Annotated in this window: 54 protein-coding genes, 1 tRNA gene and 2 riboswitches (2 of these 57 cut by a window edge); of the genes, 22 read left to right on the forward strand and 33 right to left on the reverse strand. The window is 62.1% G+C overall.

Going from position 1 to position 55466, the window contains the following annotated elements; translation table 11 throughout:
- The 4 genes from ACSQ2Z_RS02480 to ACSQ2Z_RS02495 form a co-directional block, all read left to right on the forward strand.
- On the forward strand, positions 1 to 202 hold the 3' end of the coding sequence (locus ACSQ2Z_RS02480; RefSeq protein WP_436079754.1) for a murein hydrolase activator EnvC family protein. 1238 nt of this gene lie to the left of the window's left edge; only the last 202 of its 1440 coding nucleotides appear in the window; the start codon falls outside the window, past its left edge; its stop codon occupies positions 200 to 202.
- Positions 192 to 1514 carry a S41 family peptidase gene (locus tag ACSQ2Z_RS02485; protein WP_436079755.1) on the forward strand — a complete coding sequence of 441 codons (1323 nt, stop codon included), beginning with the start codon at positions 192 to 194 and terminating at the stop codon, positions 1512 to 1514. The genes ACSQ2Z_RS02480 and ACSQ2Z_RS02485 overlap by 11 nt, the downstream gene beginning before the upstream one ends.
- Positions 1515 to 1641: 127 nt before the next feature.
- Positions 1642 to 2847 (forward strand): divergent polysaccharide deacetylase family protein, encoded by a 1206-nt coding sequence (locus ACSQ2Z_RS02490; protein ID WP_436079756.1) that lies wholly within the window; start codon positions 1642 to 1644, stop codon positions 2845 to 2847.
- A gap of 71 nt (positions 2848 to 2918) precedes the next feature.
- Entirely contained in the window at positions 2919 to 3446 is a 528-nt protein-coding gene (locus ACSQ2Z_RS02495; protein ID WP_436079757.1) for an RNA pyrophosphohydrolase, read from the forward strand.
- A 501-nt stretch (positions 3447 to 3947) separates the two neighbouring features.
- Here the strand turns inward: ACSQ2Z_RS02495 and bfr are convergent.
- The 5 genes from bfr to ACSQ2Z_RS02520 form a co-directional block, all read right to left on the reverse strand.
- Positions 3948 to 4433 carry a bacterioferritin gene (bfr, locus tag ACSQ2Z_RS02500; protein WP_037128741.1) on the reverse strand — a complete coding sequence of 162 codons (486 nt, stop codon included), beginning with the start codon at positions 4431 to 4433 and terminating at the stop codon, positions 3948 to 3950.
- Positions 4399 to 4749, reverse strand: a complete 351-nt coding sequence (locus tag ACSQ2Z_RS02505) for a (2Fe-2S)-binding protein (protein ID WP_436082950.1) — start codon at positions 4747 to 4749, stop codon at positions 4399 to 4401. Before ACSQ2Z_RS02505 ends, bfr begins: the two co-directional genes overlap by 35 nt.
- A 270-nt stretch (positions 4750 to 5019) precedes the next feature.
- Complete coding sequence (locus tag ACSQ2Z_RS02510) at positions 5020 to 8463, reverse strand: error-prone DNA polymerase (RefSeq protein ID WP_436079758.1); 3444 nt, start codon at positions 8461 to 8463, stop codon at positions 5020 to 5022.
- Positions 8460 to 9878: a Y-family DNA polymerase gene (locus ACSQ2Z_RS02515; protein ID WP_436082951.1), complete on the reverse strand. Its 1419-nt coding sequence runs from the start codon at positions 9876 to 9878 to the stop codon at positions 8460 to 8462. Before ACSQ2Z_RS02515 ends, ACSQ2Z_RS02510 begins: the two co-directional genes overlap by 4 nt.
- 40 nt (positions 9879 to 9918) lie before the next feature.
- Positions 9919 to 10851 carry an ImuA family protein gene (locus tag ACSQ2Z_RS02520; RefSeq protein WP_436079759.1) on the reverse strand — a complete coding sequence of 311 codons (933 nt, stop codon included), beginning with the start codon at positions 10849 to 10851 and terminating at the stop codon, positions 9919 to 9921.
- A gap of 169 nt (positions 10852 to 11020) precedes the next feature.
- Between ACSQ2Z_RS02520 and ACSQ2Z_RS02525 the strand changes: the two genes are divergently transcribed.
- Positions 11021 to 11455, forward strand: a complete 435-nt coding sequence (locus tag ACSQ2Z_RS02525; RefSeq protein ID WP_436079760.1) for a metallopeptidase family protein — start codon at positions 11021 to 11023, stop codon at positions 11453 to 11455.
- A 62-nt stretch (positions 11456 to 11517) separates the two neighbouring features.
- Here the strand turns inward: ACSQ2Z_RS02525 and ACSQ2Z_RS02530 are convergent, their stop codons facing one another.
- Together ACSQ2Z_RS02530 and ACSQ2Z_RS02535 are read right to left on the reverse strand one after the other, a co-directional pair.
- A complete protein-coding gene (locus tag ACSQ2Z_RS02530; RefSeq protein WP_436079761.1) occupies positions 11518 to 11724 on the reverse strand; it encodes a DUF1737 domain-containing protein in 207 nt (68 codons plus the stop codon).
- 3 nt (positions 11725 to 11727) lie between these two features.
- Positions 11728 to 12630, reverse strand: coding sequence for an HpcH/HpaI aldolase/citrate lyase family protein (locus ACSQ2Z_RS02535; protein ID WP_436079762.1), 903 nt, complete (start codon positions 12628 to 12630; stop codon positions 11728 to 11730).
- A gap of 126 nt (positions 12631 to 12756) precedes the next feature.
- On the opposite strand from ACSQ2Z_RS02535, the gene ACSQ2Z_RS02540 reads away from it, so the two are divergent.
- The 3 genes from ACSQ2Z_RS02540 (at position 12757) to ACSQ2Z_RS02550 (ending at position 14133) form a co-directional block, all read left to right on the forward strand.
- A complete protein-coding gene (locus ACSQ2Z_RS02540) occupies positions 12757 to 13002 on the forward strand; it encodes a hypothetical protein (RefSeq protein ID WP_436079763.1) in 246 nt (81 codons plus the stop codon).
- 117 nt (positions 13003 to 13119) lie between these two features.
- A complete protein-coding gene (leuD, locus tag ACSQ2Z_RS02545; RefSeq protein WP_113005326.1) occupies positions 13120 to 13725 on the forward strand; it encodes a 3-isopropylmalate dehydratase small subunit in 606 nt (201 codons plus the stop codon).
- Positions 13726 to 13731: 6 nt separating this feature from the next.
- Positions 13732 to 14133: a RidA family protein gene (locus ACSQ2Z_RS02550; protein ID WP_436079764.1), complete on the forward strand. Its 402-nt coding sequence runs from the start codon at positions 13732 to 13734 to the stop codon at positions 14131 to 14133.
- Here the strand turns inward: ACSQ2Z_RS02550 and ACSQ2Z_RS02555 are convergent.
- Positions 14120 to 14572, reverse strand: a complete 453-nt coding sequence (locus ACSQ2Z_RS02555) for a hypothetical protein (protein WP_436079765.1) — start codon at positions 14570 to 14572, stop codon at positions 14120 to 14122. The two genes, ACSQ2Z_RS02550 and ACSQ2Z_RS02555, sit on opposite strands and share 14 nt — an antisense overlap.
- Before the next feature lie 1353 nt (positions 14573 to 15925).
- Between ACSQ2Z_RS02555 and leuC the strand changes: the two genes are divergently transcribed.
- Positions 15926 to 17335, forward strand: coding sequence for a 3-isopropylmalate dehydratase large subunit (leuC, locus tag ACSQ2Z_RS02560; protein ID WP_436079766.1), 1410 nt, complete (start codon positions 15926 to 15928; stop codon positions 17333 to 17335).
- Between the two features lie 292 nt (positions 17336 to 17627).
- Positions 17628 to 18164 carry a SixA phosphatase family protein gene (locus ACSQ2Z_RS02565; RefSeq protein WP_436079767.1) on the forward strand — a complete coding sequence of 179 codons (537 nt, stop codon included), beginning with the start codon at positions 17628 to 17630 and terminating at the stop codon, positions 18162 to 18164.
- Positions 18165 to 18176: 12 nt separating this feature from the next.
- On the opposite strand, the gene ACSQ2Z_RS02570 is transcribed toward ACSQ2Z_RS02565, so the two are convergent.
- Positions 18177 to 18728 carry a L,D-transpeptidase family protein gene (locus ACSQ2Z_RS02570; protein WP_436079768.1) on the reverse strand — a complete coding sequence of 184 codons (552 nt, stop codon included), beginning with the start codon at positions 18726 to 18728 and terminating at the stop codon, positions 18177 to 18179.
- Between the two features lie 144 nt (positions 18729 to 18872).
- Between ACSQ2Z_RS02570 and ACSQ2Z_RS02575 the strand changes: the two genes are divergently transcribed.
- Positions 18873 to 19556, forward strand: coding sequence for a response regulator transcription factor (locus ACSQ2Z_RS02575; RefSeq protein WP_436079769.1), 684 nt, complete (start codon positions 18873 to 18875; stop codon positions 19554 to 19556).
- Between the two features lie 51 nt (positions 19557 to 19607).
- Complete coding sequence (locus ACSQ2Z_RS02580) at positions 19608 to 20063, forward strand: cyclic nucleotide-binding domain-containing protein (protein WP_436079770.1); 456 nt, start codon at positions 19608 to 19610, stop codon at positions 20061 to 20063.
- 13 nt (positions 20064 to 20076) lie between these two features.
- Here the strand turns inward: ACSQ2Z_RS02580 and ACSQ2Z_RS02585 are convergent, their stop codons facing one another.
- Positions 20077 to 20883 (reverse strand): exodeoxyribonuclease III, encoded by an 807-nt coding sequence (locus ACSQ2Z_RS02585; RefSeq protein ID WP_436079771.1) that lies wholly within the window; start codon positions 20881 to 20883, stop codon positions 20077 to 20079.
- A gap of 280 nt (positions 20884 to 21163) precedes the next feature.
- Between ACSQ2Z_RS02585 and ACSQ2Z_RS02590 the strand changes: the two genes are divergently transcribed.
- Positions 21164 to 21670 carry an N-acetyltransferase family protein gene (locus tag ACSQ2Z_RS02590; protein WP_436079772.1) on the forward strand — a complete coding sequence of 169 codons (507 nt, stop codon included), beginning with the start codon at positions 21164 to 21166 and terminating at the stop codon, positions 21668 to 21670.
- A gap of 69 nt (positions 21671 to 21739) precedes the next feature.
- Here ACSQ2Z_RS02590 and ACSQ2Z_RS02595 read toward each other — a convergent pair whose 3' ends face one another.
- The 5 genes from ACSQ2Z_RS02595 to tesB all read right to left on the reverse strand — a co-directional run bounded on the left by ACSQ2Z_RS02595 (position 21740) and on the right by tesB (position 28395).
- Entirely contained in the window at positions 21740 to 22420 is a 681-nt protein-coding gene (locus ACSQ2Z_RS02595; RefSeq protein WP_436079773.1) for an outer membrane lipoprotein carrier protein LolA, read from the reverse strand.
- Between the two features lie 123 nt (positions 22421 to 22543).
- A complete protein-coding gene (locus ACSQ2Z_RS02600) occupies positions 22544 to 25216 on the reverse strand; it encodes a DNA translocase FtsK (protein ID WP_436079774.1) in 2673 nt (890 codons plus the stop codon).
- A gap of 254 nt (positions 25217 to 25470) precedes the next feature.
- Positions 25471 to 26895, reverse strand: a complete 1425-nt coding sequence (locus ACSQ2Z_RS02605) for an ammonium transporter (protein WP_436079775.1) — start codon at positions 26893 to 26895, stop codon at positions 25471 to 25473.
- Positions 26896 to 26924: 29 nt separating this feature from the next.
- Positions 26925 to 27275: a P-II family nitrogen regulator gene (locus ACSQ2Z_RS02610; RefSeq protein WP_037128337.1), complete on the reverse strand. Its 351-nt coding sequence runs from the start codon at positions 27273 to 27275 to the stop codon at positions 26925 to 26927.
- Between the two features lie 223 nt (positions 27276 to 27498).
- Positions 27499 to 28395 carry an acyl-CoA thioesterase II gene (gene tesB / locus ACSQ2Z_RS02615; RefSeq protein ID WP_436079776.1) on the reverse strand — a complete coding sequence of 299 codons (897 nt, stop codon included), beginning with the start codon at positions 28393 to 28395 and terminating at the stop codon, positions 27499 to 27501.
- Positions 28396 to 28447: 52 nt separating this feature from the next.
- Here tesB and ACSQ2Z_RS02620 point away from each other — a divergent pair, with 52 nt between their 5' ends.
- A complete protein-coding gene (locus ACSQ2Z_RS02620; RefSeq protein ID WP_436079777.1) occupies positions 28448 to 29713 on the forward strand; it encodes a ubiquinone biosynthesis hydroxylase in 1266 nt (421 codons plus the stop codon).
- A 4-nt stretch (positions 29714 to 29717) separates the two neighbouring features.
- Here the strand turns inward: ACSQ2Z_RS02620 and ACSQ2Z_RS02625 are convergent, their stop codons facing one another.
- The 4 genes from ACSQ2Z_RS02625 to ACSQ2Z_RS02640 all read right to left on the reverse strand — a co-directional run bounded on the left by ACSQ2Z_RS02625 (position 29718) and on the right by ACSQ2Z_RS02640 (position 32289).
- Positions 29718 to 29906: a Trm112 family protein gene (locus tag ACSQ2Z_RS02625; RefSeq protein WP_436079778.1), complete on the reverse strand. Its 189-nt coding sequence runs from the start codon at positions 29904 to 29906 to the stop codon at positions 29718 to 29720.
- Between the two features lie 9 nt (positions 29907 to 29915).
- Positions 29916 to 30596, reverse strand: coding sequence for an LON peptidase substrate-binding domain-containing protein (locus ACSQ2Z_RS02630; RefSeq protein ID WP_436079779.1), 681 nt, complete (start codon positions 30594 to 30596; stop codon positions 29916 to 29918).
- A gap of 129 nt (positions 30597 to 30725) precedes the next feature.
- Positions 30726 to 31709, reverse strand: a complete 984-nt coding sequence (trxA, locus tag ACSQ2Z_RS02635; protein ID WP_436079780.1) for a thioredoxin — start codon at positions 31707 to 31709, stop codon at positions 30726 to 30728.
- Positions 31710 to 31779: 70 nt separating this feature from the next.
- Positions 31780 to 32289 (reverse strand): prolyl-tRNA synthetase associated domain-containing protein, encoded by a 510-nt coding sequence (locus tag ACSQ2Z_RS02640; RefSeq protein WP_436079781.1) that lies wholly within the window; start codon positions 32287 to 32289, stop codon positions 31780 to 31782.
- 245 nt (positions 32290 to 32534) lie between these two features.
- On the opposite strand from ACSQ2Z_RS02640, the gene ACSQ2Z_RS02645 reads away from it, so the two are divergent.
- Positions 32535 to 32609: transfer RNA gene (locus ACSQ2Z_RS02645), tRNA-Gly, on the forward strand.
- A gap of 383 nt (positions 32610 to 32992) precedes the next feature.
- Here the strand turns inward: ACSQ2Z_RS02645 and ACSQ2Z_RS02650 are convergent.
- The 3 genes from ACSQ2Z_RS02650 to metA form a co-directional block, all read right to left on the reverse strand.
- Positions 32993 to 33754, reverse strand: coding sequence for an SDR family oxidoreductase (locus ACSQ2Z_RS02650; RefSeq protein ID WP_436079782.1), 762 nt, complete (start codon positions 33752 to 33754; stop codon positions 32993 to 32995).
- A gap of 93 nt (positions 33755 to 33847) precedes the next feature.
- A complete protein-coding gene (locus ACSQ2Z_RS02655; protein ID WP_436079783.1) occupies positions 33848 to 34864 on the reverse strand; it encodes an aldose epimerase family protein in 1017 nt (338 codons plus the stop codon).
- A gap of 204 nt (positions 34865 to 35068) precedes the next feature.
- Positions 35069 to 35995: a homoserine O-acetyltransferase MetA gene (gene metA, locus ACSQ2Z_RS02660; RefSeq protein ID WP_436079784.1), complete on the reverse strand. Its 927-nt coding sequence runs from the start codon at positions 35993 to 35995 to the stop codon at positions 35069 to 35071.
- Between the two features lie 69 nt (positions 35996 to 36064).
- Positions 36065 to 36142: riboswitch (SAM riboswitch) on the reverse strand.
- 452 nt (positions 36143 to 36594) lie between these two features.
- Between metA and ACSQ2Z_RS02665 the strand changes: the two genes are divergently transcribed.
- Positions 36595 to 37461 carry an RNA polymerase factor sigma-32 gene (locus ACSQ2Z_RS02665; RefSeq protein ID WP_436079785.1) on the forward strand — a complete coding sequence of 289 codons (867 nt, stop codon included), beginning with the start codon at positions 36595 to 36597 and terminating at the stop codon, positions 37459 to 37461.
- Positions 37462 to 37676: 215 nt separating this feature from the next.
- Here the strand turns inward: ACSQ2Z_RS02665 and ACSQ2Z_RS02670 are convergent, their stop codons facing one another.
- From ACSQ2Z_RS02670 to ACSQ2Z_RS02690, 5 genes are all read right to left on the reverse strand, one after another.
- A complete protein-coding gene (locus ACSQ2Z_RS02670) occupies positions 37677 to 39188 on the reverse strand; it encodes a M48 family metalloprotease (RefSeq protein WP_436079786.1) in 1512 nt (503 codons plus the stop codon).
- Positions 39189 to 39472: 284 nt separating this feature from the next.
- Positions 39473 to 40195, reverse strand: coding sequence for a thiamine ABC transporter ATP-binding protein (gene thiQ / locus ACSQ2Z_RS02675; RefSeq protein ID WP_436079787.1), 723 nt, complete (start codon positions 40193 to 40195; stop codon positions 39473 to 39475).
- Positions 40182 to 41795 carry a thiamine/thiamine pyrophosphate ABC transporter permease ThiP gene (gene thiP, locus ACSQ2Z_RS02680; protein ID WP_436082952.1) on the reverse strand — a complete coding sequence of 538 codons (1614 nt, stop codon included), beginning with the start codon at positions 41793 to 41795 and terminating at the stop codon, positions 40182 to 40184. The genes thiQ and thiP overlap by 14 nt, the downstream gene beginning before the upstream one ends.
- 31 nt (positions 41796 to 41826) lie before the next feature.
- Complete coding sequence (gene thiB / locus ACSQ2Z_RS02685; protein ID WP_436079788.1) at positions 41827 to 42837, reverse strand: thiamine ABC transporter substrate binding subunit; 1011 nt, start codon at positions 42835 to 42837, stop codon at positions 41827 to 41829.
- 38 nt (positions 42838 to 42875) lie between these two features.
- A riboswitch (TPP riboswitch) is annotated at positions 42876 to 42992 on the reverse strand.
- A 494-nt stretch (positions 42993 to 43486) separates the two neighbouring features.
- Positions 43487 to 44989 (reverse strand): MDR family MFS transporter, encoded by a 1503-nt coding sequence (locus ACSQ2Z_RS02690; RefSeq protein ID WP_436079789.1) that lies wholly within the window; start codon positions 44987 to 44989, stop codon positions 43487 to 43489.
- A 121-nt stretch (positions 44990 to 45110) separates the two neighbouring features.
- Between ACSQ2Z_RS02690 and ACSQ2Z_RS02695 the strand changes: the two genes are divergently transcribed.
- From ACSQ2Z_RS02695 to ACSQ2Z_RS02710, 4 genes are all read left to right on the forward strand, one after another.
- The gene (locus ACSQ2Z_RS02695) at positions 45111 to 45644 is read left to right on the forward strand and encodes a MarR family winged helix-turn-helix transcriptional regulator (protein WP_436079790.1); all 534 of its coding nucleotides are present in this window, start codon (positions 45111 to 45113) and stop codon (positions 45642 to 45644) included.
- Positions 45645 to 45837: 193 nt separating this feature from the next.
- Positions 45838 to 46488 (forward strand): thiamine diphosphokinase, encoded by a 651-nt coding sequence (locus ACSQ2Z_RS02700; protein ID WP_436079791.1) that lies wholly within the window; start codon positions 45838 to 45840, stop codon positions 46486 to 46488.
- A gap of 2 nt (positions 46489 to 46490) precedes the next feature.
- Positions 46491 to 48317: an ABC-F family ATP-binding cassette domain-containing protein gene (locus ACSQ2Z_RS02705; RefSeq protein WP_436079792.1), complete on the forward strand. Its 1827-nt coding sequence runs from the start codon at positions 46491 to 46493 to the stop codon at positions 48315 to 48317.
- Positions 48318 to 48605: 288 nt separating this feature from the next.
- Entirely contained in the window at positions 48606 to 49112 is a 507-nt protein-coding gene (locus tag ACSQ2Z_RS02710) for an N-acetyltransferase family protein (protein ID WP_436079793.1), read from the forward strand.
- A gap of 5 nt (positions 49113 to 49117) precedes the next feature.
- Here ACSQ2Z_RS02710 and ACSQ2Z_RS02715 read toward each other — a convergent pair whose 3' ends face one another.
- Positions 49118 to 49729, reverse strand: coding sequence for a hypothetical protein (locus ACSQ2Z_RS02715; protein ID WP_436079794.1), 612 nt, complete (start codon positions 49727 to 49729; stop codon positions 49118 to 49120).
- Positions 49730 to 49877: 148 nt separating this feature from the next.
- Between ACSQ2Z_RS02715 and ppa the strand changes: the two genes are divergently transcribed.
- Positions 49878 to 50411 (forward strand): inorganic diphosphatase, encoded by a 534-nt coding sequence (ppa, locus tag ACSQ2Z_RS02720; RefSeq protein ID WP_037128288.1) that lies wholly within the window; start codon positions 49878 to 49880, stop codon positions 50409 to 50411.
- A gap of 90 nt (positions 50412 to 50501) precedes the next feature.
- Here ppa and ACSQ2Z_RS02725 read toward each other — a convergent pair whose 3' ends face one another.
- Positions 50502 to 50795 carry a YggT family protein gene (locus ACSQ2Z_RS02725; RefSeq protein WP_436079795.1) on the reverse strand — a complete coding sequence of 98 codons (294 nt, stop codon included), beginning with the start codon at positions 50793 to 50795 and terminating at the stop codon, positions 50502 to 50504.
- A 132-nt stretch (positions 50796 to 50927) separates the two neighbouring features.
- Here ACSQ2Z_RS02725 and ACSQ2Z_RS02730 point away from each other — a divergent pair, with 132 nt between their 5' ends.
- Complete coding sequence (locus ACSQ2Z_RS02730; protein WP_436079796.1) at positions 50928 to 52169, forward strand: MFS transporter; 1242 nt, start codon at positions 50928 to 50930, stop codon at positions 52167 to 52169.
- A 4-nt stretch (positions 52170 to 52173) separates the two neighbouring features.
- On the opposite strand, the gene ACSQ2Z_RS02735 is transcribed toward ACSQ2Z_RS02730, so the two are convergent.
- The 4 genes in view from ACSQ2Z_RS02735 to ACSQ2Z_RS02750 are tightly spaced (at most 27 nt apart) and all read right to left on the reverse strand, a layout consistent with a single transcriptional unit that may run on beyond the window.
- Positions 52174 to 52917 carry a glutamine amidotransferase gene (locus tag ACSQ2Z_RS02735; protein WP_436079797.1) on the reverse strand — a complete coding sequence of 248 codons (744 nt, stop codon included), beginning with the start codon at positions 52915 to 52917 and terminating at the stop codon, positions 52174 to 52176.
- A 1-nt stretch (position 52918) separates the two neighbouring features.
- Positions 52919 to 53407, reverse strand: a complete 489-nt coding sequence (locus ACSQ2Z_RS02740; RefSeq protein WP_436079798.1) for a TerB family tellurite resistance protein — start codon at positions 53405 to 53407, stop codon at positions 52919 to 52921.
- Between the two features lie 27 nt (positions 53408 to 53434).
- Complete coding sequence (locus tag ACSQ2Z_RS02745; protein ID WP_436079799.1) at positions 53435 to 55087, reverse strand: heme biosynthesis HemY N-terminal domain-containing protein; 1653 nt, start codon at positions 55085 to 55087, stop codon at positions 53435 to 53437.
- Between the two features lie 10 nt (positions 55088 to 55097).
- Positions 55098 to 55466, reverse strand: the end of a protein-coding gene (locus tag ACSQ2Z_RS02750; RefSeq protein WP_436079800.1) for a COG4223 family protein. The gene runs 933 nt beyond the window's last position; only the last 369 of its 1302 coding nucleotides appear in the window; the start codon falls outside the window, past its right edge — the gene reads right to left on this strand; it ends in the stop codon at positions 55098 to 55100.

Here is a 55466-nt window from a genome sequence, read left to right on the forward strand (position 1 = left end):
CACGGTGCAGCAGGGGCAGTTTGTCGTAACCGGCGAGCCGCTCGGCACCATGGGTAACAAAAGAGTGGCAAGTGCTACCGCATTGGCGCTGGAAACCGAGCGTCCAACGCTTTACATTGAATTCAGGAAAGACGGAAAGCCGGTTGATTCCCGACCATGGTGGACCGCAGCAGATACCGGAAAGGCACGCAATGATTCGTAGAACGTCACTTGTTCTGGTCGGGGCACTCATGGGTGCAGCGGCCACGGGCGTTGTATATTCCTCCATAGTACCGGCCGTCGCGGCCAACGCGTCCACCTATCGCGAGCTGTCGATCTTTGGCGATGTCTTCGAACGGGTCCGCGCCCAGTACGTGACGCCGCCGCAGGACGACAAGCTGATCGAGAATGCCATCAACGGCATGCTCTCGTCGCTTGATCCGCATTCCAGCTACATGAATTCCACTGACGCCGAAGACATGCGCACCCAGACCAAGGGTGAATTCGGCGGTCTTGGCATCGAGGTCACCATGGAAGACGATCTCGTCAAGGTGACGAGTCCGATCGACGATACGCCGGCTGCCAAGGCAGGCGTTCTTGCCGGCGACTTCATTTCGAAGATCGACGGGCAGGACGTGCGCGGTCTGAAGCTCGAGGAAGCCGTCGACAAGATGCGCGGCGCCGTCGGCAAGCCGATCAAGCTGACGATCCTGCGCAAGGGTGCTGAAAAGCCGATCGAACTGACGATCATCCGAGACATCATCGCGGTGCGCGCCGTCAAGTTCCGCGTCGAGGGCGATGTCGGCTACCTGCGGGTGATCTCCTTCACCGAGAAGACCTATGACGACCTGAAGGCCGGCATCGAGAAGATCAAGACCCAAGTCCCGAGCGACAAGCTGAAGGGCTATGTGCTCGACCTGCGCCTCAACCCAGGCGGCTTGCTCGACCAGGCGATCAATGTCTCCGATGCCTTCCTGGAACGCGGCGAGGTGGTCTCCACCCGCGGCCGCAATCCGGACGAGACCCGCCGCTTCAACGCGACGGCGGGCGACCTGACGGATGGCAAGCCGGTGATCGTGCTTGTCAATGGCGGTTCGGCTTCGGCCTCGGAAATCGTCGCCGGCGCCCTCCAGGACTTGAAGCGCGCCACCGTTCTTGGCACGCGCTCCTTCGGCAAGGGCTCGGTCCAGACGATCATTCCGCTCGGCGAAGCCGGCGCACTGCGCCTGACCACCGCGCTCTATTACACGCCGTCGGGCAAGTCGATCCAGGGCACTGGCATCTCGCCCGACATCAAGGTCGAACAGCCGCTGCCGCCGGAACTGCTCGGCAAGGTCGAAACGACGAGCGAATCCAGCCTGCGCGGTCATATCAAGGGCCAGAACGAAAACGAGGAAGGCTCCGGCTCTGTCGCTTACGTGCCGCCGGAAGCCAAGGACGACCTGCAGCTGAACTATGCGCTCGACCTCTTGCGCGGCAAGAAGTCGGACCCTGCCTTTCCGGCCAATCCGGAAAAGGCCGAACTGAAGCAGTAAGCTGCAGCATCCGCGTGTTGCGCGGATCCCGATAAACAACGCACCGCCTGGCTCCGGCCGGGCGGTGGTTTTGATTGTTGAACCAGCGGCCTGCCGCCCCTCGCAACTCAGATCGACAGAGACCCCCTTGGGAACAGACCTCAACGCTCCCCTTGGTCAGAACCGCAAGGCGCGCTCTCCCAAATCACAAGAATCCGCCCTTTCTTTCGGCCGCGTCCTTCTCGGCGCCGGCATTGCGGTGCTGATCGGCGTTTCCGCATGGACCGTGCTGCGGCCGACCGGCCTGATAGAGCCGAAGCCGGAAGCGGTAGCGGCCGACGCCGCGCAGCCTGCCGAAAAGCGCGGAGCCGATGCAGCCGGCGGCCAGCTCACCAAGCCACGGACAAGCGGTTCCCTTTCCGGCGCCCAAGTCGAGGAAACGCTGACGGACGACGGCTCGATCGTCACCACATTCTCCCCCAAGCAGCGCGATGGCGACGGCCCCGCCTTTATCGAGGCCGGACGGACGAAAGGACAGGATGCGCGCATGGCCGCCTTTCCGAACGACGCCCTGCTGGAAGAGACACCTGAAGGCCGCCTGCCGATCATTGGTCCGGATGGCCTCAGACCGATGGATCAATATGCGCGGCCGTGGTCGGGCGCGCGGGGCATTCGTGTTGCCCTTGTGGTCGGCGGCCTGGGGCTTAGTCAGACCGGCACGCAGAATGCGCTGCGCCAGCTTCCTCCCGAAATCACCATGGCCTTTGCGGCCAGCGGCAACAGCCTGCAGCGCTGGATGCAGGAAGCCCGGCGCAAGGGCCACGAAATCGTGCTGCAGGTGCCGTTCGAGCCTTTCGATTATCCGGATAACAATCCCGGCCCACATACGCTGCGCGTCGGGCTGGATGCCAAGAAGAACCTGTCCGAACTGCGCTCGTCGCTTGCCAGGACCACCAATTATACCGGCATCATGAATTTCCTTGGCGGCCGGTTCCTGTCGGATGCCGATGCGCTCGAGCCGGTGATGCGCGACATCGGCCGGCGCGGATTGCTCTTTCTTGACGATGGCACCTCGGCGCAATCGCTGACAGGCACGCTTGCCGAAACGATCGGCGTGCCGCACGGGTTTGCCGACATGGTCGTTGATACCGAGCTCGACCGGACCGCCATCCTGAAAAAGCTCGACGAACTCGAGCGTATCGCCCGCCGCAACGGCAGCGCCATCGGCGTTGCCTCGGCCTTCGACGAGAGCGTCGAGGCGATCTCCGCATGGGCCGACGAGGCCGGCGCCCGCGGCATAGAATTCGTCGGCGTGTCGGCCCTCGTCAAGGATCCGCAACAACAACAGCGTTAGCCTGCGATGCAGGCGAAACCGCGCACCGCGTTTCATCGACGCGGGAAGACATGAGCAGCAAGGGCGTTCGGATGAGCAAGCACACGTCGAAACCGGTCAAGGCGGAAGACCTTCCCTATCGCCCCTGCGTCGGCACCATGGTGCTGAACCGGGAAGGCCTTGTCTGGGTGGGGCGGCGCATTCCCATCGGCAACTCCGAATATGACGGCTCCGCCCAGCTCTGGCAGATGCCGCAGGGCGGCATCGACAAAAACGAAGATCCGCTGAAGGCGGCCTACCGCGAGCTCTACGAGGAAACCGGCATGCGCTCCGTCTCGCTGCTTGCCGAAGCGCCGCACTGGATCAACTACGACCTGCCCGACCATCTGATCGGCATTGGTCTCAAGGGAAAATATCGCGGCCAGACCCAGCGCTGGTTCGCCTTCCGCTTCGAGGGCGACGAGGCCGAAATCGCCATCAACCCGCCGCCTGGCGGCCACGACCCCGAATTCGACGAATGGGCCTGGAAGCCGATGCACGAGCTGCCTGGGCTGATCGTCGCGTTCAAGCGCAAGGTCTACGAGGACGTCGTGGCAGCGTTCAAGCATTTGGCGGGATAGGTGTCGGACGGTGCCACCAAGTGTTTAATTGCAATCGAAGCGAAGCGCCCCTGGCTCTCAACCTCGTGCCCCGCTTAATGATTGCCTTTGACGTGCATCGGGGCGACACTCTTTCCAGTGCTTTCCAGTGCTTTCCAGTGCTTTCCAGTGCTTTCCAGTGCTTTCCAGTGCCTTCCAGTGGCTTCGTGTGACTAGCCAATGTCCGCCCATGAATGGAGACAATGATGAAACTTAAATCTATTGCCACCGCGGTTGCCATAGCGCTTTCGATTTTGACGATGTCGGGGTGTCAGAGTGGGCCAAGCTACAATAACCGCCCGGTGGATCGAGGCGACTACGGGTCTGGCGGCAGTTCGGGTTACTAAATCCTGAGAGAGTGCCCGACATCGACGCCGGGAGCAGACAATCCGGGCATTGGGGCGGGCATTCGGCGCAAGCCCGGCGACCCACGGGCGTGAAAAGACCCGCTCCGGGAACCGAAGCGGGCTGCTGTTCGGAGCCTTATTCGGCTTCGTTTGCCGGCGCGGCGTTGAGCTGGCCGTATTTTTCGGCACCGATCTTGTTGAAGAGATCGATCTGGGTTTCGAGGAAGTCGATATGGCCTTCTTCGTCGGCCAGCAGTTCTTCGAACAGCTTCATCGAAACATAGTCACCCGCCGCGTGACAGATGTCACGGGAGTTCTTGTAGGCCGTGCGGGCGTCGTATTCGCCGGCAAGGTCGGCCTCCAGCACTTCCTTGACATTCTGGCCGATGCGCAGCGGCGCGACCGTCTGGAGATTGGGATGGCCTTCGAGGAAGATGATGCGGGCGATCAGCTTGTCCGCATGGTGCATTTCCTCGATCGATTCGGCGCGCTCCTTCTTGGCGAGAAGCGTATAGCCCCAATCCTCAAGAAGGCGATAATGAACCCAGTACTGGTTGACCGCACCGAGTTCGAGGAAAAGGGCTTCGTTAAGCCGCTCGATGACTTTTATGTCGCCTTTCAAGATCCGCTCTCCTGTTTTCTTCGTGAAATTGTTTGAGGCGGGTCATGAAATCAAATAACTGGCCATCCGTCGAGGGGCGGCTGGCATGATATCGCTCGGTCGTGCGGATGATGATGTCGACGACATTGGGGAAACAGCCGCAGCAACGGCCGCGCTTCTGCATCGCGTGATAAACCTTCGCAGGAACGATCAGTTGCCAACAGTCCTCATCGAGGAGTTCGATGATCGTATCCTCGATGTCCTTGTCGGTGATGAAATTGCAGCTACAAACCAGCATCCTGCCTGCCCTGATACGCAACGCACTGAATTTCTTCATAAAGCAAAAGCGGATATTTACTGTCAACAAAAATATCTGAGCGATATTTTGCGCCAGAATATTAGATCGATTCTAAACTTGATAAAAAATATCGAATTTTCATTGGTTTAATCTTGCTCCGGAGAGCGGGACAGCCTCTTCAATCGCCTTCAAAATTTCTTGAGCGTCAAAAATTACCGAACAAATTTTGTTACAAGCGAGGCCTGACCTGCGCGTCGGTCCCGGCCGCCTCCAATTTGCCGATAACCGCATACAGTGGGATCCTCCGGGCTAATGAAAATTCCGCCCCTTCGGCATGACGCTCTCTGTTTCGACGATCTCGGTGTGAGCAGTTTTTTCGAAATCGCCCTTCCCGAAATGCGCCGCTACAGTCGTGCGTTTCTTCTGTCGACGGTCGGCGGTCGGGCGCAGGGCTTCGTCGGACCGGTCCGACACGCCAAAATGACGGGCCTCGCGTTGCAGCAGGCCAAGCATCGGCGTCATGTCCTCGATCTGGTCGACCACGACATGGATCACCCCACTTTCGCTCTGGAGCTTGCCCGTGATCTTTACCAGCCGGGCGCCCATGACGATGGAGCGGGACCGGTCGAATATCTTGTTCCAGACGATGGCATTGGCAACACCCGTCTCGTCTTCCAGTGTCATGAAGATCACGCCCTTGGCGGAGCCTGGTCTCTGACGCACCAGCACGAGCCCGGCAATGGTGACCCTTTGCCCATTCGGCACTGTCAGAAGATCCCTGTTGCGCAGGATGTTCCTCCTTGTGAAATCATCGCGCAGGAACGAAACGGGATGCGCCTTCAGGGATAGGGAGAGATAACGGTAATCCTCGATCACCTGCTCGCCCGGCAGCATTTCCGGCAGGCGGGTTTCCGGTTCCACCTGAAGATCGGCGCGATCCGCGCGATCGAACAAGGGCAGTTTCTCTGCGGCGCTTTTCGCGTCCAGCGCCCGCACCGCCCAGAGCGCCTCGCGCCGCGACAGTCCGATCGACTGGAAGGCATCGGCATCCGCCAGCCGCTCGATATCGGACTTCTGCAGGCCAGACCGCAGCCAGAGATCCCGCACGGAGGTGTAGCCCTGGCCACGGTTTTTGACGAGCCCTTCCATATCCGGTTTCGAAAGGCCCTTGACCTGTCGGAAACCAAGGCGCACCGCCCTTTTCGTCCGGATGATAGGCCGCATCGAGACATGGCGCTGGTCGATCGCGTCTCTGTCGAAGGCGGTCGCTTCCAAAAGACAATCCCATTCGGAATGATTGACATCGACGGCGCGCATCTCGACTCCATGCTCGCGTGCATCGCGCACCAATTGCGCCGGCGCATAAAATCCCATCGGCTGCGAATTCAGCAATGCCGCGCAGAAAACGTCGGGGTAATAGGCCTTGACCCAGGAGGAGGCGTAGACGAGCAGGGCAAAGGAGGCCGCGTGGCTTTCCGGAAAACCATATTCGCCAAAGCCTTCGATCTGGCTGAAGCAGCGTTCGGCAAAGTCGCGAGGATAGCCGTTGCCCACCATGCCGTCGATCATGTCCTTCTTGAAGGAATTGACCTGTCCCGATCGCTTGAACGTCGCCATCGAGCGCCGCAGCCTGTCGGCTTTTGCGGGAGTAAAGCCTGCCGCGGTGATGGCGATCTGCATCGCCTGCTCCTGAAAGAGTGGAACACCCAGCGTTCTCTCCAGGACCGCCTTGAGCTCCGGCTTCTGATAGTCGATGGGCCTGTTGTTGCGCTGGTCCTGCCGGCGCTTGAGATAGGGATGAACCATGTTTCCCTGGATGGGACCCGGCCGGACGATCGCCACCTCCACCACAAGATCGTAGAATCTTTCCGGCCTGAGCCGCGGCAGCATGCTCATCTGGGCCCGGCTTTCGACCTGGAAGACGCCGATCGTGTCTGCCCGGCAGATCATCGCGTAGACTGCCTTGTCGGTCATGTCGCCGAAGCCGCCAAGCGTGACCTGGCGATCATAGTGCGATCCCAGGAGATCAAAGGCCTTCCTCAGGCAGGTGAGCATGCCGAGCGCGAGAATGTCGATCTTCAGGATGCCGATCGTATCGAGATCATCCTTGTCCCATTCGACCATGTAGCGCTTGGGCATCGCCGTCGGCATGATCGGCATGACCTCGTCCAGCCGGTCCCGCGTGATGACGAAGCCGCCGACATGCTGGGTCAAATGCCGCGGAAAGCTCATCAGTTCGGTCGCGTATTTGAGAACATTCCGGGTCGTCGGATCGGAAAGATTGAGCCCGGCGGCCTTTGCCTCGCGTTCCGTCAGATCCTCGGCCGACCAGCCCCAGACCGTGCTGGCGAGGGCCGATTGCACATCTTCCGACAGGCCGAACGCCTTGGCCACCTCGCGGCCGGCGGATCGCGCCCGGTAGCTCGTCACCGCCGCCGTCAGACCGGCATGCTCAATGCCGTATTTTTCATAGATGAACTGGATCACCTCCTCGCGGCGCTCATGCTCGAAATCGACATCGATATCCGGCGGTTCATTGCGCTCGGTGGAGATGAACCGTTCGAACAGAAGCGTCGTTGTGGTGGGGTCGACTTCCGTGATGCCGAGGCAGAAACAGATGACGGAATTGGCGGCGGACCCGCGCCCCTGGCACAGGATTTTCAGCGTGTAACGGGCATGATGGACGATATTGCGCACCGTCAGGAAATAATGCTCGTATTTCATCTCCGCGATGAGATTGAGTTCGTAGACGATCTGCTTCGACACCTTGTCAGGAATGCCTTTTCGATACCGCTCGCGCGCGCCTTCCCAGGTTAGCCGTGCAAGCGTCTGCGACGGCGTTTCCCCTTCGACGCCTTCGTCCGGATAATTGTGGCTGAGCTCATCCAGCGAGAAGGACAGGCTCCTGAAGAACTTTTCGGTATTGGCGATCGCCCTTGGATAGTCCCGGAACAGGCGCGTCATCTCGCGCCCATCCTTGAGGTAACGTTCCGCATTGGGGGCCAGCCGGAAGCCGGCCTCCGATATTGTCACATGCTCGCGGATGGCGGTGACGATATCGGCCAGGGGAAGGCGGGAAGGATGATGATAGAGCGGCTGGTTGCTGGCCATCAGCGGGATGCGGTTGCGGGCGGCCAGCACGGAAAAGCTTGCGAACACCTCGGCATCGCGACCGTCGTAGGAAGGCGAAAGCACCAGATAAATTTTCTCGCGAAAGCGCTTTCTCAGGTGCGCAAGGCAGTCTTCCAGCTTTTCGCGCGCGTCGGCATCACCGGACAAAGCAGGATTGGGAACGAGGGCGAGCATCATCTCGTCTCCCCATTCGACAAGATCTGCCTCGTTGAGGATACACGAGCCTTTCTGGGTTCTGAGGTTTCCGGCGCTCAGCAGGCGGCAGAGATGAGCCCAGCCCTTCCTGTTTTGCGGGAAGGCGAGGATATCCGGCGTGCCATCGGAAAAAACCAGCCTTGCGCCCGGCTGGAAGGGAACCGGCATCATGGGTTGCTTTTCCGCTTCTCCCTTTTCGCGACGCTCCCGGTTTTCCGCAAGGGTCTTTTCATATTCTTCCTTCAGCGCCCGGACCTGCGCATGAGCCCGGACAACGCCTGCGACAGAATTCCGGTCGGCGATCCCGAGACCCGCGAGCTTCAGAAACGCGGCCTGCGTCACCATTTCCTCCGGCTTGGACGCCCCTTCGAGGAAGGAAAAATTCGTCCGGACGCCGATCTCGAAAAATTGCAGTGCCGTGCTCATGCGAAAACCCCATGCATGAACCAGCGCGGCGGCGGCATCTGGCCGTAGAGGCCTTCGCGGTAGATCCAGAAGCGATGGCCGGCATCGTCCTCTATGCGAAAATAATCCCGCGCCTGCACATCGGCGCCATCGATCCACCATTCCATGGCAAGCCGCTCCGGCCCCTCACTGCGGGAGACGCGATGCAGCATGCGCCGCCAGCGGAAGCTTTCCGGCGGGCCCTCCGGCACTTCGGCCAAGGAGACCTCCACCACCTCCGGTCGCGGAAACAGCCTCAGCGGCCGTTCGCCGCGGGACCAGGAAACACTGCTCTTCTCCGACTTCTTGCCGGATGACAGCGTGCGGATGGCGGGAGCAGCCGTCACCGACCGTTCCGGTACGTGGCTTTCGCGCAGTTGAAAACTCTGCAGGCAATCTTCGCCCAGACGGGCCGAAACGCGATCGACGAAGCTGGCAAGGGAAACATCCTTTTGCCGGTCGCCATCAAAATCCTCCTGCGCGGCGTCGAAGGCTTCATGGCGAGTGACGTTCAGCCGCAGGATTTCAAAACCATAACCGGCATCGAGGTCGTCATGAACGGCATGAAGGCGCTCGGAAAAGAGCGCGGCGATGCGCCTGGGATCGCGCAACGGCTGCGAGGCGCCGGCCGCGACACGAAAGACCCGGCCATCGACCCGGAACAGCACGAGCTCGAAAGCCCGCCCGCCCGCGCCGCGCTCTTCCAGGCTGGTTTTCAGCGACAGGGCGATCTGCCCGGTCAGATGCAGGATGTCTTCTTCCGCCTGAACGGGCTCGGCCAAACGGCGTTCGGCGGAGAGGCTGGCAACCGGCCGGCGAGGCGAGATCGGCTCCTCGTCAAGGCCGAGGGCCTGATCGAGCCGCAACAGAAGCTGCGCTCCGAAGCGGCGCGCCAGCGGCGCACGAGGCGCGTGGATGAGATCGCCGGTCTGTTTCAAGCCAAGCTTCTGCAGCGCGGCGACGGTCTCTTCCTCCAATCGCAGCGCGGCGACGGGCAGGGGCGAAAGTACAAGCTCCATCTCCTCGTCGGCAATGACGCCGCCATTGCCGAAGCGGGAGATCGCCCAGGAAAGCCCCGGCGCGGAGGATATGGCGCCGCGCGCATCGAGCCCCATCTGGAAGAGCCGCGACAGAATATCCTGGAGCAGCGCCTTCTCGCCGCCGAAGAGATGGACGCAGCCGGTGATGTCGAGATACAGGCCGTCCCGGCCGTCGAGCGCCACCAGGGGCGTATAACGGTCGCACCAGTCGGCGATGCCATCGAGCAGGCGGCGATCGGCCTCAGGGTCCTCCTCGACGACATCGAGCTTCGGACAGATGGCCCGCGCTTCCGCCACGGCCTGGTTTTTCTTAAGGCCGATCGCTGCCGCGGCCTCGTCGAGCGCCGTCAGCCGCATGGCATTGTTGAGCCGGCCGGAACAGGCGAGGGGTTGGGCCTCAGGACGCCTGATCGAACGCCAGGACAGGCCCCATTTCCTGCGGGCGATCCGGTCGGTTGAAAGATGCGGAAAGGCGAGGGCGAGAATGCGCTGCGCGCTTGAGCGGAGGCCGAGCCTGTTCTGGCTCGCGGGCGGGGAAAAACTGACGGTCATGGGGGTTCCACTCCAGAATGAGGGAGAGGGGCGCCGGATTTCGGCTCTTCTCCAGGGTGAGACGGAAAACCGGATTACCGATGCTGCCGCCAAGCATCGACCGGTCCGGCAAAAGCCTGATTGCCGCGGGCGCGGGTTCGACCAGAAAACGGAAGGCAGCACTGCTTGCCTCCTCGTCTCCGGATTGCCGCAACAGGAAGAGCGGCCGCCCTGCCGCCTTTGCCCTGAGACTGAGCCTCCGGCTTTCGGTCAGGCCGAAATGGGCCGGATTGCCCTTGACCTCCAAGAGGGTGACGGCGAAGGCGCCGCTTTCGACCGCCGTTTCGGCAAGCCAGAGGGCTTCGTCCAGCTTGCGGGGTGCCGCATGGAGGAAACTCTCCGAATCGAGGCCATAATCCTTAAGCCCCACCGGATAGGGCACGCCGGCCTCCATTGCGGTGACCCGGTCGGCGATCCAGAGGATCGGCGCGGGATCGGCCGCCGCCTGTTTTTGCATGAGGGCGGAAAGCGCCAGGGCAAAACCGGCCGAGACCGTTGCATCGCGCAGACAATGCGAGCGGATTTCCGACAGTCCGTCGAGCGGTACGCCGCCCTCCAGAGCCTCGTCCAGTATCGTCACGCCCAGCGGCAGACGATGCTTTTCCCTGTCTGCGCTGCCACGTTCGGCCAAGGCCTCCTGCCGGGCCGCCGCCATGGCAGGGACCGGTTTGCCTTCCAGTCTTGCTATCTCTTCACGGAGCGCAAAAAGCCGCTCACGCGCCATGGGCGTCTGCACCATGACGTCACTCCAATCCGTATTGTTCCTGTTATGTTCTTATTGATTCCAGAGCTTCAGGGAAGAGTCAACGACAATTTATGAGAATTTATTCCTTGACAGGGCACATCCAAATTCAACCCTCGAAAAACGCTTATGAAATGGCTATATCAAGGGGCAATAAGGAGTGCCCATGGCCCGCATAGACCAGAGCGACGATTGGCGCGAACGCCACGCGCCGACAATCAGCACATTCGAATCCCTGGCACTGGAGGCCTACAGTCACCTGCCGGAGGAATTCCGGGCGCTTGCCACCAACCTCACCATCGAGATCGACGACTTTCCGAGCGAGGACGTTTTCGAGGACATGGCGCTGGAAACGCCCTTTGACCTGCTCGGCCTGTTCGAAGGACGCGGCATCGGCGAACGCTTCACCATGGAAACCGGCGAGATGCCGAACCGGATCATCCTCTACCGCCGGCCGATCCTCGATTATTGGGCGGAAAACGAGGAAACGCTGGGCGATATCGTCACCCATGTGCTGATCCACGAGATCGGCCATCATTTCGGCCTGTCCGACGACGACATGGAGCGGATCGAGGCGAGCGTCGAGCATGTGGGCGGCTGAGCTGCCCAACAGCCCGAAGGCTGAAAGCGCCGCGTATCAAACGACGCGCGGCGCTTTTCATTTTACTGCTCTGACAGCTTCATGTCCGGGTGATAGTCCTTGCCTTCGACGTCCTTGACGATCGCCTGTCCGGTCATGGGCTGGCCCGTCTGGCTGTTGAAGGAAAGTACGGGCGAGCCGTGCAGCGACCAGCCCTTGTTGAGGGCGTCGGTGACGCGATGGCAAAAAGCGGCATCGTCGGTGCCGGTGAGGAAACGGTAGAGTTTCATCGTTCAAGTCCTTTTATGCTGAATGGCCTCTGCCTTGGCGGCGAGGCGCAGGGCCTGCTCGAGATGCAGGCGCTCGACCATCAGGCCATTGAGATTGATGACGCCCTTGTCGCGGTTTTCGGGAAGCGCGAAGGCATCGATGATGGCTCTGGCCTCCAAGACGGCGCCAGCATCGACGCCGAAATGGTCGTTGGCCGGGCCGATCTGCGCCGGGTGGATCAGCATCTTGCCATCGAAACCCATGTCGCGGCCCTGGGCGCATTCCGCGGAAAACCCGGCCGTATCGCTGATATCGTTGAAGACGGCATCGAGGACATCGAGACCGCAGTTGCGGCCGGCGAGCAGGATCTGCATCAGCCAGGGCACGAGATAGGTGCGTCCGGGCAAAGCGGGCACGCCGGTTTCCTTGCGCAGATCGTTGAGGCCGGGCACGAAACAATCAAGCCTGCCGCCGCGTGTGCGGCCGGTCTCGGCGATCGCCGCCGCATTGAGCACCCCGTGCGGGGTCTCGATCATTGCCCAGAGACGCAGGGTATCCGGCGCGTCGTTTTCCGCCAGCACGTCTGCGACCGCCTGGATGTCCTGCGGGCTTTCCACCTTGGGCAAGAGGATGGCGTCGGGCGAAAGCGCAAGCACCGCTGCCAGATCCTTTTCGCCGAAGCGGGTTTTCAGGCCGTTGATGCGGACGATCACTTCTATGTCGCGGCGCCGTTTGCGGGCGAGGTGACCGGCAAGCGTCTGGCGGGCCGCGGCCTTGTTGTCGAAGGAAACGGCATCCTCGAGATCGTAGATCACCGCGTCGCAGGCAAGGGTGGCGATCTTGGCAAGGGCGCGGGGATTGTCGGCAGGCACAGAGAGCACCGAGCGGCGCAGGCGGACGGGATGGCGATCGGCAACTGAATTCATGCGGCTTTTGTGCCCGGCTTTCGCCTTTTTCGCAAGCCAGACCTGTCATCGAGAAGGGCACTACCAAAGCAGGTCTTGCAAGGTCGAGCGGGCGGGCCCACATTTGGGGTAACGAAAGGTACGATCATGCAAAGCATTCGCTCTCTCCTCTTCACCGCCGCCGGCATCGCGTTTATGCTGATGGCGCTGGTCTTCACGGCTTCGCTCGGCCTGGCGCTCGCCGGCATCGCGACCGTGTTCGTTATCGGCAGCGCCATTTCCGCGCGGCTTTCGCCGAAGCCGGTGCGCGCGGCGGCAGGCCGCACAGCGGGACGGCAGGAGCGTGAACCGCGCATCTGGAACGACGGACGCGGCACGATCATCGATCTCTAAGGGCGGAAAGCCGACTTTCCGGCTTTCCGGGGTGAGATTTTCCTTCATTTCGGCGCAAAATTGCTCTAAACGCTGGGCGGAAATTTTTCCGTCCCGTTGAAATCGAAGGCCATTGCCATGGACAAGTTCGTCAAGCTCACCGGCGTTGCCGCGCCCCTTCCCGTCGTCAATATCGACACGGACATGATCATTCCGAAGGATTACCTGAAGACGATCAAGCGCACCGGCCTTGGCACGGGACTGTTCGCCGAAGCCCGCTACAACGAGGACGGCTCGGTTAATCCGGATTTCGTGCTCAACAAGCCCGCCTACCAGAACGCCAAGATCCTGGTTGCCGGCGACAATTTCGGCTGCGGCTCGTCGCGCGAACATGCGCCCTGGGCACTGCTCGACTTCGGCATCCGCTGCGTCATCTCGACCTCGTTCGCCGACATCTTCTACAACAACTGTTTCAAGAACGGCATCCTGCCGGTGGTGGTCTCGCCGGAAGACCTGGAAAAGCTGATGGACGACGCCAGCCGCGGCTCCAACGCCATCCTCACGGTCGATCTGGAAGCCCGGGAAATCACCGGCCCGGACGGCGGCAAGATCACCTTCGAGCTCGATGAATTCAAGCGCCACTGCATGCTGAACGGCCTCGACGATATCGGCCTGACGCTGGAGAAGGCCTCCGCCATCGACACGTTCGAAAAGGCCAACGCCGCTTCGCATCCCTGGGCCTGAGCCCCGATGCCCAGCGCGAGAAAACTGATCTCGTCCGGCTCGCCGTTTGAAAAGACGGCGGGCTATTCGCGCGCTCTGGTCCAGGGCGACTGGTGCTTCGTTTCCGGCACGACCGGCTACGACTATGCCACCATGACCATGCCGCAGACGGTGGAAGAACAGACCCGCAACTGCCTGAAGACGATCGAGGCGGCGCTGACGGATGCCGGATTTTCGCTGAAGGACGTGGTGCGCAATCACTACTATGTCACTGATGCCGCCTTTGCCGATGCCGTCTTCCCGATTTTGGGCGAGGCCTTCGGCGATATCCGTCCGGCGGCAACCATGGTGGTCTGCGGCCTGATCCGCCCGGAAATGCTGATCGAGATCGAAGTCACCGCCTTCAGGGGGATGATCAGTCCTCGATGAGGGGCGGACCCAGGGGCTTGGCCAGCCCGGCCTTTGCCAGTTCCTGATGATAGTAGAGGAACACGCTGCGCCGGAACGCGATCATCTCCCGCTCGTCCTCGGTCTTCGCCTGCGCCAGACATTGCGCAACCATTTCGGGCGTTGCAAGGTCGATCGTATCGGCGAAAAAATCCGGCATCTCGTTCACCTCTGCATCAGGCATGTATACACAAAGGCATTCCAAACTGTTGACCCTGTCGAGACAGCGGCCATCGCGGCGGCAGCGCCGCACCCCGCAACCCCGATGATTGAGCCAACCCGTTGCGGCGACGCGAAACAAAACATCGATGGCGGGTGAGTTTTCCGGTTTTACATAGGGCATGGGCTGTCTTTCCCTTTTACAAGTGGTCCAATGGAAATGGGAGGGCGTCCCCGCGCGGTTTGCCACCGTGGTTTTCAAGCATGCATTCACTCGGACGGGGCACCGGAAGCCGTCTCTAATGAATAAGTATATGTGACGCCTTCCAGCGCCCCGTTTGGCGTTCTCTCGGGAGCTTTCCTCCCTACAGACCCCGACTTCAGACCCTCTGCCTCGGAACGACTTCGTAGCGTAGGCTTCCGGACCGGCATTAAGCATCTCGATCCGGTACGTCACGCGTCCTGTCCCGACATGTGTGCCCCACAGGCACGCCCGCCCCATAAGGACGGAGGGGATCCATTTTCCGGGGGCTCTCCTTCCGGTCCGCCTGACGTTCGCAGCCTCCTTGCCGAAGGCCACGAGGTTTCCCGTGGAGCGCCAGCCCTGCCTCGCCGCAAACGTCTTGCGGTGTATCCGCGACTGGACGCCATGATCATGGCACAGGTTTTCCAGGCGGGGATGAGCGGGGAAAAACTTCTAGGAGGGAAAAACCCGCAGCAGCGTCCCGGCAGGCCTTGCAGCAACCTTGACATCGAAGTCGATTTAAGGAAGCTATGTAGCAGTTTCGTATCGCTAGGCAATTGAGTGCCCCTCATCCGGCCCTCCTTGTTTCGATAAGAGGGTGCCGCTTGTCCCCTCTCCCCGCTTGCGAGGGGAATCGCATATGGATCGAAGGCGATTGCGACAAGCTCCCCTTCTTCCCGACTGGGAGAAGTGCCGAGCGTATGCGTGGCGATGAGGGGGGTCTATCTGATCCTGACGATCGGGCTGTCGCTGGGGTTGCGACAATTGGAGAAGGGCTGCGGCGGACAGCCCGATAGCAATCATTGATCTGCGATCAAGACTCATCTATAGGTTGAGCATGACGGTTGAGGGATCAATATGATCGCTTTAAAGTTTGCAGCAAAATGGCTCCTGTTTTTCGCGTTGTCCGTTAAGATTGTTTCCGCGGTGCTCCTCCTTCCGGTTTACTTTCTGGCCAATGCGTTTGCGCTGAGCGGTGTGACTGCCTGGATTCTGACTGTTTTGATCTTAACGTTTTCGATCAATTGGGCGTGGACGCTTTTTCAGTCAAATATACTGGCAAAGGCGCACGCCACAGAGACATAAACGTCAGGCGTTAAGTTCATCGAGCCAATGCTGACATGATGGCAATTGAAGAACCGCTTAAAAATTGCTATGTGACGGCCCATGGAATCCAAATTCGGGTGTTTACCGCAGAAAATCGTCGTGCTGCAGGACCACAAGCGTCTGCCGGCACGGTTTTTTGCATGCGTTTCGGGCGCGCTCAACAGCCGACTTCGTTGATCTTCGGGGCCTGACCCCGGCTGGGTTTCCGGCGCCCCTTTCGCCGGGCATTTTCCTGACCTTTTTCTTTACTATGGATGAAAAGCCATGAGCGCACCGCGTACTCTCTACGATAAAATCTGGGACGACCATCTGGTCGATCAACAGGACGACGGAACCTGTCTTCTCTACATCGACCGCCATCTCGTCCATGAAGTGACGAGCCCGCAGGCGTTCGAGGGACTGCGCATGACGAACCGCAAGGTGCGGGCGCCGCAAAAGACGCTTGCCGTCGTCGACCACAACGTTCCGACCTCGCCGGATCGGCATCTCGGTATCAAAAACGAGGAAAGCCGCATCCAGGTCGAGGCACTGGCTCAGAACGCCGCCGATTTCGGCGTCGAATATTATTCGGCCAGCGACAAGCGCCAGGGCATCGTCCACATCGTCGGTCCCGAGCAGGGCTTCACCCTGCCGGGCATGACCATCGTCTGCGGTGACAGCCACACCTCGACGCATGGCGCCTTCGGAGCGCTGGCACATGGTATCGGCACGTCCGAGGTCGAGCATGTGCTCGCCACCCAGACGCTGATCCAGAAAAAGGCCAAGAACATGCTGGTGCGTGTCGATGGCCAGCTGCCGGAAGGCGTCACGGCGAAGGACATCATCCTTGCCATCATCGGTGAGATCGGCACGGCCGGCGGCACCGGCCACGTCATCGAGTTCGCCGGCGAAGCCATCCGCGCCCTGTCGATGGAAGGCCGCATGACCATCTGCAACATGACGATCGAAGGCGGCGCCCGCGCCGGCCTGATCGCGCCGGATGAAAAGACCTTCGAATACATCAAGGGCAAGCCGCGCGCACCGAAGGGCGAAGAACTGGAACAGGCGATCGCCTATTGGAAGACGCTGCACACCGATGAAGGCGCCCACTTCGACCGCGTCGTCGTGCTCGATGCCGCAGCGCTGCCGCCGATCGTCTCCTGGGGCTCCTCGCCGGAAGACGTCATCTCCGTTCAGGGCATCGTTCCGAACCCGGACGAGATCCTGGACGAGAACAAGCGCACCTCGAAGTGGCGCGCGCTCGACTATATGGGCCTGAAGCCGGGCACGAAGATCACCGACATCAACATCGACCGCGTCTTCATCGGCTCCTGCACCAACGGCCGTATCGAGGATCTGCGCGAAGTCGCCAAGGTCGTCGAAGGCCGTACCGTCGCTCCGACCGTCTCGGCGATGATCGTGCCGGGTTCGGGCCTCGTCAAGGAACAGGCGGAAGCCGAAGGCCTCGACAAGATCTTCAAGGCGGCTGGTTTCGACTGGCGCGAGCCGGGCTGTTCCATGTGTCTGGCCATGAACGACGACCGCCTGAAGCCGGGCGAGCGCTGTGCCTCGACTTCCAACCGCAACTTCGAAGGCCGCCAGGGCTTCAAGGGCCGCACCCATCTGGTGTCGCCGGCCATGGCAGCGGCAGCCGCCGTCTCCGGCCACTTCGTCGATATTCGCGAGTGGAAGTAAGACTTTCACCCTCCCCTTAAGGGGGAGGGGCGGCACATTTGATCGAAGGCGATTGCAACAAGCTCCCTCTTCTCCCCAGCGGGGAGAAGTGCCGAGCGTATGCGAGGCGATGAGGGGGGTCGCGGCAATTTCGGCGCCAGCCGCCCCCTCATCCGGCCCGCAGCCTGTCCTCTGGCTTGCCGAAGGCAAGACCCGGGGGCGCCACCTTCTCCCCGCCGGGGAGAAGAGGGAGCGAGCCGCAAAACTATATGCAATTGCCCTTCCCCCTCGAAGGGGAGGTGGGAGGAACCAAATGGCCAAAAAATCCGCGAAGCCGAAACGCCGCCTGATCCTTCTGCGCCACGCAAAATCCGCATGGCCCGACGGTGTGGCCGATCGTGAGCGGCCGCTGGCCGAACGCGGTCGCAAGGCGGCACCCATCATCGGCGCCTATATGGCGCGTGAAAAACTGATCCCCGATCTCGCCCTCGTCTCGCCCGCCCGCCGTGCGCAGGAAACATGGGCGCTGGTGCGCGAGGCCCTGTCGAAAAAGGTCGCCGAGCGCGACGCGCCTGATATCTATGAGGTGTCGGCCGAACGAATTGTCGATGTGATCCGGGCGGTCGGGCCCGACATTCGCACCCTGCTGATCGTCGGCCACAATCCCGGCATGGAGAAAGCCGCGGCGCTTCTCGTGGCGGACGGCGATGCGGATGCCATGGGCCGCATGAACGAAAAGTTCCCGACGGCGGGGCTCGCCGTCATCGACTTCGATGTCGAAGGATGGGACGAGGTTGCAGCGGGTACCGGTTATCTCAAGCAGTTCGTGGTGCCGCACTCGGTTGGGTGAGGCGGCATACGGCTACGGAATTACCCTCACTACCGTCCCCCGCCGCATGAACCGCAACAGCCGCTTCATCGCCGGCAGGCTCACCGCAACGCAGCCCTCGGTTGGTTTGTAGCCTGGCTTGGCGAGATGGAAGAAGATGGCCGAGCCGCCATAGCGTTTGCGACTGCGCAGGTTCCAGTCCATCACCAGGCAGATATCGTAGAGGCCGTCGTCGCGGCGCATTTTTTCGTGGCTGGACTTGAACGGAGCGGTCACCGGGCGGTTGTAGTTCGCATCGCGCGGTTCGTCGCACCAGAGCAGGTTTTGCGGCGTGAAGCGGAGCGGCAAGGCGGTCGGCGGCAGGATGACGCGGTCGGGGCGGACATAGCCGCCGATCAGGCGCATGGCGGCGATCGGGGTGGCGCCATCGCCCTCGCGCTTGCGCGAACTGATGCCGCTGCGACCGATCGCGGCCTCCTCGGTGCGGCCTGCGAAGGTGACCAGCGCGCGGCTTTGGTTTCCCGGTTTTCTTCTGACGACGATGGTGCGGACAGGATTTGCAGCCTTGCGGGGTTTTCGTCGCATTTTACACACAGTTTTCTGCGTTGTCCGTGATCTGAAACCACACCATAGCACTACACAATATGCAACAAACGGGTGAAGCTTCCATTGCTTGTTTAAGGCAGCGATTGAGCTAGTTTTAATCCGGAAGCAAGGAGGGATCTCAGCATGTCGGCACGCACCATTCTTCTCGTCGATGATGACAACGATCTGCGCGCAACGTTGACCGAGCAGCTTTCCCTCTATGAGGAATTCACTATTCTTCAGGAGCCGACGGCGGCCAAGGGTATCCATACGGCCCGCAACCAGCAGATCGCCCTTCTGGTGATGGATGTCGGCCTGCCGGACATGGACGGGCGCGAGGCGGTGAAGCTCTTGCGCAAGGGCGGCTTCAAGGCGCCGATCATCATGCTGACCGGTCATGATACCGATTCCGATACAATCCTCGGGCTGGAAGCCGGCGCCAACGACTATGTGACCAAGCCCTTCCGCTTCGCCGTGCTGCTTGCCCGCATAAGGGCGCAGCTGCGCCAGCACGAGCAGAGCGAGGACGCGACCTTCACCGTCGGTCCCTATACGTTCAAGCCGGGGCAGAAGCTGCTGACACTGGAAAACGGCCAGAAGATAAGGCTCACCGAAAAAGAGGCGGCGATCATCCGCTATCTCTATCGCGCCGACCAGAAAGTGGTGACGCGCGACGTGCTTCTCGAAGAGGTATGGGGCTACAATTCCGGCGTGACGACCCACACGCTCGAGACCCATGTCTATCGGCTGCGCCAGAAAATCGAGCGCGACCCTTCCAATGCGGAGATTTTGGTGACAGAGAATGGCGGGTACAAGATCGTTCCCTGAAGACGGGGGACGTGACGGCACCCGGCATTATGTTTTCTTCGAGGTATTCCCTTGTCGCTCAATGACGACATCGCCCTTCTGTCCGTCGTCCCGCTGTTTGCGGATATTGACGACGACAAGCTGCGGCTGATCGCCTTCGGGGCCGAGCGCCGGCGCCTCAACAGGGGCCAGCAGCTCTTTCGCGAAGGGGCGCCTGCCGATTGCGCGTTCGCCATTGCTAGCGGCTCGTTCAGTCTGACCCGCAGCCAGGCCGATGGCGGCGCCGAGGTCGTCGATACCGTCGGCCGGGGAACGCTGCTTTCGGAGCTGGCGATGATTTCCTTCGTCGAGCGCAAGTTCACCGCGACGGCCGAGGAAGACAGCGAAGTCATCCGCATCAACCGGCCGCTGTTTCGCCGCATGCTGGAGGAATATCCGGAAGTGGCCGTCGTCGTCGAAGCGCGGATCAAGGACAATCTGCGGACGATGATCCGCAACATGCAGAAACTGGCGCCGCGGTTCGGGTGACGGGCCCGAATTCCTACAAATCAAAATGGGCAATCACCGGCACGTGGTCGGAGGGACGGTCCCAGCCGCGGGCTTCCTTGACGATATCGACGCGGGTCAGGTGCGGGGAAAGGTCGGCGGAGGACCAGACGTGGTCGAGCCGGCGGCCCTTGTCGGCGGCTTCCCAGTCCTTGGCGCGGTAGCTCCACCAGGTGTAGAGCTTTTCCGGCGACGGTGTGTGCTGGCGCATCAGATCGACCCAGGCGCCGCCCGTCATGACGGTGGTGAGGCCTTCGGTTTCGACCGGGGTGTGGCTGACGATCTTCAAAAGCTGCTTGTGTGACCAGACATCGTGCTCGAGCGGCGCGATGTTGAGGTCGCCAACGAGAATCGACGAGATACCCGCCTCGCTTTCGGCGTGCAGGAGCTTCATCTCGTCGATGAAATCGAGCTTGTGACCGAATTTCTGGTTGATCGTACGATCCGGTTCGTCGCCGCCGGCCGGCACATAGAAATTGTGCAGCCGGATATTTTTGCCGGATTTTTCAAACACCACGGAGAGATGGCGGGCATCGCCGACGCCGCAATAATCGCGCCGGTCGGTCAGTTCATTGAGCGGCAGGCGGGAAAGGGTGGCGACGCCGTGATAGCCCTTCTGGCCGTGGATGGCGATGTGCTCGTAGCCGAGCGCCGTCAGGGGCGAAAACGGGAACAGATCGTTCGGGCATTTGGTTTCCTGCAGGCAGAGGATGTCCGGCGACCAGGTCTTCAGCAAATGTTCGATCAGCGGCATGCGCAGGCGCACCGAGTTGATGTTCCAGGTCGCGATCGACAATGCCATGCGGGAGGTCTTTCCTTGGATGTGCTTTGTTAAAGCGGACGTCTTACTGCATAATTCCTTAAATCGGAATCGATTTAAGGATAAAATTATGCAGCATTCCAAAGTGTTACAGCGACCCTTTGCGCGTCTGAAACGACGCGCGGCGCTGTCAGGGCTTTTGTCGCGCTTGGCCAATGGATTTGCAGCCGATATTGACAGTTGTGTCCGGTGATATCTATTGCCGTCCAGGCTTCATTTGCTGCGATGGATACGACGCGGCTTCTCCAGGAAAGGTCCCCGGATGATCCGGCATCTCGCCCCCGAGGATTTCGACGTCTTTCGCCGCATCCGGCTCGAAGCGCTGCGCGCCGAGCCTGCCGTCTTTGCCAGCAGCGCCGCGGATTGGGAAAAGCTGCCGGATGACGAGTGGCGCCGCCGCCTGACCGCTGCTGCAGTCTTTGTCGATTTTCACGAGGAAGAGCCGGTTGCCATCATGGGGCTCATTCGGCAAGGCGCAAGCAAGATGGCGCACCGCGCAACCGTTGTCATGGTCTATGTGCGTCGCGACCGGCGCGGCGCCGGTCATGCGAAAGCGCTTCTCGAAGCGATTGTTCGCCATGCCCGCGAAGCCGGTATCCGCCAACTGGAGCTTGCCGTCAGTGGCGAAAACCCGGCAGCGATCCGGTTTTACCGGCGCGAGGGTTTTGTCGAGGCCGGCCGCATAGCCGGCGGCACGATCTACGAGGGACGGGAGATCGACGAGATTCTGATGACGCGGCGCATCGACGGCGAGGCGTCATCGGCCTGATGCTGTTCCGGAGGCGATCAAACAACCGGTCAAATCAGTGATAGCAGAAGGCGTCGTTTCAGATGCGGCTCATTTCGACTTGTTGCGCACGTCGTCGTAAGGAATCTGGAAGACCTTGTCGTCCATCGGCACGCCGTTCTTGACGTTGAAGATCATCACCGACGTATCCTTCTTCTGCGCGTCGGTGATCGTCCATTGGCGCAGATCATAGGTCTTCGGGTCGAACATCAAGGTGATCGTCGCGTCGCCGAAGACGCTTCTGTCGCCCAGCACGATGGTAATCAGATCGGGCTCTTCCTTGACGTCGCGCACCATCTTGCCGGTCAGGTCGATATTGTCTGACAAGAGCAGCTTCAGCGGCGTCTTCGACAACGGATAGATGTCCCAGGTCTTCATTTTCTGATTGCCGATGACGACCGACTTGCCGTCGGCGATCACGCGCATCGGCGAGGGGGCCTCATAGTTGAAGCGGATCTTGCCGGGACGGCTGATATAGAACTTGCCGCCCGTCTGCTCGCCACGCGGGCCGAACTGTACGAACTCGCCGCTCATCGTCTTCACGGAGGCGAAATGATCGGCGATTTTCTGGGCGACGCCCGCTTGCGCCCGGGCGGGTTCGATGGGAAGGCCGATGGTGGCCAGGGCAGCGAAAGCCGCGAGGCCACCGACAAGCCATCGGCGCGGCAGAGAAAACGCGGGTTTCTGCCCGCGGCGGCCGGTTTCGCTGTCTGTCATGGCAATCTCCTTCATTTCCAGTCTCATGTGGAGCGCAAGTGCGGCGCCTTCAAGGCGGCTCCCGCGCCCGCCCTCAATTCCCCGTGGGGTCGCGCGGGGCCCTCCGTCCGGCCGGCTCGACAAGGGGCGTGCGCGGTTTTACCGGCCGGTGATTTCGCTTTCCGTGGGCACCAGGATCTCGCGTTTGCCGGCATGATTGGCAGGCCCGATGATGCCCTCCTGTTCCATGCGTTCGATCAGCGAGGCGGCGCGGTTGTAACCAATGCCGAGGCGGCGCTGAACGTAGGAGGTCGAGGCCTTGCCGTCGCGCAGTACGATGGCGACCGCCTGGTCGTAGGGATCGTCGGATTCGGCGAGATTGGAGGTGCCGGCCGGGCCGCCGCCTTCGGCGTCCTCGTCGTCATCCTCAGTGATGGCGTCGAGATATTGCGGTGCCCCTTGCGTCTTCAGGTAGGCGACCACGTCCTCGACCTCAGTATCAGACACGAAGGGACCGTGGACGCGCTGGATGCGGCCGCCGCCGGCCATGTAGAGCATGTCGCCCATGCCGAGCAGCTGTTCGGCGCCCTGTTCGCCGAGAATGGTGCGGCTGTCGATCTTCGAGGTCACCTGGAAGGAGATGCGGGTCGGGAAGTTCGCCTTGATCGTGCCGGTGATAACGTCGACGGAGGGGCGCTGCGTTGCCATGATGACATGGATGCCGGCGGCGCGGGCCATCTGGGCCAGGCGCTGGACGGCACCTTCGATGTCCTTGCCGGCGACCATCATCAGGTCGGCCATCTCGTCGATGATGACGACGATATAGGGCATTGGAGCCAGGTCGAACTCTTCCGTTTCGTAAGTCGCCTCGCCGGTCTGGCGGTCGAAGCCGGTCTGGACGGTGCGGCTGATCTGCTCGCCCTTGGCCAGCGCCTGCTCGACGCGGCTGTTGAAGCCGTCGATATTGCGCACGCCGATCTTCGACATCTTCTTGTAGCGCTCTTCCATTTCGCGCACGGTCCATTTCAGCGCGACGACGGCCTTCTTCGGATCGGTGACGACGGGCGAGAGCAGATGCGGAATGCCGTCATAAACGGAGAGTTCGAGCATCTTCGGATCGATCATGATCAGGCGGCATTGCTCCGGCGTCAGGCGATAGAGCAGCGAGAGGATGAAGGTGTTGATGGCGACGGATTTGCCGGAGCCGGTGGTGCCGGCAACGAGCAGATGCGGCATCTTGGCGATATCGGCGATGACGGGCTCGCCACCGATGTTCTTGCCGAGCGCCATGGCGAGCTTCGCCTTGCTCTGTTCGAAATCGCGGCTGCCCAGGAGTTCACGCAGGTAGACGGTTTCCCGGCGCTGGTTCGGCAGTTCGATCCCGATGGCATTGCGGCCGGGCACGACGGCGACGCGGGCAGCGATCGCCGACATCGAGCGGGCGATGTCGTCGGCAAGACCGATGACGCGCGACGACTTGATGCCGGGGGCGGGCTCCAGTTCGTAGAGCGTGACGACCGGACCCGGGCGGACATGGATGATCTCGCCCTTGACGCCGAAATCCTCCAGCACGCCTTCCAGCATGCGGGCATTCTGCTCCAGCGCATCGGCCGACAGCGTCGCGTCACGCGAGACATTCTTCGGCTCGGCCAGGAAATGCAGCGGCGGCAGGACGAAATCGTCGTCGTTGGAGACAAAGGAGGCCTGCGCCTCCCGCTCGCCGCGCTGACCGGTCTTCGGGCGCGGGGCGGCCGGAATAACGCGTGGGCTGAGTTGCGACGGCGGCTGCTTGCGTGGTGCCGGCACCGGCGCCCAATCGGCAGCGGGATCGATGTCGTCCTCGTCGTCGTCCGGCATGATACCAGCCGGGCGGCGCCCTGTGTCGAGGAAATCATCATCGTCATCATCGTCGATCGACATCGGCGGCGCTGCGACGACGCGGCGCTCGCTGCGGTCAAGTGAGGGCTCGACCCGCTCGGCGCGGGACATGACCTTCGACCGCACCGGCTCGTTCAGCGTGCCGAACTCGTCGGTGTTGAAGTCGTAGGGCTCGTCGTAGTGGCGCGAGGCCGGCTTGCGGCGGCCGCTGAGGCCGAACAGGCGGCGGAAACGCGCCTGGGCGGTGAAGCGCATATGGGTGAGCGCCCCGGCGAGGACCATGACGATGCCTTCTGATTCGTCGTCTTCCATCTCATCGCTGACCGTGCGTGCCTTGCTGGGCGCCGGAGCGGGGACCGGCATATCCTCTTCCGGATCGGAAACCCCGATCAGACCGGCGCTATAGACCAGGAAATAGGTGGCGGGCAGGGCAAGCAAGATGCCAAGCACCGTGCCGAACGTGCCGGACGGAAAGGTGCCGGTGAAAAGCGCGGGAAACCTCAGGATCATGTCACCGAAAACGCCGCCGAGGCCGCTCGGCAGCGGCCAGGTGACCGGCGCGGGAATGCAGCCGAGAGCGGCGGAGGCGAGGACTGAGCCGCCGAACCATGCCGCGGCGCGCTTGGGGATGCAGTCGAAGGGTTTGCTGAAGATCAGCACCAGGGCCCAGGCAACGACGGGAAGCAGCGCCACGACGCTGGCAATGCCGAAGAACTGCATGAAGATATCGGCGAAGGCCGCACCCGTATAACCAAGAACGTTGGTCGGGGCGTCCGCTGTCGCATAGGAGAAGCTCGGATCGGAGACGTTCCAGGTCGATAGAGCGGCGACGGCGAAGCCGAGCGCGGCAAACAGCGAGAAGCCCGCCAGCGCGGCCACCTGCCTCAAGACAAATGTGGAAAGCACAAACCGGTTGGAACGGTTGTCGAATACCGCCTGATTGCTTCTGCTCATGGTGACCTGCTGCCTGTTCGTCTGCAAAGCGCAATGCGCACATGCTTCCACCGTAAGCAGAGGAGGGTTAAAGCCCTATTAACCTTGATGCTTCGTTTACGGGAAACGCTTCTGCCGGGCTGGTTTTCCACGGCCGGGGCAAACCGACCACAAAAAAAGCCCGGATGCGAGATCCGGGCAAAGATGCGGTTTCGTGAGACACGAGACCGCGACGGGACTGGGCACGGAGCCGGTTTTCCCGGCTCCGCAATTTCTCAGGAGTGATAGGCGGCTTCGCCGTGGGACGAGAGGTCGAGACCTTCGCGCTCGGCTTCGACGGTGACGCGCAGGCCGACGATCACGTCGACGATCTTGTAGAGGATCGCCGAGCCGATGCCCGACCACAACAGCGTGACGACGACACCCTTGAACTGCGACAGGACCTGGGTTGCCGTTCCGGCGTAGCCGGCTGCGAAATCGGCGGTCGAGTAATCGACGATGCCTGCGCCGCCCAGCGCCGGGTTGACGAAAACGCCGGTCAGCAGCGCGCCGAGGATACCGCCGATGCAGTGAACGCCGAAGACATCGGCCGTGTCGTCGTAACCGAACTTGTTCTTCACCGCGGAGACGAAGAAGTAGCAGATCGGCGAGACGACGAGACCCATGACGATGGCACCCATCGGGCCGACGAAGCCGGCGGCAGGCGTGATGACGACGAGGCCTGCGACAGCACCCGATACCGCGCCGAGGATCGAGGCCTTGCCCCGGGTGAAGGTTTCGACAACCGACCAGGAGATGACGGCGGCAGCAGCGGCAACGAAAGTGTTGATCATGGCGAGCGCGGCATAGCCATTGGCTTCAAGGTTGGAACCGGCGTTGAAGCCGAACCAGCCGACCCAGAGAAGGGAGGCGCCGACCATGGTGAGCGTCATGGAGTGCGGAGCCATCATGTCCTTGCCGAAGCCGGTGCGCTTGCCGATCATGATGCAGCCGACGAGGCCCGCGATACCGGCATTGATGTGAACGACGGTGCCGCCCGCGAAGTCGATGGCGCCGAAGCCGAAGATCAGGCCGGACGGATCGGCGTAGAGGCTCGGGCCGCCCCAGAACCAGACCATGTGGGCGATCGGGAAGTAGATGAAGGTCAGCCACAGGATCGTGAACAGGATCACGGCGGAGAACTTCACGCGTTCGGCGAAGGCGCCTACGATAAGGGCGGGGGTGATCGCGGCAAAGGTCATCTGGAAGATGACGAATGCCAGTTCCGGAATGACGACGCCCTTGGAGAAGGTTTCAGCGACGGTCGTCGTGTCGACGCCGGCGAGGAACAGCTTGGAGAAGCCGCCGATAAAGGAATTCATGCTGCCGCCGGCCGTGAAGGCCATGGAATATCCATAGGTGACCCAGACGATCATCGCGACGGCGGCGATCATGAGAACCTGCATCATGACGGACAGCATGTTCTTGGAGCGGACGAGGCCACCGTAGAACAGGGCAAGGCCGGGAACGGTCATCAGGAGCACGAGCGCCGAGGACACCAGCATCCAGGTGGTATCGCCCTTGTCCGGAACCGGCGCTGCGGCCACGGCTTCGGCAGCAGCCGGCGCCGTTTCCTGCGCAAAGGCAATGGCCGGGGCGAGGAAGGCTGCGGCCGCAGCGCTCACGCGTCCGAGAGAGGTGGAAAGATTAAATGAGGACATTGAAATGTAGCTCCCTGAACAGCCGTGACTTACAGCGCTTCTGAATCGGTTTCGCCGGTGCGAATGCGCACCGCATGGTCAATCGAATAGACGAAGATCTTGCCGTCGCCGATCTGGCCGGTCTTGGCCGCGGATGCGATCGCCTCGACGGCCTTGTCGACGATCTCGGAGGCGACGGCGATTTCGATTTTCAGCTTCGGCAGGAAGCTGACGGCATATTCGGTGCCGCGATAGATTTCCGTGTGTCCCTTCTGGCGCCCGTAACCCTTGACCTCGGTCACGGTCAGGCCCTGGATACCGACAGCGGTGAGGGCTTCGCGAACCTCATCGAGCTTGAACGGCTTGATAATGGCCATCACAATTTTCATCTGGTTTCCCATCCTTGTTCATGTCGGCTCGGGGCCGTCTCTCCTTGCCGCCGAGTACAAATTCCTCAACGACCGCGCATTGCTATTCAAGGCGCGTGCCAGATTCGAAACGGGATCTTAACCCTATGAAAAGACACGGAAAAGCCACATTTTTCCGGGCGCGGCCGGAAAAATGTTAAAAAAACATCAATTTTAACGATGAAAAAATGGGCAAAAAACAAAAAATGACGTTTTTTTATTCAGATGCCTTTTTCCGGATCAAGCCTTCCTGGGCGACCGAGGCAATCAGGACGCCGGAGCGGTCAAAAAGGCTGCCCCGCGTCATGCCGCGTGCGCCAAAGGCGCTCGGGCTGTCCTGGGTGTAAAGCAGCCAGTCATCCATGCGGCAGGGCCGGTGGAACCACATGGCGTGATCAAGGCTCGCCACCTGCAGGTCGCGGTCGAAGACGGAGGTGCCATGGGCATAAAGCGCCGTGTCGAGCAGGGTCATGTCGGAGATATAGGCAAGTACAGCCGCCTGGATATGGCGCTCGTCCGGAACGGTGCCGACCGCCTTCACCCACACGTCCTGCACGGGCTCCAGCCTGTCGCGCGAGAAATAATGCTTGAGCGAGACGGGGCGGATCTCGATCGGCCGCGGGCGTTCCCAGTAGCGCCGAACCGCTTCGGGCGCATTGACGAGGAATTGCTCCTTGATGTCCTGCTCGCCCATCAGGCTTTCCGGCGGCGCCACGTCCGGCATGGCGATCTGGTGGTCGAAGCCGTCCTCATCGAACTGGAAGGACGCTGACAGCGCGAATATCGCCTTGCCGTGCTGGATGGCGACGACGCGGCGGGTGGCGAAGCTCGATCCGTCACGGATACGGTCGACATCGTAGATGATCGGCACCGCCGGATCGCCGGGCCGCATGAAATAGGCGTGCAGCGAATGCACGTAGCGGCCTTCGCTGACGGTGCGCTGCGCCGCCACCAGCGCCTGGCCGATGACCTGTCCGCCGAAGACGCGCTGCCAGCCGACCTGAGGCGAGCGGCCGCGAAACAGGTTTTCCTCGAGCTTCTCCAGATCCAGCGTCTGCAGGAGGATATCCATCGGGGCGGGCATCGGGGCGGGGTTGTCATGGGGGCGCGACATTTCGGCAATCTCCAGCGGTCGAATGGCGTCGGTGGTAGGAAGGGGCGCAGCAATGATCTATATAGGCAAGAAGCAATGCTCAAGAGTGACGGGAGAACGAGAGATGATCGATGTGCTGATTGCGGGCGGCGGTTATATCGGCCTGTCGCTGGCCGTATCCGTCAAAAAGGCGGCGCCGCATCTTGCCGTGACCGTGATCGATGCCACGGCAAAGGGCGCCTGGAAGAAGGACGAGCGCGCCTCGGCGATCATCGCCGCCGCCTCGCAGATGCTCGACGTGCTCGGCATCTGGAGCGAGATCGAGCCGGAAGCCGAGCCGATCAAACGCATGGTGATCACCGATTCGAAAACCGCCGATCCGGTCCGCCCGGTGTTCCTGACGTTTGAAGAAGGCGGGGTCGAGGGGCGGCCCTTTGCCCATATGGTTCAGAACGTGGCGCTGGTTGGTGCGTTGCGCAAGGCTGCCGGCGCGCTTGGTATCGATATCCGCCAGTCGGAGGTCGCCAAGGATTTCAAGAGCGGCGATCATGCGGTCTCGGTCACACTGTCGAGTGGCGACGTGCTCGAGGCGCGGCTGCTGGTTGCCTGCGACGGTGTGCGCTCGAAGCTGCGCGACGCCGCCGGCATCAAGACCGTCGAATTCGACTATGGGCAGTCCGGCATCGTCACCACCGTCGAGCACGAGCGTCCGCATGAGGGCACGGCGGAGGAGCATTTTCTGCCAGCCGGTCCCTTTGCGACGCTGCCGCTCAAGAACAACCGTTCATCGCTGGTCTGGACGGAGTGGACGCACGACGCGGAGCGGCTGATCGCCAGCGACGACCTCGTCTTCGAGGAAGAGCTGGAGCGCCGCTTCGGCCACAGGCTCGGCACGCTGAAGGTCGTCGGCGGACGGCAGGCCTTTCCGCTCGGCCTGACCTTGGCGCGCGATTTCGTCGCCCCGCGTTTTGCCCTTGCGGGCGATGCCGCGCACGGCATCCATCCGATTTCCGGCCAGGGCCTCAATCTCGGCTTCAAGGATGTGGCGGCGCTGGCGGAGACCATTGTCGATGCGGATCGCCTCGGTCTCGATATCGGCTCGCTCGCGGTGCTCGAGCGCTACCAGAGCTGGCGGCGCTTCGACACCTTCCGGATGGGCGTGACGACCGACGTGCTGAACCGGCTATTTTCCAACGATATCACGCCGGTCCGGGCGCTGCGCGATTTCGGCCTGGGGCTTGTCGATCGCATGCCGTCGCTGAAGTCGTTCTTCATCCGTCAGGCGTCGGGGCTTGGCGGCGACAATGATCCGAAGATGCTGGCTGGGCAGCCGATCTGAGCGGTCAATCTTCGATCTCGCGCGCCTCGGAGATCAGCATGATCGGTATGCCGTCGCGGATCGGATAGGCGAGCTTTGCCTTTTCCGAGATCAGTTCATTGTCGGCAGCGTTATAGCTGAGGCGGCCCTTGGTCAGCGGGCAGACGAGAAGTTCAAGCAGTTTCGGGTCCACGCGGCTGGTCCTGTCTTCCATCATTTGCGCCTACTGCAGAATATTTTCGATATCGCCGAAACTGCGGGCAAGCACGATTTCGGTGATGGCGATCAATGTTTCGGCGCGGGTCTTGAGATCGGGAGCTTCCAGCAACGCCTGTTTCTCGGCCGGGCCGTAGGGCGACATCATCGCCATTGAGTTGACCAGCGTCGCATTGCTCGCCCGCTCGACGCTTTCCCAGTCCGCCTCCAGCTTGTTGGCGTCGAGATAGGCCCGGAAGGCGGCCAGCAGGGCTTCCCGGTCGACCTGCGCCTCATCGTCCGGGCCGTTGAGATCGGTGGCGAAAGGGGCGATGTGGAAATTGCGATAACCCTTCGTCGGATGCTGTTCGTCGAACAGGCGGAAGCGACAGATGCCGGTCAGAGACGTCAGGTAGCGGCCGTCCTCCATTTCGGCGAAGGAGGTGATCCGGCCGACGCAGCCGACCTGGCAAAGCGCCTGCACATGCGCCTGCCCGGCTTCCTCGCGCGATTCGCCGAAGGAGGGCTGGACCATGCCGATCAGGCGGTTTCCGGCCAGCGCATCGTCGAACATGGCAAGGTAGCGCGGCTCGAAAATGTTCAGCGGCAATTGCGAGCCGGGAAGCAAAAGCACGCCCGTCAGCGGAAATACCGGAAGCGTATCCGGCAGGTCCTGAGGCCTCAGATAACGTGCATTTCCCACTTGCATTTCCGACCATACCCCGTCGCTGTCAGGCGCTTTCTTGGTGATTGCGGTGGCGCCGCCGCCTGGGCCGCCGCCTATGGACAAGAAATGGTGCGCCCGCCTGAAATCTCAAGAGAGCGCGTCACAAAGCTGTCACGAGAAAAGGATCGACGACAGTTTCCGTCGTGCGGAGAGTGTCGCCGGGTCCATCGGACCCCAGACGTCGAAGAACTGCAGCAACTCGCGCCGGGCGCCGTCGTCCTCAAAGGCCCGGTCGCGCTTCATCACCTTCAGGAGGTGATCGGCAGCCGCCGCGCGGTCGCCCTCGACATTGCGGATCTTGGCAAGCTTGATACGCGCGGCGTGATCGTCCGGATCGGCAGCGAGCAGTTGCTCCAGTTCATCGGGATCGCCGAGCTTGCGGGCTTCCTCGATCTGGTCAAGTTTTTTCAACACGGCAATGATGCCGGCATCCTTGGTGAGCGCCTCGGACAGATTGGACAAGACATCGCGCGCCTGCTCAAAGTCGCCGGCGGCGATCAGGGAATTGGCAAGGCCTGCCAGCGCCGCGGCATTTTCCGGATCTGCCTGCAGCACCGCGCCGAAAAGGCCGGCGGCGCTCTGAAGGTCGCCCTGGTCGAGCAGCGTCTTTGCCTCGGTCAGCGCCGCCTCGATCTCGGCTGCCCGGTCATCGACCACGGGACCGGCGATCTTGTCGATGAATTGGCGGATCTGGCTTTCAGGCACCGCTCCCATGAAGCCATCGACCGGACGGCCACCGGAAAAGGCGATGACGGCGGGGATCGACTGGATGCCAAGCTGACCGGCGATCGACGGATGATCGTCGATGTTCATCTTGACGAGCTTGACGCGGCCCTGAGCCTCGGTGACGACCTTTTCGATGACCGGCGTCAACTGCTTGCAGGGACCGCACCAGGGGGCCCAGAAATCGACGAGAACCGGCTGCTGGCGCGAGGCCTCTAGCACGTCGCGGGGGAAGTTGGCGGTGGTCGTATCCTTGATCAGGTCGCCGGCAGGTGCCGCTGCGGGAGCCTTGGCCGCCGCGCCGCCGTAGCTCGCCGTCGCGGTCATCTGGTTGCCATAGGATCCTGCATAGGGGTTGTCGCTGCCGCTCATCCATGTCTCCTCGCGAACGTCTTCGTCCGTCTGCCCGTCACTGCTCGGTTATCCCGTCAAAGATCGTATGTCAGGACGTCACTTTCAAGACAAGCGGTTCATGTCCCGTCGCCTCGATAAAGCGCAGCAGATCCCTGGGGGCGATCGAAGTCGTCGCATCGTTGGCGAGCGGATGGCAATTGACGATCTCGTCCTTCATCAGTTCCTCGTCGACGATGATCTTCACTTGTCTCTCGGTGTCGTTGATTACGCCGAAGGCTGTGACGGCGCCGGGAATGACGCCCAGATATTCCATCAGCTTCTCCGGCCGGCCGAAAGAAACCTTGCTGGCGCCGCCGATGATGGTGTGCACAGTCTTCAGATCGACGGTCGCGTTCTCTTCGACGGTCAAGAGGAAATAATTGTCCTTCTTGTCCTTCACGAACAGGTTTTTTGTATGTCCGCCGGGGATCTCGTCGCGCAGCGCGACCGATTCGGCGACGGTAAAGACGGGCTCGTGCCGCTTGGTCGTGTGCGCAATGCCGAGGCTGTCCAGAAACTCGAACAATTCATCCTGCGTCTTCGGCGGCACTTCACTCATGACGGGGTTCCTTCGGCTTGAAAAATGGCGGTCATCATTTACGGCGAAGGCCAGACAAGCGCAATCGTTGTAATTGGGAAGGCTGCAAAACGCCCTGTTTTCAGGGGCTTGCGACATGCCGGCAAAAATTTCTTCCACAAGCCGTCATTTCCCTGTTGCATTTGGAAAACGGCTGGGCCATATAGCGCCCGTCGCCGCAACGCAGCGACCTTCGGCCACCGACTACCCCAGGCCGTCGACAATGAGCGGGTGTAGCTCAGGGGTAGAGCACAACCTTGCCAAGGTTGGGGTCGAGCGTTCGAATCGCTTCACCCGCTCCATTTTTCTCCTAGAAATCAATGTTACTGGTGTGTCGTACGGTACCGCTGGTACCGCATAGGGTTCAGCCTCCGAGCATCTGCAAAGCCTCGCCCACGGAAATGGCAACGGCGGCAAGATCAAATGCGGGTGGCAAAAGGTGCGGGCACGAACGCAACGTTTTGTTCGATAGTGGGAACAAATGTTCCTGTGTCTGGCGAAATGAAATCAGAACGCTTCATGTTGCCTCGGTATAAGCTTCGTAGCCAGATTATAGCTGGACGGGCGTTTTCTATAAAGTGAGTCTACGGCTTATAGGAAAGCAAATTCTGAAAAATCAACATTGTGTGCATTTCAGTTTTTACCTTCTATATGTTGATATTCGGAAGGCATTGATTTCTTGTCTTTACCCCCGTCCCACATACGGCATCTTCGTCGCCATCACCGTCATCGTCAGTACGTTGGCGTCAAGCGGCAGGCTCGCCATGTAGACGATGGCGTCGGCGACGAGTTTGGTGGGGATGGTCGGTTCGCTGGCGGTTTCGCCATTGGCCTGTAGCACACCGCCGCTCATGCCGGCAGTCATTTCGGTCGAGGCGTTGCCGATGTCGATCTGGCCGCAGGCGATGTCGAAGGCGCGACCGTCAAGGGCTGTCGATTTGGTAAGGCCGGTGATGGCGTGCTTCGTCGCGGTATAGGGCGCCGAGAACGGGCGTGGCGTCGAGGCGGAGATCGAGCCGTTGTTGATGATGCGGCCGCCCCGCGGCGTCTGCGCCTTCATCAGCTTCATCGCCTGCTGGGTGCAGAGGAAGGCGCCGGTCAGGTTTGCGGCGACGATGGCGCTCCACTGCTCGAAGGTGATGTCCTCCATCGGTACGGCGGGCAGGCTCATGCCGGCATTGTTGACGAGCAGGTCGAGGCGGCCGAAATCGTGGCGGATGGTCTGAAACAAGGTGGCGACCGATTGCGGATCGCCGACATCGGCAGCGAATGCCCTGACCGTGCCGGTGGTATGCGTGGCCATGTCTATTGCGGTCGCTTGCAGAACGTCGGAGCGGCGGCCGGAAATGACGACGGTGAAGCCGTGGTCCAGCAGCGCCTCGGCAATGGCACGGCCGATGCCGGTGCCGCCGCCGGTCACCAATGCGATCTTTTCTCTTCCCGTCATCGTTTCCACTCCTCCGCGGCTGAGCTTACCCGCAGCCGCGTCAAAGAGGAACGCGCCGCGAGCTGGCCATTGAAGCCGTATCTGAGCAGGATGTCAGCTTCTGGTAAAGACGTAGTCTGTTTCCTGCCGCAGTGTCTCGCCGGGCCGCAGCACGGCTTGCGGGAAATTCGCATGGTTGACCGCGTCCGGCCAGATCTGCGTTTCCAGGCAGAAGCCGGCGAAGGGGCCGTAGCGGCGGCCTTCGAGGCCGGGGACCGGGACATTCATCTTGAAGCCGGTGTAGAACTGCACGCCGGGCTCAGTGGTACGGACCTCCAGCGAAACGCCGGAATTGATGCTGCGCACCAGGGCGACCGACTGCTTGGGGCCGCGGGCGTCGGCCAGACAGAAATTGTGGTCGTAGGCGATCTTGTCGCCTTCCATCTGGCGGCGCAGCGGCGTCATTGACCGCAGGTCGAAGGCGGTGCCCTCGACGCTCGCGATTTCACCGGTCGGCACCTGCAGCGCATCCGTCGGCAGATAGTGATTGGCGGCGATCATTGCGTCGTGGCCGAGTGCGTCGGCGGCGCCGTCGAGATTGAAATAGCTGTGCTGGCAGACATTGCAGATCGTGGCGCGGTCGGTCGTGCTCTCGTAGATGACATTGAGGACGCCGCCGTAACTTACTCTATAGGTGCAGGTGACGGTGCAATTGCCGGGATAGCCGGCGCGGCCATCAGGATCGACGATCGTGAGCACGACCCGATCTTCGGCTTTTTCGACGATGGTCCAGAGACGCTTGGCGATGCCGTCGCTGCCGCCGTGCAGATGGGTCACGCCCTTCTCATTGCATTCGAGCTGGTAGGCGGTGCCGTCAATTGCAAAGCGGCCGCCGCCGATGCGGTTAGCGTTGCGGCCCGGCGTCGCGCCGAAATAGGGGGAGTGATCGAGGTAGTCCTGAAAACTCTCGAAGCCGAGAACCAGCGGTGCTGCGTGTCCGTCGAGGCGCAGGTCCTGGATGACCGAGCCCCAGGTGAGGATATTTACGGTCAGCCCGCCGCCGCGGATGGTCAGGCGTTGAACCGGTTCGCCAGTCGGCAGATGGCCGAAGATTTCAGTTTCTGTCTGCACGGCTATTCTTCCTCCACTTTTCCCGGCGGCAAACTGCGTCATTTCGAGCAGGGCGGCAACCGAAAAGTCATACAATTCACGGGTGGATTGCCGGTACTGAAAGCGGGCACACGCAAGCGCCGGCAGGCGGTTTCGTACAAGGCCAGACAGGCCTTCCAGAGGCGCCGCCGGCGCGTTCGAGCGGCCCGATCACCAGGCTTGCCGTCATGTCCTGTCCTTGCCGATATCGGCGAGATCATACGGCGTTGTCTGGTAGATATCGTTGATCCAGTTGCAGAACAACAGGTGCGCGTGGCTGCGCCAGCGGTTCTGCGGCGGCAGTGACGGGTCGTTGTGCGGGAAATGGTTGTGCGGCATCTTGATCGGCACGCCGGCGTTCACGTCGCGGAAATATTCGTCCGACAGCGAGGTCGAATCATATTCGACATGATTGAAGACGTAGAGGCGGTTGCCCGTCTTCTCATGCACGAAACAGACGCCCATCTCGTCGGATTCCATCAATATCTCGAGCCCCGGCACCTTTTCGATGTCGGCGCGGCGCACTTCGGTCCAGCGCGACACCGGAATCTGGAAATCGTCGGAAAAGCCGTTGAGATAGACCGAGGCCGGGTTGAGATTGTGGTGGCGGTAGACGCCGAAGGCCTTTTCCTTCAGCGTGTATTTCGGCACCCGGTGGAAATGGTAGATCGCCGCCATGGCGCCCCAGCAGATGTTGAGCGTCGAATGAACGTTGGTATGCGTCCAGTCGAGGATCTGCTGCATCTCCTGCCAATAGGTCACGTCCTCATAGTTCAGCATCTCCACAGGCGCGCCGGTGATGATGAGACCGTCGAACTTGCGGTGCTTGATCTCGTCCCAGGTGTCATAGAAGGCGAGCAGATGGTCTTCCGGTGTGTTCTTCGCCTTGTGGCCGCCCAGCCGGATCAGCGAAAACTCGACCTGCAGCGGCGTGGCGCCGACGAGGCGTGCCATCTGCACCTCGGTCTTGATCTTGTTCGGCATGAGGTTCAGGAGCCCGATCTGCAGCGGGCGGATGTCCTGACGGATCGCCGCGGTTTCGGTCATGACCCGCACGCCCTCTTTGACGAGGGTTTCGAAGGCGGGCAGCGTATCGGGTATCTTGATGGGCATGGGCAAAACTCGGGTCAGGACAAGCGGAACAAAAAAACCGGCAACGACAAGATCGCTACCGGCCCGCCTGCTTGCGCATGCACGGCCCTTTAGCGATTTATTTAACGTGGCTGCAAGCCGGCCGGCCAAATCACCACGAGACGTCTAAATAGCGCCTGTCTGCGTTGGAATCAATGTTGGAATCAATGAGGGACGCGCGGCCGCGCAAAGCGGGCCTTCTTTAGCGTCGGGCTGACCGCTTCGCCGACAGGCCGGCGGCAAGCGCCGTGCCGAAGTTGTGACTAGAGACAGCGTCCCGGTCGTCGCGGTCCCGGTCGTCGCGTGGGCCGACATTGTCGTGGCCGCCGGAAAAATGCGCGCGGCCGCAAAATACGGCAGTGCAGCATGGAACTTATTCGCTCCCCGCGCGTTGGGACATGTTCAGTCCTGACCTGCGCGTGGAACGGGACTGCTACCCGCGGCCCTCTCTTCCGGCCTCGGCTTCTAGGCAGGGAAGTAGGGCGGTTCGAATGCTGGTCAAGCTTAGGCAGCGGAAATCCCGAAATACGATCGACTTATCGTTCAGCGGCACACCCCGTGTGCCCCTCATGGAGTAGCCGATGAAAAACCTCTCAGCAGACAGGCGCATGATCAAGATCGCCATGGCGGCCCCCTATCTCGAACGGGACGAGGAGCATGCCCTGGCGCTGGCATGGAAAGACCATAACGATCAGGAAGCCCGAAACAAGATCGCCATGGCCCATATGCGGCTGGTGGTCTCGATGGCGTCGAAGTTTCGCAATTTCGGCCTGCCGATGAGCGACTTGGTGCAGGAGGGCCATATCGGCCTGCTGGAAGCCGCCGCCCGCTTCGAGCCGAGCCGCGAGGTCCGCTTCTCGACCTATGCCAGCTGGTGGATCCGCGCCTCGATGCAGGATTATGTGCTGCGCAACTGGTCGATCGTGCGCGGCGGCACGTCTTCGGCGCAAAAGGCCTTGTTCTTCAACCTGCGCCGCCTGCGCGCCAAGCTCGCTCAGGGCGACCGGCAGCTGACCGCGCGCGCCGTGCACGAGGAAATCGCCGCGGCACTCGGCGTCAGCATTGCCGACGTGCAGACGATGGATGCGCGCCTCTCCAGCAATGATGCCTCGCTGCAGGCGCCGATCTCGTCGGGCGATGCCGACAGCGGCGAACGGCTCGATCTTCTCGCCTGTGACGCGCCACTGCCGGACGAGCAGGTCTCCGAGATGATCGACCAGGAACGGCGGCGCATCTGGCTCAGCCACGCGCTTTGCCAGCTGAACGAGCGGGAAATGAAGATCATCCGCGCCCGCCGCCTGTCGGAAGACAGCGCCACCCTTGAAGAGCTCGGCGCCGATCTCGGCATCTCGAAGGAGCGAGTCCGCCAGATCGAGACCCGGGCACTGGAGAAGCTGAGGATCGCGCTGGTCGCCGAAGCACCGGTGCTGGCGACGCTGCCGCATTGAGCGGTATCAGCGCGTCCAGCGCCAACCACCGAAGGTGCGGGAAAGGCTGGGAAGCCATTATAACCGGGGGCGCCGTCTCGACGCTCGATCTATCGCTGCGCGTACCGTGCACGGGCACGTTTTCGCGCTCAATGCCGAATTCGCCCAAGCGCTTGGTCTCTCACCATCCGATCGATCGCCGCTTCCGGTGAGAGGCGGTTTTTCCGCGTGCGGTCCTACTCCGAGATGATCTTGACCCTGTCGCCCGGCTTGACGGTCGATGTCACCTGCATGGCGTTGATCAGGCGGAAGAGATCGAGCTTGCGGTCGGTGCCCATCATCCGGGCCGAGAGCGTCGCCAGCGTATCGCCGGGCTTGGCCGTGACGACGCGGATGCGCAGCGGCTTCAGCGCGGCCGCTTCCTGCGGCATCATGCGGCGGAAGGATGCTCGCAGGACTTCGGCCATCGGCTCGAGGCTCGGCGCACCCTTCGGCACCGCCGTCAGGAAACGGTAGATCTGCGTATCGATGCGGATCACCGTGACGTCGAAATCCCAGCGCTCGGCCGAGGCGCGCGCGGTCGCAGCCTCAAGCCCGTTGATGGTGATCGGCCGGATGGTGTCAGGCTGCAGGCCCGTGACCCAGCCGCTGGCGATATAGTCGGTCAAGCTGCGGCGCTGCGTATCGGCAACGCCATCGAAGCGGATGGCGACTTCTCCCGGTCCGGTCGCCAGCACGGCTTCCGCCTTGTTGTCGATCTGGAAGCCGGACGGCACATCGAAACGAATGCCGAGCTTGCCGTGCAGGAACGTCTGGCCGCGGACGTAGCCTTCCTGCGGGCTGTCGCCATAGAGCAGCCCGTCGATGCCGGCGAGATAATACTCGCGGCCGCGGTCGCCGACCGTTCCTTCCGCGCCGAAAGCCCGCGCATGGCGGCGGGCGAGATCGACGCGCTGCGGCGCGCTCGGATGGCTCGACAGGAAGTCGAGGCTCTGGTCGCTGTCGGGATCGACCGAGGAGAACCGGCTATAGGCCGCCATCGCATCGAGGAAACGGGCGGCGGAATAGGGATCGTATCCGGCTTCGCCGAGCATGCGCACGCCGATGACGTCGGCCTGCAGTTCCTGGTTTCGCGAGAAGGCCGCAAGCCTGAGCTTGCCGCGCGCCAGGGCCTGCTTGCCGGCGAGGTCGCTGGAGAGTACTTCGGAGACGACGCGGCTGGCAATGACCTCCGCCTCCTCGCGCTGCTGCCGCTCGATACCGTGATTGGCCGTGACGTGCGCCATCTCGTGGGACAGCACCGCTGCCACTTCCGACGCATCGTCGGCAAGCGCCAACAGGCCGCGGGTGACGTAGAGATAGCCGCCGGGGAGCGCGAAGGCGTTGATCGCAGGCGAATTCAGGATGGTGATGCGGTAGGACTGGTTCGGATTTTCCGACACCGCCGTCAGCGCACCGGTGATCCGGGCAACGAGACGTTCGGTCCTTTCGTCCTTGTATTCGCCGCCATAGCTCGCGACGATGCGCGGGTGCTCGCGGGCGCCGACCTGGGCGCGCGGGTCGTTCTTCTGCACCTCCTCGACGATCTGCGGCGTCGAGGACGGCGCGACCTTCGGCTCATAGGTCTGTTCGATTACCGACTGGCAGCCGACAAGCAGCAGCATACCGGCGAGCGCGCTTGCAGCACGCAAGGATACGCCGGAGCTTTTCTCCGAAGACTGCGGATCCGTGCCTGTCGTTCTGTTCATGCCTCAGCTCGTTTCCAGTCTTTCGGGCCAGCCCCGCAAACATTTCCGCGGTCCGGCGCCGCGAAAATTCGGTATTCTTTACAGCCGCGTACATAGGTCAGGCAGCCATTGCAGCAATAGGACTGCTGTAGCCTATTCACGCCACGCGTGCCTAGCATATGCCGATAGAAATAGTTGCCCCGTGATATCCCTGCAACGGATACGCGAGCATGGCGCCGCGGAGATTTCGCGCTTGGCCGTCGCATAGGCCAACGTTCAAATTGTGGCAGTCATGGCAGGCGACGTCATTTTCCGAGAAACCGCGCAATGGCGGGACTATCGATATGGTCAAGGAATTGCGCCTTGGATTCGTGCAGCAGGACACGGCCCTCGTCGAGGAAGATGACGCTATCGGCCAGCGCCCGCACGTCGTCCGGATGGTGCGTGACGATCAACATCGTATTGCCCTCCTGCCTGTGCAGATCGATGAGCAGGCTGATCATGCCCGAGCGTAAGCCCGGATCGAGCGCCGCGAATGGCTCGTCGAGAAGAAGGACAGGTTTGTGCCGGACCAAGGCGCGCGCGAGCGCCACCCGCTGACGTTCTCCGCCGGACAACGTCGGTGGCAGCCGCTTGCCGAAGCCTTCGAGTCCGACGCGCATCAGCGCAGCCGCGATTTTTCCGCGCTCCTTCACGTCCAGTCGCAGGGCCGGATCGATGCCGAGCGCGATATTGGTGGCGACATCGAGATGCGAAAACAGGTTGTGTTCCTGGAAGATGACCGAGACCGGCCGGTTGGCCGGATCGCGGCGGGCGACATTTTCGCCAAGGATCTCGACCGCGCCCGAATCCGGGGTCTCGAAACCGGCGACGATATTGAGGAGGGTCGATTTGCCGGAACCGGAGGCGCCGGTGATGGCAACGATCTCGCCTTTCCTGATCGCGCAATCGAAGTGCAGCTGCGTCTTGTCCAACTGCAGGCGCACGCCGCCGAGGCGAATGGCAATCTCCGTGTCACGCGGCGGCATTCTTGCTCCCCTCCTTCGCCGCAGATGGCGTGCCGGCGATGGTCAGCAGGATGCAGACCAGGCCGAGAAACAGCGCAAGCCCCGCCGCATCAGTGGAACGGTAGCTGCCCATCCGGCTATAGAGTAGCCAGGGCAGCGTGACCATATCCTGCGATCCGAACAGCGCCACCGCTCCGAGATCGCCGAGCGACAGGGCGCAGGCAAAGGACAGCGCCATCAGCACCGGCTTGCGCAGGACCGGCCAGTCGACAAACCGCAGCCGGTGCCAGCCACCGAGCCCGAGGCTCGCGGCAAGCCTGCCGGTGCGGACCGAATGGCTGGTCATGGCCGGCTCCAGCACGCGGTAGACGAAGGGCAGCGCCATCAGCATGTTGATCAGGATGACGAGGAGCGGCGCAAGGGCGGCGACATCGCCGAGCGGTCGCAGAAGCAGGAACCACCCCGCCCCCAGAACGACGGGCGGCACCAGCAGCACCAGGGACGCGCTCATCGAAATCAAGCCGGCAAATCCGCGATGGAGCTTCGGTGGATGTCTCGGTGCGAGCGCGATCTGCCGCGAACGGATCATCAGCGCCGTCGCCGCGACGCAGAGCGTGCCTGACACAACCGCAATGGCAAGGCTGGTGACAAGGGCCTGCTGCGCCATCGGATCGCCCATCAGCTTCCAGAGATCGGACTGCAGACCGTAGGCGATGACGGAGCCGAGCGGCAGTGCAAGGAACAGCACGGCTAACACGATGGCCAGGCCGTCGCCCGCCTTGCCCGAAAGATTGCGACCGTCGAAGCGCCTGACCTCGCGTCCGCTGCCATGACCTTCCTCCACCTTTGGCGTCAACAGACGCATCGCCAGCAGCAACGCCCCCGTCAGGGCGATCTGCAGCAGCGACAGGGCAATGGCGCGCGGCGGATCGAAATCGAAGCGCAGTGCCTGATAGATCGCCACCTCGATGGTGCTCGCCGCCGGCCCGCCGCCGAGCGTCAGCACCAGGGTGAAACTGGTGACGCAGAGCATGAAGATGAGGCCGGCGATACCGGGCAGCAGGCCACGAATGGCCGGCCACTCGATGAAGCGGAAGATTGAAAGCGGCCGCATGCCGAGATTGGCGCCGACCAGCCAGTATTCGCCGGGAATTCGTTCCAGCCCGCCGATCATCAGCCGCGCGGCGAGCGGCAGATTGAAGAACACATGCGCCAGCAGGATGCCAGACAGGCCGTAAATGCTGATCGGCTGATCCAGGCCGAGCCAGGCAAAAGCCCTATTGAACAATCCCTGCCGCCCCCAGATACCGATCAGCCCCAAGGCGGCGACCAGCGCCGGCAGGCCAAGCGGCAGCGCCAGCAACCGGATGATCCAGACACGTCCGGGAAAGGACGGTTGCCGCGCCAGGGCACGCGCGACGGGAATGGCAAGCACGATCGACAGAAACGTCGAAAGCAAGGCCTGCAGCAGCGTAAACCGCATTACGCGCCAGACATAGGCGTCGAAGAGCCCCTCTTGCCCCACTGCACCTGGCTCATCGAAGGCAAGCAGCGTATAGGCTGCGAGGCAGACAAACAGAACGACGCCGCCGAGGCAGAGTGCCCCGGCGGCCACTGTCAGACGCTTTTCGAGACCGCCGGGCAATCGCAGCTCAGTTCTTGCTCATGGCAGCGAGCCATTCGTCGATCCAGGCCTTGCGGTTGGCGGCAACTTCGTCGGAAGACATCAGATAAGTCTTTCCCGGATGGACCAGTTTGCCGAAGGCCTCCGGCAACGGCTCCTTGGTGGCGGCCACCGGCAACATCCAGTTGGTCGTCGGGATGATCGACTGGAACTCCGGCCCGGTGACGAAGGAGAGGAAGTCCTTGGCGAGCGCCGGGTCCTTGGCAGTCTTCGTCATGCCAACCACTTCGATCTGGATGTAGTGACCTTCCGAGAACGAGGCTGCCTGATAGCGGTCGGTGCTTTCCGCGATCATGTGATAGGCAGGTGAGGTGGTATAGGACAGCACCATCGGCGCCTCGCCCTTGGTGAACAGGCCGTAAGCCTCCGACCAGCCGGGCGTCACCGTCAGGACGCGATCCTTGAGCTTGGCCCAGGCGGTACCGGCCTCGTCGCCGTAAACCGACTTCACCCACAGAAGCAGGCCGAGGCCCGGCGTCGAGGTGCGCGGGTCCTCGATGACGATCTTTTGGCTCGGATCGCCCTCCACCAGTTCCTTCAAGCTCTTCGGCGGCGTCTTCAGCGTCTCGGTATCGTAGATCACGGCGAAATGGCCGTAGTCGTACGGAACGAACGTATCGTCGGAGAAGCCGCCGGGAACCTTGACGGCGGACGTATCGACACCGTGCGGCGCGAAAAAGCCGGTCGCCTTGGCTTCGGAGACGAGATTGGTGTCGAGCCCGAGCACGATATCGGCCTTGGAGGCCGGCCCCTCGAGCTTCAGCCGGGTCAAAAGCTCGACGCCGTCGGCGACGCTGACATACTCCACCTTGCAGTCGCAGGTCTTTTCGAAGGCCTCAGCGACCTTGGCCCCCGGTCCCCATTCGCTGGTGAAGCTTTCATAGGTGTAGACGGTCAGCGTCTTGTCGGCGGCGGCCGCGGAAAACGATGTGGCGATTGCAGCAATCGCTGCGAAAAATGGAATGAATGTCTTGCGCATCGGCGCCTCCTTTAATCCAAGTGCTGGGAATAGGGCGCTGAAAGGTGCCGTCTAATCCCTCCGCCGGTGCAAACCGGATCAGGTTCCGCGGGTTGGCTTTCGAAAGCCTCTCAGCCAAACGTTCAAAAGAACGAACGGCACCCCGTTAGAGCAGGAGGAGATTTAGACTTGCGCGAAATGCTTGGCAAGGGGAGGTGAGTTCGGGCAACTGCCCCGACTGGCCGGGCGGCGTCACCCCGCTGTGACTTCGTAACATCTCCCCCTCAAGGGCAGGGCAATTGCCGATGGATTTGCGGCTCGCTCCCTCTTCTCCCCTGTGGGGAGAAGGTGGCGCAAAGCGCCGGATGAGGGGGCGGCAGGCACCGAGATTGCCGAGAAAACCCCCTCATCGCCTCGCATACGCTCGGCACTTCTCCCCGCCGGGGAGAAGAGGGAAAAGTCGCAAGTGCCTTCGATCCATATGCGACGCCCCTTCGATGGGGATTGTTCTTTTCCTTTGCGGCTTTTCGGAAGAGGACGAATGGAGCTTGCGGTCCAGCCTCTTCCCCTTGTGGGGAGGGGTTGGGAGGGGACTTTCTTTTCGGCGCAAAAGAACCGCTCCCCTCCGCTTCACTCCGACCCTCCCCACAAGGGGGAGGGGTCAGACCAGTCAAGCCGCCGGCTTTTGCGGCAGCCGGACGGATTTGAGGCTGATCGCCGAGACGAGCGTGATGAGCGTGATGCCGACGGCCGTTAGGAACAGCGGCTGGAAGGCGGCCGTATAGCTTTCGGCGACAAGCCGGCGGGTTGCCTCCGGCAGCGCCGAAAGCATCAGCGGCGTCAGCTTTTCGATGTCCTCGACGCCGGGGATCGAGACTGCGCCGCGTGTCAGTCCGGCGGCGATCGTCGCGCCGTAGATCGAGATCGCGATCGAGGCGCCGGCCATGCGCGACAGGGTGACGGCACCCGTGGCAGCGCCGACATCGCCGCGCGACACCACGTTCTGCACGCCGATGACCGGCACCTGCTGGCCGAAACCGATGCCGATGCCGTGCAGCGCCATGATGGCGCCGATGATGAAGAGCGGCGTGCCAGGCTCAATCTGCGTGAACATCAGCAAGGCCAGGGTCGTCAGGCTGGCGCTCACGATCGCAAACGGCTTGTAGCGGCCAAAGAGCGATATCAGCCGCCCCGCCGTCAACGAGCCGACGACGATGCCGCCGGTCAGGAGGATGAACAGCAGCCCGGCTACCGACGGCGTCAGGCCCGTTGTCGTCTGCAGGAACAGCGCGAAATAATTGACCATGCCGATGCCGACGGCGCCGCTCATGAGCGAGATCACCAGCATCAGGCTGAAGGTCGGGCTGCGGAACAGGGTCAGCGGCACGACCGGCTCCGGTGCACGCCGTTCGACGAGCACCCAGGCGACCGCGCAGAGCACGCCGGCGGCAATAACGGCAAGACTTCCAAGCGAAAACAGCGAGCCGAACAGTTCGGCGCCGTCCCCCAAAAGCACGACACTGGTGACCGCGCCCGCAAGCAGAAGCGCACCGGCATAGTCGATCGTCGGCAGGCGCGTCGGCCGCCGATGGGGCAGGAAAAAGAACAGGCCGGTAAGCACGATCAACCCGATCGGGATATTGACGAGGAAGATCGACCGCCAGCCGAACAGGTCGCTCATCGTGCCGCCAAGCACCGGGCCGATGGCGCCCGACGCCATCAGGACCAGGCTCGAATAGCTCTGGTAGCGGGCCCTCTCGCGCGGCTCGAACAGGTCGGCGGTGACCGAGAAGATCGACACCATGATGCCGCCGCCGCCGAGCCCCTGCAGCACGCGGGCCGCGATCAGCGTATTCATCGACACGGCCAGACCGCAGGCGATCGAGCCCAGCGTGAAGATCGCCACCGCGGCAAGCATCACGTATTTGCGGCCGAACAGGTCGCCCAGCTTGCCGTAGAGTGGCATCACCGCGCAGGTGGCGAGCAGATAGGCCGATCCGATCCAGCCGAACCGCTCCATCTCGCCGAATTCGGCGGCGATGGTCGGCAGCGCCGTCGCGACGATCTGGTTGTCGAGCGTCGCCATGAACAGCGCGGTCATCAGGAAGAAGAAAAGCGTCAGGCGAAGCGCGTGGCTCGAAACGAGCGGCGCCGGTGAGGCATGCATGTCCATGGGATTGTTCCAGTTGCGGTAGGCAATTTATGTGCTGTTAGCATATAATTGTCAACGGCATGTTTATGCGAATGTCATCTTCCCACTTTCCGCACGCCCTGGGGTTTGTTATGATTACGCCATGAAGCACACGAATTTTGCCGAAAGCCCTGTGGCCACAGACGACGATGCGCGCGAAAGCCGCGCCTTGATCGGCCGCTCGATGTCACGCTGGCGGGTCCTGATCGGCCGCCGCGTCCTGGCGCGGCTGGCAATCGACAACGTTGCTCCGGATCTGGAAATCTCGCATCTCGACGTTCTCGATGCCGTCAGACGAGCCGAGCCCGATGCCGAGGTCACGGTCGGCACGATCGCCGAGCTGATGCGGATCGACCCCTCGCGCGCCAGCCGCATTGTCGCCGACATGGTGGCACGCGGCGTCCTGCGGCGGGAGGCGTCGCAGGCCGATGCCCGCCGCATCATCGTCGTCATGACCGACCCCGGCAAAAAGCTGATGCACGAGGTGCAGGCGGTCAAACGCGGCGTGATCGAGAACATCCTCGCCGACTGGCCGGAAGAGGACGTCGCGGCCTTTGCCGTCCTGTTCGACAAATTCGTAGCCGGCATGGAGCGCATCCATCAAAATCGCGAAAACGCCGGACGGGGCGACGGGTAGGTCAAGCCGCCCTCTCGATTATCCCCTCTCCCCGCCCTGCGGGGAGAGGGCTAGGGTGAGGGCAAGGTCGAGCAAGCAGGGCTAGGGGGCACGCGCAGCGGCTGCGTCCCTGTCTCGCATGCGATGAAGCGCCCGAACAAAACCCCGCCCGCCTCTTCCCCTTCGGCCCCTGTTTAAGCTATGGCCTTGCCCCATGAACAAACAGGCTTTCGTGATATTGATGGGCGGCGCGCTGATGCCGACGGAGCGTCTGGCCGGTCACGTGAAAGGCGCGCGCGTCATCGCTGCCGATGGTGGCATGCGGCATGCGAAGGCGCTCGGCCTGACGCCGGAGCTCTGGGTCGGCGATTTCGATTCCACGACGCAGGCGCTGATCGACGACTGGCCGGATATCGTGCGCGAGCCCTACCCAGCCGCCAAGAATGAGACCGACGGTGAGATCGCCACCGCGGAAGCACTGGCGCGCGGGGCGAAACGACTGGTATTTGCCGGTGCGCTCGGCGGCGAGCGCAGCGACCATGCCTTCATGCATCTGCTCTACGCCGCCAAGCTGGCAAAGGACGGTCTCGACGTGTTTCTCACCTCCGGCGAGGAAGAGGCCTATCCGCTGCTTCCCGGCAGGCGCGACATCGACCTGCCGAAGGGCAGCCTGTTTTCCATTCTCGGCCTCGACACGCTGAGCGGCCTCTCGATTGAAGGCGCCCGCTTTCCGCTCAAGGATTTCCATCTGCCGTTCGGTTCCTCGCGCACCATTTCCAACGTCGCCGAAGGCACCGTCCGCTTCACCCTTTCCTCAGGCCGGGCGATTGTCCTTGCCCGCCCTTATGACCTCTCGGGAGCCTGACCGTGGCGCCGCCTATTCTGAAACTCGACGATATCTTCCTCTCCTTCGGCGGCACGCCGCTGCTTGCCGGCGCCAATCTGCAGGTCGAGCCTGGCGACCGCATCTGCCTCGTCGGCCGCAACGGCTCGGGCAAATCGACGCTGATGAAGATTGCCGCCGGCCTTGCCGAGCCGCAGACCGGCGAGGTTTTCCGCCATCCGTCCGTGACCATTCGCTATCTGCACCAGGCTCCGGATTTCGAAGGCTTCGACACCGTTCGCGCCTATGCGGAAGCCGGCCTTGGGCCTAGCGACGATCCCTACCGCGTCGCCTATCTGCTGGAGCATCTGGGTCTCACCGGCGATGAAGACCCGGCGCAGCTGTCCGGCGGTGAAGCGCGCCGCGCCGCTCTTGCCCGCGTCATGGCGCCTGAGCCGGATATCCTGCTACTGGACGAGCCCACCAACCATCTCGACCTTCCCACCATCGAATGGCTGGAAGGCGAACTGCAGAAAAGCCGCTCGGCTCTCATCCTGATTTCGCACGACCGGCGCTTCCTCGAAAAGGTCTCGACCGCCACCGTCTGGCTCGATCGCGGCCAGTCACGCCGCCTCAACCAGGGTTTTTCGTTCTTCGAGGCCTGGCGCGACAAGGTGCTTGAAGAGGAAGAACTGGAGCAGCACAAGCTCGGCAAGGAAATCGAGCGCGAAGAACACTGGCTGCGCTACGGCGTCACGGCGCGCCGCAAGCGCAACATGCGCCGCCTCGGGGCGCTGCAGGACCTGCGCGCCAAACATCGCGGCCATTCCGGTCCGCAAGGCTCGGTTCAGGCGACGGTCTCCGACGCGCGCGAATCCGGCAAGCTGGTGATCGAGGCGGAAAAAATCACCAAGTCCTATGGCGACCGCACCATCGTCGCCCCCTTTTCGATGCGGGTGCATCGCGGCGACTGCATCGGCCTGGTCGGCCCGAACGGCGCCGGCAAGACGACGCTTCTGAAGATGCTCACGGGTCAGATCGAACCGGACAGTGGCAACGTCAAACTTGGCACCAACCTCGAAATCGCCACGCTCGACCAGCGCCGCGAGGACCTGAACCTTGAGGACACGCTGGCGCATTACCTGACTGACGGGCGCGGCGAGAACCTGATCGTCAATGGCGAGCAGCGCCATGTCACCGGCTACATGAAGGAATTCCTGTTCCAGCCGGAGCAGGCCCGCACGCCGATCAAGAACCTCTCGGGGGGCGAGCGCGCCCGGCTGATGCTCGCCCGCATCCTGTCGCGCCCGACCAACCTCCTGATCCTCGACGAGCCGACCAACGACCTCGACATCGAGACGCTCGATCTTTTGCAGGAAGTCGTTGCCGGCTTCTCTGGCACCGTCATCCTCGTCAGTCATGATCGCGACTTTCTCGATCGCACCGTCACCTCGACCATCGCGCCGGCCAACCCGGAAGCGCCAGACGGCCGCTGGATCGAATATGCCGGCGGCTATTCCGACATGATGGCGCAGCGCAAGGGCTTGGCTGAGGAAAGGAAGCGGGTCGAAAAGGCCGAAAAAGCCAGGTCCTCAGACAATGGCGGTTCATCATCTGCCGCGAAGGTCGGGAAGGGCAAGCTGTCCTTCAAGCAGAAATTCGCGCTCGAAAACCTGCCGAAGGACATGGAAAAGGCGCAAGGCGAGATCGCCAAACGCGAAACGGAAATGGCCGACCCCAATCTGTTCACGAAAAACCCGGCCCGCTTCTCGACGCTTGCCTCGGAACTGGAAAAGCTGCGCGCTTCCATCACCAGGATGGAAGAGGAGTGGCTGGAACTGGAGATGCTGCGCGAAGAGATCGAGGGATAAATCGGTCGACGTTTCCCTGCTTCTCCCTCGATCATTCAAGGACTTGAGCGGTCAGGCCTGCAATCACCGCCGAATGCAACCGCCCAGCTTCCTGTCATGGGCGACGGCAACGGCGGCGCGCTGGTAGGACCCGCATCATTTGTTGTGCGCTGCAATTTTTGCAGCTTGCCGGAAAAGTTAAAAAAGCGTTAACTTTTGATGGTTGTCCCCATAAGTTCCCTGTGAGTTCGTTAAAGACAGGGCTTTGGCGGGATTCCTGTTTGCTCGGCACCGGTCTAGAGTTGCGTCATGAAAACACTATCCATCGAGGTGCGGCCAGGCGAACCGAGGGATGCTATGTCCATCTCGGACGTGCACCGCGTCTCCTGGCTTCAGGCCTATGGCGGGCTCATTCCGCACAAGCCGCTGAACCAGATGGTCGACCGGCGCGATCATACGTGGTGGCGCAAGGCGACGCGGGGCCCTTCCACCCTCCTCGTCATCGAGGTGGCCGGCGTGATTGCCGGTTATGCGACGCTCGGTCTCAATCGTGCCCGCGCCCTGCCCCAGGAAGGCGAGGTCTATGAGATCTACCTGCGCCCCGAATATCAGGGCATCGGGCTCGGCCGCATTCTGTTCGGCGAGGCAAAGAGCCTGCTGAAATCCCTCGGCTGCCAGGGTCTCGTCGTCTGGTGCCTGGAAGACAGCCATCATGCCGACCGTTTCTTCCGCATGGCCGGCGGCAGTGACATTTGCGAGGGCCTGGAAGATTTCGGCGGCAAGAGCCTCAAGAAGATCGGCTATATCTGGGACTGAACGCGTTACTCCGGAAAAACGTGCGTGGGTTCGGCTGACGTCGGCCCGCGATTGCCGTGAAAGTCGGCCTTATCCGCGCCACAGGCGAAACCCGCGGCCTTCGTGTCGGCGATCTGCCGGGCGAGCACGTTGGGCTCCGGATTGGCAAGCGCATCGACATAACCGACGACGCAGCCCATCCCGTCTTGCCCTGCCACTTTCGACACGACGAGCACTTGGCCTTCGACCTTCGGCGACGGTTCGCCGGTAGCCGGATCGATATTCTCGACGAACCAGCGGAGAATGGTCGCCGCCGGCTTGCCGTCCAGGCCGAGCCGCCATTCGATCTTTCGCCCGATGTGATTGAACGGCTCGAAGCTTTCGAAGGCGCCGTCGATATAAGCCTCGCTGGCGGGGCCATAGAGGATGCTTTGCCGCAGGTCGCCTTCCTTGAAGTAGACCGCGTAGCCGGTCAGTCCCTTGCATTGCAGCGAAATGCCGCCGCCTTCGGCGTCTTCCTGCGATAGCGTCTTGCAGTGGTCGGTGTCCAGATCGGTGTAGGTACTGTCATTGGCCCGGGCGGCGGGCGCCAGCGCCAGGAGAAGGATCAACGAAATTGTGCGTGCATGCGATATCATGAGCGCTCCTCATACCGGGAACGTTCCGGCAGCCGCGATTATTCGCCTAAAGGTCGCATTTTTCCGGTCATGACGAAAGTAATGTTGCGCCGCGGCAGGTTTCCCTTTATCGGACTCGCCAGCCAAACTCAGCCCCCTGGGAGAAAACATGCGTATTGATGCAATTTCGATCGGCAAGAACCCGCCTGAAGATATCAACGTAATCGTCGAGGTCCCGGTTGGCGGCCATCCGATCAAGTACGAGATGGACAAGGAAGCCGGTACGCTGGTGGTCGACCGGTTCCTCTATACGCCGATGACCTATCCGGGCAATTACGGCTTCGTCCCGCATACGCTGTCCGACGACGGCGATCCGATCGACGTCCTGATCGCCTCGACCCGTCCGCTGGTTCCGGGCTGCGTCATCAATGTCCGCCCGATCGGCGTGATGATGATGGAAGACAATTCCGGCAAGGACGAAAAGGTCATTGCCGTGCCGAACTATCACCTCACCAAGCGCTACGACAAGGTGAAGGACTATACCGACCTGCCGGAAATCACCCTGCAGCAGATCGAGCACTTCTTCGAGCATTACAAGGATCTGGAACCCGGCAAGTGGGTGAAGATCTTCGGCTGGAAGGATGCGACGGTCGCCAAGCAGTTGATTGTCGAAGCCATCGAGCGCGCCAAGACGGCGAAGTAATCGCCGGGCTGAACAAGCTCGCGTAGGCAAATAAAAAACCTCCGGATCGCGCCGATCCGGAGGTTTTTTGCTGCCTGCGAGAAGGCCGGTTCAGCTGAGCAGGGCGGTGGCTACGGTGGTGTTCAGGAAATACCAGATGAAATAGAGGACCACCAAAACCACCAGCGGTGACAGATCGACGCCGCCCATGTCCGGCAGGACGCGGCGGATCGGGCGATAGAGCGGCTCGGTCAGCTGATAGAGCGAGCGGCCGATCATGTTGATGGCGTTGTTGTTCACATTGATCACGTTGAACGCGTATAGCCAGGAAAAGATGGCCGAGGCGATGACCAGGAACCACGCAATGTTGATGATGAAATTCAGGGTCGCAATGACAGCAAGCATGCCGGTCTCCAATTCGTTGTTGACAGACATGTAGACATTGACGACTAAACCGGCAAGTCCGTGCTTCGTGCGGGGCTAAACATGTTTAATACGGCAGGGCTTTTATCCGGCCGTCATCGGAAAGATCACCGCATGTCCGCCATAGACGGTGCAGACCGGTTCGCCGCGTTCCGGCATGTCTCCTACGCCCGTTTCTTCTTCGCCCGCTTTCTCGCATCCTTCGCCATCCAGATCGTCAGCGTCTCGGTCGGCTGGCAGATGTATGCGCAGACGCAGAACACGCTCTATCTCGGCCTGATCGGCCTCTTCCAATTCCTGCCGTCGCTGCTGCTCATCCTGGTGACCGGGTCGGTGGCGGACCGCCACAGCCGGCGGGCGATCGTCTCGATCTGCATGATCGTCAGCGCCCTTTGCGCAGCCGCACTGCTGGGCCTGACGATCGCCGATGCGTTCTCGCCCTGGCCGGTCTTCGCCATCCTGGTCGTCTTCGGCATCGAGCGCGCCTTCATGGCGCCGGCGGTGCAGTCGCTCGCGCCCAATCTCGTCCCCGCCCATGACCTGTCCAATGCGATCGCCTGGAACTCGTCCTCCTGGCAGACCGCTGCCATCCTCGGCCCGGTCGCCGGCGGTCTGCTCTACGGCGTCAGCGCCATCGTTGCCTATTCCGTGGCGCTCGCCTTCCTCGTTCTGGCGGCAATCCTCGTCTTCATGATCGAAAAACCGGCGCAGCACAGCCTCAGCGAGCCGCGCGACTGGACGTCCGTTCTTGCCGGTTTCAAATTCATCCGCACGGAAAAGGTCGTGCTGGGCGCGATTTCGCTCGATCTCTTCGCCGTGCTTCTGGGCGGCGCCGTCGCGCTGATGCCGGTCTTTGCCAGCGAAATCCTGGTGCTCGGTCCGCTCGGGCTCGGGCTGCTGAGGGCAGCGCCCGGTATTGGCGCCATTCTCGTCGCCATCACGCTCGCGGCCTATCCGATTCGCCACAATGCCGGCGTGCTGATGTTTGCCGGCGTCGCGCTGTTCGGCATCGGTACGGTCATCTTCGGTCTGTCGGAGATCGCCTGGCTGTCGATCGCCTCGCTGATGCTGATGGGCGGGGCGGACATGATCTCGGTCTATGTGCGCGAGACGCTGATTGCGCTCTGGACACCGGATGCCGTGCGTGGCCGCGTGAATGCCGTCAACATGGTGTTCGTCGGCGCCTCCAACGAGCTTGGCGAGTTCCGGGCGGGGACGATGGCACATATCATCGGCGCGGTTCCAGCCGTGGTGGTCGGCGGTATCGGCACGCTTGCCGTCGCCATCATCTGGGCGCTCGGCTTCCCGCAATTGCGCAGGATCGATTCGCTCGAAGCGCCCAAGCCGAAAGTCTGATCGATCAGGCCGCTTTGGTCTCGCCCCGGCGCTGGAAAATGTGGGAGAGGAACCGGTCCATCCAGTCACGTAGCGGTGCGTCGTGGTCCATCCGGCCATCCAGATGCGCGCGGCCGACCTGCGCGCCGGGCAGTTCAAAGCGGTGCGCGCCGTGCACGACCCATCGATGCATCATCACCCGTGTCAGCTCGCCGTGAAACTGGATGCCCCAGGCGTTTTCGCCATAGCGGAAGGCCTGGTTGGGATAGGTGCTGCCGGAGGCGAGCAGTTCGGCGCCGGCTGGCAGATCGAACCCCTCCCGGTGGAACTGGTAGACCATCGACGGCCATTCCATCAGCGCGCGGCCCTTTTCGGTCGCTTCCAGCGGATACCAGCCGATTTCCGTCATGCCTTCGTGGTGAGGCCCAACCGCGCCACCGAGATGGCGGACCAGCATCTGGGCGCCGAGGCAGATACCGAGGAACGGTTTGTTTTCCGTGAGCGGCACGGAAAGCCAGTCGATCTCGCGGCGGATGAACGCCTCGTTGTCATTGGCGCTCATCGGTCCGCCGAAGACAACGGCGCCGGCATGCTCCTCGAGCGTTGCAGGAAGCGGATCGCCCAGCACCGGGCGCCGGATGTCGAGGCTTAAGCCTTTTTCCAACAGCAAATGTCCGACCCGTCCGGGGCTGGAGCGTTCCTGATGCAGGATGATCAGAACCGGCTTGCCGGTCGTGCGCGTGTAGAACGTGCGGTCGTCGAAAAGCATCTCACTTTTCCTGTTGCGCGGTTACCTCCTCCGCGATCTTGAATTTGGCGGCCACCTCCTGCCGCTTGATGATCCTATCCCTGCCGGAAACGCCGAGAAGATCGGCGATGCGCCAGATCACATGGTCCTCTATTTCGCTGCGTTTGCCGTCGGCATAGACAATCTCCCACAACATGCCGATGAGGTCGATCCGTTGTTCCTCGGAAAAATGCCGTTTGATGTCGGATGTGAAGCGGAAATAGTCGATGGCCTCGCTTTCGGCCGTCTCACCGGCGGCAATCAGGGCGCTGAGCGCCGCATCGTCCAGCTTGTAGTGATCCTTGATCATCGCGCGCGCCTTTTTGCGCTCCTTCTCGTGGATGTGGCCATCGGCCTCCATCACCTGAAAGCAGAGCGCCACGATGGCGATGCGCGGATCGCCGGGCTGGATCGATGAGGCATGGCCGTGTCCGGTCAGGCTGTCGAGGAAAGTTCGAAATCTGTCAAACATGCGTTTCCGTCAAAAATCGGGTTCGTCTCAAAACAGACGGAAGCTGGTCTTTGCCAGCGGCTTGTTGCTGTCGTCGCGCACGCCCGGGTCATCCGGCGGACGTCCGAAGAAGGGTTCCACGACGGGCTCTTCGGTCTTGACGGTTGTCGGCTTCTTTTCGACCTTCACGGGCTGCGGCACGATCACCGATTCGCTCGGTACCGGCACGGCGATGGACTTGACGACAACCTCCTCGGTTTTCTCCGGGATTTCGGCGACCGGCTTGGCCGGTGTCTCGGCTCGCTCGGGCTGCGGCTCCGGTTCGGGGCGTTGGTGGGCGATGGCGACCGGCGGCAGGCTGCGGATCGCCGCATCGGCCGCTTCCAGCGTGCCCTCTTCGACCGGGCCGGCAACCTGTCCGACCGGCTGCTTCCATTCGAAGGCGTCGAGACGGCCGCTGACGGGCGAGACCGGCAGCCATTCCGGCGAGGTGACGCCGTCGGCGGTCCAGGCGGGATCGCGCGGGCTTTTCAGCGCCTGGTTCATCCAGTGGCGAATGCGGCCGTCATCGCCGGTATCGGCTTCCTCGATATCGGCAAGCAGCAGGAAGATGCCCTCGTTCGGCTGGATGCGGGCGGCGGCTTCCGCCTTCGAGCGCGCCTGGGACAGTTCGCGGGCTTCCAGCGCGCTTTCGGCAACGGCGGCGAGAGCAACCGCATTGTTCGGCCTGAGCGCCTCCAGCTTGCTCGCCCGTTTCAGCCGGTCGAGCGCCGAATCGCCGCTGCGGGCGCGGACGTAGAGCCTGGCGACTTCGGGGTGCGGTTCCTGTTTCCAGAGCTTTTCCAGGATCGATGCTGCCTTGCGCAGATTGTCTTCGCGAAACAGCGCCTTGGCGGCGATGAGGCCGGCCGGCACCAGATCGTCGGCGAGCTTCAGGGCGGCCAGCGCATCGTCGCGGGCGCCTTTCGGATCGGCCTCCAGCTTTTCCGTGGCGCGGGCTGTCAGAAGCACAGCCTTCTTGCGGTCGGCTTGCCTGCGGTCGATGACGTGGCTGGCGCGGCTCTGGTCGAGAAGCCGGATGGCTTCGTCCCACTGGCCGGTCTGGCTGCGATAATCGAGGGCTGCCAGCGTTGCCCAGGGAAGATGCGGCGCCTTGTCGGCGGCGCGCTCGGCATATTGCCGCGCCGCCTCGTTGGCGCCCAGCCGCTTGGCTTCGAGATAGAGGCCGCGCAGACCGAGTTCGCGGGTTTCCGGATCGTCGGCCATCAGTTCGAATTTCTTGCGGGCGTCGTCGTATTTGCCTTCGATCAGCGCCGTTTGCGCTTCCAACAGGTGGATCAGCGGCTCCTGGTCGGAACTCAGGAGGCCGCGCGTGCGCACCGTCATCTTGCGGGCAAGGGCGCTGTCGCCGGCGCCGGCGGCTATCAGGCCGGTGGACAGTGCCTGATAGCCGCGGTCGCGTTTGCGAGCGCGGAAATAGCGGGAGATCGAGTGGGGAGAGAGCCAGACGACGCGGACGAGCCAGACGACGATCAGGATGGCCGAGATCAGCGAGGCGAGCAGTGTTGCCGCCACCATCAGGCTCATTTCGACGCGGCTCCCCTGCCAGATCAGCGACAATTCGCCGGGACGGTCGGCCAGCCAGGCAAAGCCGGCGCCGAGGGCAAGAACGATGAGGACGTAGAACAGTATACGGATCATGAACTCTTCCTTAGCCCTGGTTGGCCGTCATGGCACCTGCAACCGCCGCGTCGATCAGCCCTTCGACGCGGATGCGCTGGTCGAGTTTGGTCTTGAACGCGGCACCGGCGGTTTTCGCCGGTTCAGGCAGTGCCTGCCATTCCAGGCTCGCGCCCTTCAGGTCGCCATTCGTCAGCTTGTCCTCGATGCGGGCGATGACCGCTTCAGGCCCGTCTCCCTCGACATTGCCGACGGGGCGGATGCGGATGGCGGACGAGGCGCTGTCCATCAGCCGGGAAAAAATGCCCTGGTTCGGGTCGCTGTGCTGCGTGGCCTCGAGCATCGCATCGGCGGTTGCCGGAAAGTCGCGCATGAGATCGGCGCGCGGCGAAACGCCGAG

The organism is Pararhizobium sp. LjRoot235 (assembly GCF_964254145.1).
Classification (GTDB): domain Bacteria; phylum Pseudomonadota; class Alphaproteobacteria; order Rhizobiales; family Rhizobiaceae; genus Pararhizobium.

Bases quoted from the DNA above. Each gene is read 5' to 3' on its own strand.
- ACSQ2Z_RS02485 (WP_436079755.1), top strand. From the start codon at position 192: ATGATTCGTAGAACGTCACTTGTTCTGGTCGGGGCACTCATGGGTGCA.
- ACSQ2Z_RS02495 (WP_436079757.1), top strand. From the start codon at position 2,919: ATGAGCAAGCACACGTCGAAACCGGTCAAGGCGGAAGACCTTCCCTAT.
- ACSQ2Z_RS02505 (WP_436082950.1), bottom strand. From the start codon at position 4,749: ATGAAGAAATTCAGTGCGTTGCGTATCAGGGCAGGCAGGATGCTGGTT.
- ACSQ2Z_RS02510 (WP_436079758.1), bottom strand. From the start codon at position 8,463: ATGAGCACGGCACTGCAATTTTTCGAGATCGGCGTCCGGACGAATTTT.
- ACSQ2Z_RS02515 (WP_436082951.1), bottom strand. From the start codon at position 9,878: ATGCGGCTGACGGCGCTCGACGAGGCCGCGGCAGCGATCGGCCTTAAG.
- ACSQ2Z_RS02520 (WP_436079759.1), bottom strand. From the start codon at position 10,851: ATGGTGCAGACGCCCATGGCGCGTGAGCGGCTTTTTGCGCTCCGTGAA.
- ACSQ2Z_RS02525 (WP_436079760.1), top strand. From the start codon at position 11,021: ATGGCCCGCATAGACCAGAGCGACGATTGGCGCGAACGCCACGCGCCG.
- ACSQ2Z_RS02530 (WP_436079761.1), bottom strand. From the start codon at position 11,724: ATGAAACTCTACCGTTTCCTCACCGGCACCGACGATGCCGCTTTTTGC.
- ACSQ2Z_RS02535 (WP_436079762.1), bottom strand. From the start codon at position 12,630: ATGAATTCAGTTGCCGATCGCCATCCCGTCCGCCTGCGCCGCTCGGTG.
- ACSQ2Z_RS02540 (WP_436079763.1), top strand. From the start codon at position 12,757: ATGCAAAGCATTCGCTCTCTCCTCTTCACCGCCGCCGGCATCGCGTTT.
- leuD (WP_113005326.1), top strand. From the start codon at position 13,120: ATGGACAAGTTCGTCAAGCTCACCGGCGTTGCCGCGCCCCTTCCCGTC.
- ACSQ2Z_RS02550 (WP_436079764.1), top strand. From the start codon at position 13,732: ATGCCCAGCGCGAGAAAACTGATCTCGTCCGGCTCGCCGTTTGAAAAG.
- leuC (WP_436079766.1), top strand. From the start codon at position 15,926: ATGAGCGCACCGCGTACTCTCTACGATAAAATCTGGGACGACCATCTG.
- ACSQ2Z_RS02565 (WP_436079767.1), top strand. From the start codon at position 17,628: ATGGCCAAAAAATCCGCGAAGCCGAAACGCCGCCTGATCCTTCTGCGC.
- ACSQ2Z_RS02570 (WP_436079768.1), bottom strand. From the start codon at position 18,728: ATGCGACGAAAACCCCGCAAGGCTGCAAATCCTGTCCGCACCATCGTC.
- ACSQ2Z_RS02575 (WP_436079769.1), top strand. From the start codon at position 18,873: ATGTCGGCACGCACCATTCTTCTCGTCGATGATGACAACGATCTGCGC.
- ACSQ2Z_RS02585 (WP_436079771.1), bottom strand. From the start codon at position 20,883: ATGGCATTGTCGATCGCGACCTGGAACATCAACTCGGTGCGCCTGCGC.
- ACSQ2Z_RS02590 (WP_436079772.1), top strand. From the start codon at position 21,164: ATGATCCGGCATCTCGCCCCCGAGGATTTCGACGTCTTTCGCCGCATC.
- ACSQ2Z_RS02595 (WP_436079773.1), bottom strand. From the start codon at position 22,420: ATGAAGGAGATTGCCATGACAGACAGCGAAACCGGCCGCCGCGGGCAG.
- ACSQ2Z_RS02600 (WP_436079774.1), bottom strand. From the start codon at position 25,216: ATGAGCAGAAGCAATCAGGCGGTATTCGACAACCGTTCCAACCGGTTT.
- ACSQ2Z_RS02605 (WP_436079775.1), bottom strand. From the start codon at position 26,895: ATGTCCTCATTTAATCTTTCCACCTCTCTCGGACGCGTGAGCGCTGCG.
- ACSQ2Z_RS02610 (WP_037128337.1), bottom strand. From the start codon at position 27,275: ATGGGAAACCAGATGAAAATTGTGATGGCCATTATCAAGCCGTTCAAG.
- tesB (WP_436079776.1), bottom strand. From the start codon at position 28,395: ATGTCGCGCCCCCATGACAACCCCGCCCCGATGCCCGCCCCGATGGAT.
- ACSQ2Z_RS02620 (WP_436079777.1), top strand. From the start codon at position 28,448: ATGATCTATATAGGCAAGAAGCAATGCTCAAGAGTGACGGGAGAACGA.
- ACSQ2Z_RS02625 (WP_436079778.1), bottom strand. From the start codon at position 29,906: ATGGAAGACAGGACCAGCCGCGTGGACCCGAAACTGCTTGAACTTCTC.
- ACSQ2Z_RS02630 (WP_436079779.1), bottom strand. From the start codon at position 30,596: ATGCAAGTGGGAAATGCACGTTATCTGAGGCCTCAGGACCTGCCGGAT.
- trxA (WP_436079780.1), bottom strand. From the start codon at position 31,709: ATGAGCGGCAGCGACAACCCCTATGCAGGATCCTATGGCAACCAGATG.
- ACSQ2Z_RS02640 (WP_436079781.1), bottom strand. From the start codon at position 32,289: ATGAGTGAAGTGCCGCCGAAGACGCAGGATGAATTGTTCGAGTTTCTG.
- ACSQ2Z_RS02650 (WP_436079782.1), bottom strand. From the start codon at position 33,754: ATGACGGGAAGAGAAAAGATCGCATTGGTGACCGGCGGCGGCACCGGC.
- metA (WP_436079784.1), bottom strand. From the start codon at position 35,995: ATGCCCATCAAGATACCCGATACGCTGCCCGCCTTCGAAACCCTCGTC.
- ACSQ2Z_RS02665 (WP_436079785.1), top strand. From the start codon at position 36,595: ATGAAAAACCTCTCAGCAGACAGGCGCATGATCAAGATCGCCATGGCG.
- ACSQ2Z_RS02670 (WP_436079786.1), bottom strand. From the start codon at position 39,188: ATGAACAGAACGACAGGCACGGATCCGCAGTCTTCGGAGAAAAGCTCC.
- thiQ (WP_436079787.1), bottom strand. From the start codon at position 40,195: ATGCCGCCGCGTGACACGGAGATTGCCATTCGCCTCGGCGGCGTGCGC.
- thiB (WP_436079788.1), bottom strand. From the start codon at position 42,837: ATGCGCAAGACATTCATTCCATTTTTCGCAGCGATTGCTGCAATCGCC.
- ACSQ2Z_RS02690 (WP_436079789.1), bottom strand. From the start codon at position 44,989: ATGGACATGCATGCCTCACCGGCGCCGCTCGTTTCGAGCCACGCGCTT.
- ACSQ2Z_RS02695 (WP_436079790.1), top strand. From the start codon at position 45,111: ATGAAGCACACGAATTTTGCCGAAAGCCCTGTGGCCACAGACGACGAT.
- ACSQ2Z_RS02700 (WP_436079791.1), top strand. From the start codon at position 45,838: ATGAACAAACAGGCTTTCGTGATATTGATGGGCGGCGCGCTGATGCCG.
- ACSQ2Z_RS02710 (WP_436079793.1), top strand. From the start codon at position 48,606: ATGAAAACACTATCCATCGAGGTGCGGCCAGGCGAACCGAGGGATGCT.
- ACSQ2Z_RS02715 (WP_436079794.1), bottom strand. From the start codon at position 49,729: ATGATATCGCATGCACGCACAATTTCGTTGATCCTTCTCCTGGCGCTG.
- ppa (WP_037128288.1), top strand. From the start codon at position 49,878: ATGCGTATTGATGCAATTTCGATCGGCAAGAACCCGCCTGAAGATATC.
- ACSQ2Z_RS02725 (WP_436079795.1), bottom strand. From the start codon at position 50,795: ATGCTTGCTGTCATTGCGACCCTGAATTTCATCATCAACATTGCGTGG.
- ACSQ2Z_RS02730 (WP_436079796.1), top strand. From the start codon at position 50,928: ATGTCCGCCATAGACGGTGCAGACCGGTTCGCCGCGTTCCGGCATGTC.
- ACSQ2Z_RS02735 (WP_436079797.1), bottom strand. From the start codon at position 52,917: ATGCTTTTCGACGACCGCACGTTCTACACGCGCACGACCGGCAAGCCG.
- ACSQ2Z_RS02740 (WP_436079798.1), bottom strand. From the start codon at position 53,407: ATGTTTGACAGATTTCGAACTTTCCTCGACAGCCTGACCGGACACGGC.
- ACSQ2Z_RS02745 (WP_436079799.1), bottom strand. From the start codon at position 55,087: ATGATCCGTATACTGTTCTACGTCCTCATCGTTCTTGCCCTCGGCGCC.